General features: G+C 61.4%; 46 protein-coding genes (1 of these 46 running past the window's edge). 28 read left to right on the top strand and 18 right to left on the bottom strand.

The genetic code is table 11. The features are described 5' to 3' along the window. The 4 genes from dnaN to ACQ4WZ_RS26470 all read left to right on the top strand — a co-directional run. A protein-coding gene (dnaN, locus tag ACQ4WZ_RS26485) for a DNA polymerase III subunit beta (protein ID WP_034754341.1) crosses the window boundary here: on the top strand, nt 1–844 show its 3' portion. Its footprint begins 263 nt before the window's first position; only the last 844 of its 1,107 coding nucleotides appear in the window; its start codon lies off the left edge, out of view; it ends in the stop codon at nt 842–844. 153 nt (nt 845–997) lie between these two features. Next, nucleotides 998–3,496, top strand: a complete 2,499-nt coding sequence (gyrB, locus tag ACQ4WZ_RS26480; protein ID WP_436574860.1) for a DNA topoisomerase (ATP-hydrolyzing) subunit B — start codon at nt 998–1,000, stop codon at nt 3,494–3,496. 145 nt (nt 3,497–3,641) lie between these two features. Beyond that, nucleotides 3,642–4,562, top strand: coding sequence for a bifunctional helix-turn-helix transcriptional regulator/GNAT family N-acetyltransferase (locus ACQ4WZ_RS26475; RefSeq protein WP_133989104.1), 921 nt, complete (start codon nt 3,642–3,644; stop codon nt 4,560–4,562). Between the two features lie 206 nt (nt 4,563–4,768). Further along, complete coding sequence (locus ACQ4WZ_RS26470; protein WP_101483140.1) at nt 4,769–5,830, top strand: GGDEF domain-containing protein; 1,062 nt, start codon at nt 4,769–4,771, stop codon at nt 5,828–5,830. Here the strand turns inward: ACQ4WZ_RS26470 and ACQ4WZ_RS26465 are convergent. After that, complete coding sequence (locus ACQ4WZ_RS26465) at nt 5,809–6,180, bottom strand: hypothetical protein (protein WP_101483141.1); 372 nt, start codon at nt 6,178–6,180, stop codon at nt 5,809–5,811. The genes ACQ4WZ_RS26470 and ACQ4WZ_RS26465 overlap by 22 nt on opposite strands. A gap of 123 nt (nt 6,181–6,303) precedes the next feature. Here ACQ4WZ_RS26465 and ACQ4WZ_RS26460 point away from each other — a divergent pair, with 123 nt between their 5' ends. Beyond that, nucleotides 6,304–7,320, top strand: coding sequence for a hypothetical protein (locus ACQ4WZ_RS26460; protein WP_436574859.1), 1,017 nt, complete (start codon nt 6,304–6,306; stop codon nt 7,318–7,320). Between the two features lie 169 nt (nt 7,321–7,489). After that, nucleotides 7,490–8,641 carry an AI-2E family transporter gene (locus ACQ4WZ_RS26455; protein ID WP_436574858.1) on the top strand — a complete coding sequence of 384 codons (1,152 nt, stop codon included), beginning with the start codon at nt 7,490–7,492 and terminating at the stop codon, nt 8,639–8,641. A 1-nt stretch (nt 8,642) separates the two neighbouring features. On the opposite strand, the gene ACQ4WZ_RS26450 is transcribed toward ACQ4WZ_RS26455, so the two are convergent. From ACQ4WZ_RS26450 to ACQ4WZ_RS26440, 3 genes are all read right to left on the bottom strand, one after another. After that, nucleotides 8,643–10,376: a methyl-accepting chemotaxis protein gene (locus ACQ4WZ_RS26450; protein ID WP_436574857.1), complete on the bottom strand. Its 1,734-nt coding sequence runs from the start codon at nt 10,374–10,376 to the stop codon at nt 8,643–8,645. A gap of 338 nt (nt 10,377–10,714) precedes the next feature. Then, a complete protein-coding gene (locus tag ACQ4WZ_RS26445; RefSeq protein ID WP_436574856.1) occupies nt 10,715–12,349 on the bottom strand; it encodes a toxin-antitoxin system YwqK family antitoxin in 1,635 nt (544 codons plus the stop codon). A gap of 40 nt (nt 12,350–12,389) precedes the next feature. After that, complete coding sequence (locus tag ACQ4WZ_RS26440) at nt 12,390–13,307, bottom strand: DMT family transporter (RefSeq protein ID WP_436574855.1); 918 nt, start codon at nt 13,305–13,307, stop codon at nt 12,390–12,392. Between the two features lie 103 nt (nt 13,308–13,410). On the opposite strand from ACQ4WZ_RS26440, the gene ACQ4WZ_RS26435 reads away from it, so the two are divergent. From ACQ4WZ_RS26435 to ACQ4WZ_RS26425, 3 genes are all read left to right on the top strand, one after another. Next, entirely contained in the window at nt 13,411–14,199 is a 789-nt protein-coding gene (locus ACQ4WZ_RS26435) for an AraC family transcriptional regulator (protein WP_436574854.1), read from the top strand. Between the two features lie 116 nt (nt 14,200–14,315). Next, a complete protein-coding gene (locus ACQ4WZ_RS26430) occupies nt 14,316–14,915 on the top strand; it encodes a MarC family protein (protein ID WP_101483148.1) in 600 nt (199 codons plus the stop codon). Nucleotides 14,916–14,946: 31 nt separating this feature from the next. After that, nucleotides 14,947–15,492 (top strand): DinB family protein, encoded by a 546-nt coding sequence (locus ACQ4WZ_RS26425; protein ID WP_436574853.1) that lies wholly within the window; start codon nt 14,947–14,949, stop codon nt 15,490–15,492. Here the strand turns inward: ACQ4WZ_RS26425 and ACQ4WZ_RS26420 are convergent. Continuing rightward, complete coding sequence (locus tag ACQ4WZ_RS26420) at nt 15,457–16,647, bottom strand: MFS transporter (RefSeq protein WP_436574852.1); 1,191 nt, start codon at nt 16,645–16,647, stop codon at nt 15,457–15,459. The genes ACQ4WZ_RS26425 and ACQ4WZ_RS26420 overlap by 36 nt on opposite strands. Beyond that, nucleotides 16,644–17,825 (bottom strand): serine hydrolase domain-containing protein, encoded by a 1,182-nt coding sequence (locus ACQ4WZ_RS26415; protein ID WP_436574851.1) that lies wholly within the window; start codon nt 17,823–17,825, stop codon nt 16,644–16,646. The genes ACQ4WZ_RS26420 and ACQ4WZ_RS26415 overlap by 4 nt, the downstream gene beginning before the upstream one ends. Nucleotides 17,826–17,944: 119 nt before the next feature. Here ACQ4WZ_RS26415 and ACQ4WZ_RS26410 point away from each other — a divergent pair, with 119 nt between their 5' ends. The 3 genes from ACQ4WZ_RS26410 (at nt 17,945) to ACQ4WZ_RS26400 (ending at nt 24,287) form a co-directional block, all read left to right on the top strand. Next, nucleotides 17,945–18,835, top strand: coding sequence for a LysR family transcriptional regulator (locus tag ACQ4WZ_RS26410; RefSeq protein WP_101483152.1), 891 nt, complete (start codon nt 17,945–17,947; stop codon nt 18,833–18,835). Nucleotides 18,836–19,067: 232 nt separating this feature from the next. Then, on the top strand, nt 19,068–20,774 hold the full coding sequence (locus tag ACQ4WZ_RS26405) for a methyl-accepting chemotaxis protein (RefSeq protein ID WP_436574850.1): 1,707 nt from the start codon (nt 19,068–19,070) through the stop codon (nt 20,772–20,774). A gap of 174 nt (nt 20,775–20,948) precedes the next feature. Then, nucleotides 20,949–24,287, top strand: a complete 3,339-nt coding sequence (locus tag ACQ4WZ_RS26400) for a DEAD/DEAH box helicase (RefSeq protein ID WP_436574849.1) — start codon at nt 20,949–20,951, stop codon at nt 24,285–24,287. Here the strand turns inward: ACQ4WZ_RS26400 and ACQ4WZ_RS26395 are convergent. After that, entirely contained in the window at nt 24,284–25,684 is a 1,401-nt protein-coding gene (locus ACQ4WZ_RS26395; protein ID WP_436574848.1) for a heavy metal sensor histidine kinase, read from the bottom strand. The genes ACQ4WZ_RS26400 and ACQ4WZ_RS26395 overlap by 4 nt on opposite strands. Next, on the bottom strand, nt 25,681–26,391 hold the full coding sequence (locus tag ACQ4WZ_RS26390) for a heavy metal response regulator transcription factor (RefSeq protein ID WP_436574847.1): 711 nt from the start codon (nt 26,389–26,391) through the stop codon (nt 25,681–25,683). The genes ACQ4WZ_RS26395 and ACQ4WZ_RS26390 overlap by 4 nt, the downstream gene beginning before the upstream one ends. A gap of 138 nt (nt 26,392–26,529) precedes the next feature. Between ACQ4WZ_RS26390 and ACQ4WZ_RS26385 the strand changes: the two genes are divergently transcribed. Together ACQ4WZ_RS26385 and uraH are read left to right on the top strand one after the other, a co-directional pair. Then, a complete protein-coding gene (locus ACQ4WZ_RS26385) occupies nt 26,530–27,024 on the top strand; it encodes a GlcG/HbpS family heme-binding protein (protein ID WP_101483161.1) in 495 nt (164 codons plus the stop codon). A gap of 11 nt (nt 27,025–27,035) precedes the next feature. Beyond that, entirely contained in the window at nt 27,036–27,446 is a 411-nt protein-coding gene (gene uraH / locus ACQ4WZ_RS26380; protein ID WP_101483162.1) for a hydroxyisourate hydrolase, read from the top strand. 14 nt (nt 27,447–27,460) lie between these two features. On the opposite strand, the gene ACQ4WZ_RS26375 is transcribed toward uraH, so the two are convergent. Then, entirely contained in the window at nt 27,461–28,159 is a 699-nt protein-coding gene (locus tag ACQ4WZ_RS26375) for a glutathione binding-like protein (protein ID WP_436574846.1), read from the bottom strand. Nucleotides 28,160–28,350: 191 nt separating this feature from the next. Here ACQ4WZ_RS26375 and ACQ4WZ_RS26370 point away from each other — a divergent pair, with 191 nt between their 5' ends. After that, the gene (locus ACQ4WZ_RS26370) at nt 28,351–28,776 is read left to right on the top strand and encodes a hypothetical protein (RefSeq protein WP_436574845.1); all 426 of its coding nucleotides are present in this window, start codon (nt 28,351–28,353) and stop codon (nt 28,774–28,776) included. A gap of 1 nt (nt 28,777) precedes the next feature. On the opposite strand, the gene ACQ4WZ_RS26365 is transcribed toward ACQ4WZ_RS26370, so the two are convergent. Beyond that, the gene (locus tag ACQ4WZ_RS26365) at nt 28,778–30,424 is read right to left on the bottom strand and encodes a methyl-accepting chemotaxis protein (protein WP_133989090.1); all 1,647 of its coding nucleotides are present in this window, start codon (nt 30,422–30,424) and stop codon (nt 28,778–28,780) included. 290 nt (nt 30,425–30,714) lie between these two features. Between ACQ4WZ_RS26365 and ACQ4WZ_RS26360 the strand changes: the two genes are divergently transcribed. Beyond that, nucleotides 30,715–31,143, top strand: a complete 429-nt coding sequence (locus ACQ4WZ_RS26360; RefSeq protein WP_133989089.1) for an EamA family transporter — start codon at nt 30,715–30,717, stop codon at nt 31,141–31,143. Nucleotides 31,144–31,216: 73 nt separating this feature from the next. Further along, complete coding sequence (locus ACQ4WZ_RS26355; protein WP_071075066.1) at nt 31,217–31,582, top strand: hypothetical protein; 366 nt, start codon at nt 31,217–31,219, stop codon at nt 31,580–31,582. A gap of 41 nt (nt 31,583–31,623) precedes the next feature. Here ACQ4WZ_RS26355 and ACQ4WZ_RS26350 read toward each other — a convergent pair whose 3' ends face one another. After that, nucleotides 31,624–32,049 carry a hypothetical protein gene (locus tag ACQ4WZ_RS26350; protein ID WP_436574844.1) on the bottom strand — a complete coding sequence of 142 codons (426 nt, stop codon included), beginning with the start codon at nt 32,047–32,049 and terminating at the stop codon, nt 31,624–31,626. Nucleotides 32,050–32,224: 175 nt separating this feature from the next. Between ACQ4WZ_RS26350 and ACQ4WZ_RS26345 the strand changes: the two genes are divergently transcribed. Then, nucleotides 32,225–33,061 carry an AraC family transcriptional regulator gene (locus tag ACQ4WZ_RS26345; protein ID WP_133989087.1) on the top strand — a complete coding sequence of 279 codons (837 nt, stop codon included), beginning with the start codon at nt 32,225–32,227 and terminating at the stop codon, nt 33,059–33,061. Nucleotides 33,062–33,108: 47 nt separating this feature from the next. Here the strand turns inward: ACQ4WZ_RS26345 and folE are convergent, their stop codons facing one another. Together folE and nudC are read right to left on the bottom strand one after the other, a co-directional pair. Continuing rightward, complete coding sequence (folE, locus tag ACQ4WZ_RS26340) at nt 33,109–33,675, bottom strand: GTP cyclohydrolase I FolE (RefSeq protein ID WP_035822985.1); 567 nt, start codon at nt 33,673–33,675, stop codon at nt 33,109–33,111. 74 nt (nt 33,676–33,749) lie between these two features. Then, on the bottom strand, nt 33,750–34,589 hold the full coding sequence (gene nudC, locus ACQ4WZ_RS26335) for an NAD(+) diphosphatase (RefSeq protein WP_133989086.1): 840 nt from the start codon (nt 34,587–34,589) through the stop codon (nt 33,750–33,752). 292 nt (nt 34,590–34,881) lie between these two features. Here nudC and ACQ4WZ_RS26330 point away from each other — a divergent pair, with 292 nt between their 5' ends. The 5 genes from ACQ4WZ_RS26330 (at nt 34,882) to ACQ4WZ_RS26310 (ending at nt 43,502) form a co-directional block, all read left to right on the top strand. Beyond that, nucleotides 34,882–37,224, top strand: a complete 2,343-nt coding sequence (locus ACQ4WZ_RS26330; protein WP_436574843.1) for a catecholate siderophore receptor Fiu — start codon at nt 34,882–34,884, stop codon at nt 37,222–37,224. A gap of 374 nt (nt 37,225–37,598) precedes the next feature. Beyond that, nucleotides 37,599–38,912: a dicarboxylate/amino acid:cation symporter gene (locus ACQ4WZ_RS26325; protein WP_101483171.1), complete on the top strand. Its 1,314-nt coding sequence runs from the start codon at nt 37,599–37,601 to the stop codon at nt 38,910–38,912. A 108-nt stretch (nt 38,913–39,020) separates the two neighbouring features. Beyond that, complete coding sequence (locus ACQ4WZ_RS26320; RefSeq protein ID WP_101483172.1) at nt 39,021–40,013, top strand: porin; 993 nt, start codon at nt 39,021–39,023, stop codon at nt 40,011–40,013. A 245-nt stretch (nt 40,014–40,258) separates the two neighbouring features. Continuing rightward, nucleotides 40,259–42,166, top strand: a complete 1,908-nt coding sequence (locus tag ACQ4WZ_RS26315) for a sensor histidine kinase (RefSeq protein WP_101483173.1) — start codon at nt 40,259–40,261, stop codon at nt 42,164–42,166. Continuing rightward, nucleotides 42,159–43,502 carry a sigma-54-dependent transcriptional regulator gene (locus ACQ4WZ_RS26310; RefSeq protein WP_133989084.1) on the top strand — a complete coding sequence of 448 codons (1,344 nt, stop codon included), beginning with the start codon at nt 42,159–42,161 and terminating at the stop codon, nt 43,500–43,502. The genes ACQ4WZ_RS26315 and ACQ4WZ_RS26310 overlap by 8 nt, the downstream gene beginning before the upstream one ends. Here the strand turns inward: ACQ4WZ_RS26310 and ACQ4WZ_RS26305 are convergent. Then, nucleotides 43,495–44,241 carry a metallophosphoesterase family protein gene (locus ACQ4WZ_RS26305; protein ID WP_436574842.1) on the bottom strand — a complete coding sequence of 249 codons (747 nt, stop codon included), beginning with the start codon at nt 44,239–44,241 and terminating at the stop codon, nt 43,495–43,497. The two genes, ACQ4WZ_RS26310 and ACQ4WZ_RS26305, sit on opposite strands and share 8 nt — an antisense overlap. A gap of 255 nt (nt 44,242–44,496) precedes the next feature. Here ACQ4WZ_RS26305 and ACQ4WZ_RS26300 point away from each other — a divergent pair, with 255 nt between their 5' ends. Then, entirely contained in the window at nt 44,497–45,345 is an 849-nt protein-coding gene (locus ACQ4WZ_RS26300; RefSeq protein ID WP_133989082.1) for a porin family protein, read from the top strand. Nucleotides 45,346–45,351: 6 nt separating this feature from the next. On the opposite strand, the gene ACQ4WZ_RS26295 is transcribed toward ACQ4WZ_RS26300, so the two are convergent. Then, a complete protein-coding gene (locus ACQ4WZ_RS26295) occupies nt 45,352–45,858 on the bottom strand; it encodes a hypothetical protein (protein WP_436574841.1) in 507 nt (168 codons plus the stop codon). A 255-nt stretch (nt 45,859–46,113) separates the two neighbouring features. Between ACQ4WZ_RS26295 and ACQ4WZ_RS26290 the strand changes: the two genes are divergently transcribed. From ACQ4WZ_RS26290 to ACQ4WZ_RS26280, 3 genes are all read left to right on the top strand, one after another. Then, a complete protein-coding gene (locus ACQ4WZ_RS26290; protein WP_101483178.1) occupies nt 46,114–47,025 on the top strand; it encodes an ABC transporter ATP-binding protein in 912 nt (303 codons plus the stop codon). A gap of 9 nt (nt 47,026–47,034) precedes the next feature. Beyond that, nucleotides 47,035–50,616 carry a M1 family aminopeptidase gene (locus ACQ4WZ_RS26285; protein ID WP_436574840.1) on the top strand — a complete coding sequence of 1,194 codons (3,582 nt, stop codon included), beginning with the start codon at nt 47,035–47,037 and terminating at the stop codon, nt 50,614–50,616. A gap of 192 nt (nt 50,617–50,808) precedes the next feature. Beyond that, nucleotides 50,809–51,225, top strand: coding sequence for a hypothetical protein (locus tag ACQ4WZ_RS26280; RefSeq protein ID WP_436574839.1), 417 nt, complete (start codon nt 50,809–50,811; stop codon nt 51,223–51,225). On the opposite strand, the gene ACQ4WZ_RS26275 is transcribed toward ACQ4WZ_RS26280, so the two are convergent. Continuing rightward, nucleotides 51,222–51,704 carry a DUF1203 domain-containing protein gene (locus ACQ4WZ_RS26275; RefSeq protein WP_436574838.1) on the bottom strand — a complete coding sequence of 161 codons (483 nt, stop codon included), beginning with the start codon at nt 51,702–51,704 and terminating at the stop codon, nt 51,222–51,224. The genes ACQ4WZ_RS26280 and ACQ4WZ_RS26275 overlap by 4 nt on opposite strands. A gap of 197 nt (nt 51,705–51,901) precedes the next feature. Next, nucleotides 51,902–52,414: a single-stranded DNA-binding protein gene (ssb, locus tag ACQ4WZ_RS26270; protein WP_058050329.1), complete on the bottom strand. Its 513-nt coding sequence runs from the start codon at nt 52,412–52,414 to the stop codon at nt 51,902–51,904. A gap of 381 nt (nt 52,415–52,795) precedes the next feature. On the opposite strand from ssb, the gene uvrA reads away from it, so the two are divergent. Then, nucleotides 52,796–55,645, top strand: coding sequence for an excinuclease ABC subunit UvrA (gene uvrA, locus ACQ4WZ_RS26265; protein ID WP_436574837.1), 2,850 nt, complete (start codon nt 52,796–52,798; stop codon nt 55,643–55,645). Nucleotides 55,646–55,787: 142 nt separating this feature from the next. Here the strand turns inward: uvrA and ACQ4WZ_RS26260 are convergent, their stop codons facing one another. Then, nucleotides 55,788–57,659 carry a phosphoenolpyruvate carboxykinase (GTP) gene (locus tag ACQ4WZ_RS26260; protein ID WP_436574836.1) on the bottom strand — a complete coding sequence of 624 codons (1,872 nt, stop codon included), beginning with the start codon at nt 57,657–57,659 and terminating at the stop codon, nt 55,788–55,790. Nucleotides 57,660–57,671 lie beyond the last annotated feature (12 nt).

The following is a 57,671-nucleotide window of genomic DNA, read 5'->3' as shown; positions in this document are numbered from 1 at the left end:
CGTCACGATGACCCTGCTGAACAAGCGCCTGACCGTGCAAACGGGCAAGTCGCGCTTCGCCCTGCAAACCCTGGCGGCGGAAGAGTTTCCAACCGTGCAACAGGCGGAAAGCTATAACGCCTCCGTCACCCTGCCGCAGAAAACGCTGAAGCACCTGTTCAATATGGTGCATTTCTCGATGGCGCAGCAAGACATCCGCTATTACCTGAACGGCTTGCTGCTGGTTCTGGATGGCAATAATGTCATCGCCGTCGCCACCGATGGCCACCGCCTGGCGTTTTGCCAGGTCGCCACCGAGCAGACGTTTGCGCGCCAGGAAGTGATTATTCCGCGCAAGACCATCATCGAACTGCAGCGCCTGCTGGAAGAGAACGATGAGCCGGTGCAGCTGGACATCGCCGCCAACCAGGTGAAACTGACCTTTGCCGACATCGAGCTGATCTCGAAGCTGGTGGAAGGCAAGTTCCCCGACTACACGCGCGTGATTCCAAAAGGCTACAAAAACGACTTCACCATCGGCCGCGATGAACTGCTGCGTTCGCTGCAGCGTGCCGCCATCATGACCAGCGACAAGTTCAAGGGCGTGCGCTGCATCATCACCCCGGGCAGCATGAAGATCAGCTCGACCAATGCGGACCAGGAAGAAGCCGTCGAAGAGCTGGAAATCGACTACGGCGGCGACTCCGTCGACATCGGCTTCAACGTGACGTACCTGCTGGACGTGTTGAACAACCTGAAATGCGAATACGTCAACATCGCGCTGGGCGACTCGAACTCGTCCGCCCTGATCTCCATCCCGGACAATGCCGACTTCAAGTATGTCGTCATGCCGATGCGGATCTAAAGACCACAGCCGTGACGTAGGTCGGATTAGCGCAGCGTAATCCGACATGCTGAATCGCCGTCTGTCGGGTTACGCCGTTCCGGCTAACCCGACCTACGGTCATCAGCCAGCAGCCCCGAATCAATCAGCAATCGTTATTTGAGAAAGCAGTCCATGTCCGAGAATCCACAAGACACCCCGATCCAGGCCAAAACGGAAGAATACGGCGCCTCCTCCATCCAGATCCTGGAAGGCCTGGAAGCCGTGCGCAAACGCCCGGGCATGTACATTGGCGACACCTCGGACGGCACCGGCTTGCACCACCTGGTATTCGAAGTGCTGGACAACTCCATCGATGAATCGCTGGCCGGCCACTGCACGGATATCCACGTCACCATCCACAGCGACAATTCGATCTCGATCACCGACAATGGCCGCGGCGTGCCGACCGGCCTGAAAATGGACGACAAGCACGATCCGAAGCGTTCGGCGGCGGAAATCGTCATGACCGAGCTGCACGCGGGCGGCAAGTTCGACCAGAACTCGTACAAAGTCTCGGGCGGCTTGCACGGCGTGGGCGTATCTTGCGTCAATGGCCTGTCGAAACTGCTGAAACTGACCATCCGCCGCGATGGCAAAGTGCATCACATGGAATTCGTGCGCGGCGTGCCACAAGACCGCCAGATCGTCATGGTGGGCGACATCGCCACCTCGCCGATCAAGGTCATCGGCGAAACGGACAAGCGCGGCACCGACGTACATTTCTGGGCCGATGAAGAGATTTTCACGCACGTGGAATTCCACTATGAAATCCTGGCCAAGCGCATCCGCGAACTGTCCTTCCTGAACAATGGCGTCAAGATCAAATTGTCCGACCAGCGCACGGGCAAGGAAGAAATCTTCGCCTTCGAAGGCGGCACGCGCGGTTTCGTCGAGTACATCAACAAGGCCAAATCGGTCTTGCACCCGACCATTTTCCAGGCCACGGGCGAGCGTTTGTCGGACCAGGGCACGAACATTTCGGTCGACGTATCGATGCAGTGGAACGATGCCTACAACGAACAAGTGCTGTGCTTCACGAATAACATCCCGCAACGCGACGGCGGTACCCACCTGACGGGCTTGCGCGCGGCGATGACGCGCGTGATCAACAAATACATCGATGAACACGAGTTCGCCAAGAAGGCGAAAGTGGAAATCAGCGGCGACGACATGCGCGAAGGCCTGACCTGCGTCTTGTCGGTAAAAGTGCCGGAACCGAAATTCTCGTCGCAGACGAAAGACAAGCTGGTATCAAGCGAAGTACGCGGCCCCGTCGAAGAGATCGTCGCCAAGACCCTGGCCGATTACCTGCAAGAAAAACCGAACGACGCCAAGATCATTTGCGGCAAGATTGTCGAAGCAGCGCGCGCCCGCGAAGCGGCCCGCAAGGCCCGCGACTTGACGCGCCGCAAAGGCATCATGGACGGCCTGGGCCTGTCGGCCAAGCTGGCCGACTGCCAGGAAAAAGACCCCGCCCTGTGCGAACTGTACATCGTCGAGGGTGACTCGGCAGGTGGCTCGGCAAAACAAGGACGCGACCGCAAGTTCCAGGCCATCTTGCCACTGCGCGGTAAAGTGCTGAACGTGGAAAAAGCCCGTTTCGAGAAAATGCTGTCGTCCGAGCAAATCACCACCCTGATCGCCACGCTCGGCACCTCGATCGGACCGGACGAATTCAACGTCGAAAAACTGCGCTACCACCGCATCATCATCATGACCGATGCGGACGTCGACGGCGCCCACATCCGTACCCTGCTGCTGACCCTGTTCTACCGCCAGATGCCGCAACTGGTCGAACGCGGCCACATCTACATCGCGCAACCGCCGCTGTACAAAGTGAAATCGGGCCGCGACGAGCGCTATCTGAAAGATGACGCCGAAGAAGCGAGCTACATGATGACGGTGGCGCTGAACACGGCCGTGCTGGTGCCGCGCACTGGCGCGGAAGGCATTTCCGGCGAGACCCTGACGGAACTGGTGCGCAAGTTCAACCTGTCGAACACCATCATGACGCGCCTGACGCGCGTCATCGACCGTGCCGCCCTGACGGCCATCATGACGGGCGTGCAGCTGGACCTGTCGACCCTGGACCTGGCGGAAACCTCCGCCCTGGCCCTGCAGACGGCCATCAACGACAGCGCGGTGAAAGTGCACGTGCGTTCCGACGACTTGTCGGAAAAACACATGCTGCGCATCGAGCGCATGCACCACGGCAACGTCAAAGTCAGCGCCATCGACGCCGACTTCGTGCAAGGCCCGGACTACGCCGTACTGAGCAGCGGCGCCGCCACCTTCGAAGGCTTGATCGGCGAAGGCGCTTTTGTCCGCCGCGGCGAAGGCGAGCGCATGAAGGAAATCGCCGTGGTCGACTTCCACCAAGCCATGCAATGGCTGCGCGACGAAGCCGAACGCACCGTCTCGAAACAGCGCTACAAAGGTCTGGGCGAAATGAATCCTGACCAACTGTGGGAAACCACGATGGACCCAACCGTGCGCCGCTTGTTGAAGGTACAGATCGAAGACGCGATTGCTGCGGATCAGATCTTCACGACCTTGATGGGCGACGACGTGGAGCCACGCCGCGCGTTCATCGAAAACAACGCGCTGCGCGCGGGCAATATCGACGTGTAAGCCAGCTTGCCTGGTTTCCGTGACTGCCAAGGCGGCCCCTTTCAGGGCCGCTTTTTTTATGCGCGCCAGCATCCTGCCGCCACATTGACATACTTGCTAAAAGCAAGTAATAATCTGCCATAAGCAAGAAAATGGGAGGTGTCACATGCAGGCGGATCAACTCAGCGAGCGCACGGAGATGGTGCGTCGTTTCAACCGTTTCTATACACGCCAGATTGGCGTACTGCATGAACACTTGCTGGACAGCGCGTTTTCGCTGACGGAGGTGCGCATCCTGTATGAACTGGCGCATCGTGAGCAACTGACCAGCGCGGACTTGTGCCGCGAGCTGGGCTTGAACGCCGGCTATCTGAGCCGGGTCATTGCCGGATTCGAAAAGCAGGGGCTGATCGCCAAGACGCGCTCGCCCACGGATGCGCGTGCGGTGCAATTACAGCTGACCGAACAGGGACAACACACGCTCGCCCCCCTGGTCGACGCCTCGCGGCGCGAAGTGGCCGCCATGCTGGAACGCTTGCCAGCGACGGCACAGCAGGAGCTGGTCGCTGCCATGGTACAAATCCAGGGCTTGCTGGGGGAGCCATCGCCCGCTTATATCCTGCGCAATCCCCAGCCGGGCGACATGGGCTGGATCATCCACCGGCAAGCCGTGCTCTATGCGCAGGAATATGGCTGGAACAACGAGTACGAGGCACTCGCCGCCGACATCGTCGCCAAATTCGTGCGGGAATTCGACCCGGCCCATGAACGCTGCTGGATCGCCGAGAAGGACGGCAAGGTGATCGGTTCCGTCTTCATCGTGCGCCAGGACGACACGACTGCCAAGCTGCGCCTGCTGTACGTCGATCCCTGCGCGCGCGGTCTGGGCATCGGCAGCCGCCTGGTCGATGAATGCCTGCGCTTCAGCCGCCAAGCGGGCTACACGCACATGGTGTTGTGGACCAACAGCATCCTCACCGGTGCGCGGCGCATCTACGACAAGGCTGGCTTCCAATTGCTCGAAGAAGAGGCGCATCACAGCTTTGGCAAGGATTTGCTCGGCCAGGTGCTGGCGCGCGAGCTGTAAGCAGGCGCTTGTCGGCCCTTTGCATGAAAGCAACTGTGGCGGCGCCAGAACAGTGGCTGCCAATTTCATCGCCCGTATCACCAATCCCCCCAAGAAAACAGTACACTAGTTCCTGAGCGTAACTACTTTTGTACGCGCTCCAAGCCGCCTGCCGTTGCCGGGAGGCGTCCCTGCCGCAAGGCGTGTTGTCTGCCTGGACAAATGCAATGTTCACTTCGCGCAGCCTGTCTCCTGCCTTCTATTACCTGTTCTTTTCAGGAGAACCGGAGCAGCAGCAGCGCTTTTTCAAGGAACTGCATTTCATTTCGATAGCCATTCTGACGTTTGGCCTGGCTTGCTGGCTGGTCACGTTCAGCCTGACCTTGCCGCGCGCTTCGCTCGATCATGCGCAGGCGGCGCTGGGCGTGACGGGCATGGTGATCGGGCTGGTGTTGACCAAGTATGCGAAGTCGCTGCAAGCAATCATCGTCAGCGGCACCATCAGCGTGCTATTCATCGCTTTCAGCTTTCGCGTGCTGATGCTGGGTACGGAAGATCCCGCTTTCTGGGTATTGCCGCTGGGCGTGATGATCACCCTGACGACGGCGCCCATCTTCAGCGGCATCGCGTATTACCTGGGCGTGTCGCTGTGCGTGTGGGCCATCCTGGGGCTGGGACAGTTTCCCGTGCATGCGGGCCAGGCCGACCAGCATTGGCCGGTGCTGGCCGTCACCATCAGCGTGATCATCGGCCTGGCGCTGAATATTTATTTTCTCGTCTTGCGCATTCACAACTACCGTTCCCAGCGCGAGCTGGCGACGATGGCCTACAAGGATGGATTGACCGGGCTCAACAACCGGCGCATGTTTACGCAAAGCGCCCGCGTCCTGCAGCGCACGGCGCACACGCCCGCGTATTTCCTGATGATCGACATCGACGACTTCAAGCAAATTAACGACGTGTACGGCCATGACGTGGGCGACGAGGTGCTGAAAAAGATCGCCGATGTGATCGCCGGGCTGTCTGGCGAGCACCTGTGCGGCCGCCTGGGCGGCGAGGAATTCGCCATTATTTACCTGGGCGAAAAAAGCGCGGCCTGCGCCTTTGCCGCGCAACTGGTCGACAGCGTCGAGGTGGCTTTCGTGCCGGAACGCAAGGTGTCCGTCAGCATCGGCATGGCGGAACTGATCAAGGAAGCGGACTTGTCGCACAGCTACCGGCGTGCCGATGAATCTTTATACCAGGCCAAGAAAAGCGGCAAGAACCGCTACGTGCTCAACGCCGCCTGATTGTGCGGGGCTGACGGCCTTGCATCGAGCAGCGCCAGCAAAGCTTGTGGCGAAATCTTCCAGGGGTCGCGCTGCTCGGGGTCTACCTCATCCCAGCTGTCCTGGGCGCCGATCTTGAGGATGGTCAAGGGAATGTCCTTGCTTTCAAAGAAGGCCAGCATGCGCCGCATCAAACGGCTCACCTTGGCGTGGTCGTCCATATACAAGGAGCAGGTATAGAAACAGCCCTTCTCTCCCATGCTCAATTTCCTGGCCGCGCCGACACGGGAGTGAAGCACGTACTTGTGCAGGAACTCGGTCACTACCTCATCGTCGACGGGAATACTGCAGGAAATGGTGAGCTTGGCCATGATAAGGGGGACAGTGATTCAATAGCCAAGCTTAGCAGAAAGCGTTTCATTCCTGAAATGCTAAGATCGCGGCGCGCGCATGCCGGCAAGTGGTCCGGCATGGCGTCTCGACAAGGATTGCCATTGAATACCCCAGGAAAAATCACTTTCCGCATGCTGTCGCTGTGCGCCGCTCTGTGCTTGCCGCTTTCCAGCATGGCACAAGCCATTGCTGACGAGGATGCCGCCTTCGTGACCGCCACCGTGCCCGTCTCCGTGCCGTCTCCGCCGTTAAGCCTGAACGAGCATCCACAAATCCGCGCCGACGTCTTCAGGCTGCTCGGCTATGCGCGTGGCGACTATACGCAAGGCGATACCCTGATCGCGCTCCAGGTACTCGACAGCATGCGTTCACTGGACGACATCACGCGCACCATGCTGCCCGACGGGCGCTCGGTGCTGGCCTCCATCGATGCCAGCACGCACGGTGCATGGCGCGCCGCCATGCTGTTCGACCCGCAACGCAAGCTGTTGGCGCTGGGCCTCGTCAACGGTCATTGCCAGGCCGCCATTGGCGACGCCGCCCCCGCCTGCCTGCCGTCCACGCATGCCGTGCTGACGGTGTTTTTGCCACCGGGCGCGGAGGACGAGATGGCCGCGCCGCTGCTGGTGTGGGCGCGGCAGCTGCCGCCCATGCTGGCAAAGACCACGCCGGAGCAGCGGCAAAGCATTGCTGCGGTGGAATACATCACTACCCGCCCCGACCAGCCCGGCTGGGAACAGCGCGATGTGCCTCCCGGCTTTCCCGCCAGCTTGCTGCATTTGCTGCTGCCGAATGCGGAATTGAACAGCAGTTCCAGCGGCGGCAAACTCATCGCACCGGCAGGCCTGGCCGGTTTGCCCATGCGCACGCCCACGGAAGCGGCGGAGGCGGGCGACGAGCCCATGCCCGATGCCAGCATCACCCTGCGCAGCTATGCCGATTTCCACTGGGTGCTCAACACCTACGCCAAACTGGCCAAGGGCGCGCAAGTGAAGGGGCATGACGACAAGGTGGTGTTGACCGGCAGCGATACGAGCGGCCGCTACACGGTGACCTTGCGCGAACAGGGCAAGAAGGACAGTGTGTTCATCACCGTGGCCAGCTGGCGGGAACAATAGGCCTGAGAGGACTCCGAACAGGGGAAAACATTGCCATCACGCACAGGAGCATGGCATTTTGGCATTTTGCGGTATGATTTCCGGCCGTGCGGCCCGGCCCGGTCCCTGCCTTGCCCACCAGCCCTTCAAGCCAGCCACGCTTGCGTAGCATCCTGCCCTAAGGAGTCATATGTTCGGTTTTAACTTGCGCGTTGCCAAGATGGTGTGGACGGCGTTCCTGATCGCCTTCCTGCTCTTCCTCACCTACAAGGTCTCGTCGACCCTGATCGTGGTGGTCTTTGCCATTTTCTTCAGCTATCTCGTGTATCCGCTGATCGGACTGCTGGAGCGGCATGGGCCGAAGCGCCTGCCACGCACGGCCAATATCGGCATCGTCTTCCTGGTGGTGATCTTGCTGGTGGCGGTGCTGGGGTCGATCTTTGGGGCGCGGATCGAGGAAGAGGCGATCAAGCTCAGCGACCAGTTGCCAACACTACTCAAAGGCAACAATTTTGCCGAGCGCATCCCCTTGCCGGAATTCATGGAACCCTTGCGCGCGCGCCTGCTGTCGTTCATGCAGACGCAGCTGAGCAGCGGTACGGGACAAGCCATGCCGCTGGCGAAAGAGCTGGGCTTGACCGTCATGCATGCAGCCAGCAACCTGATCTATCTGGTGCTGGTGCCCGTGCTGAGCTTTTTGCTGATCAAGGAAGGGCCGGACATGCGCGACGGTTTGCTGTCCTTGCTGAACCGCCCGAACAAGAAACTCTGGGCCGCCATCATCGATGACCTCGACATCTTGCTGTCGCGCTATGTGCGCGCCCTGCTGCTGTTGTCGATCGCCACTTTTGTGTCCTACAGCATTGCCTTTTCCCTGATGGGCGTGCCGTACAGCCTGCTGCTGGCGGGCGCCGCGGCCTTGCTGGAATTCATCCCGTTTGCCGGGCCGCTGGCGGCGGCCGTCATCGCCGTGGTCGTGGCCGGTTTCAGCGGCTTCGAGCACGTGTTCTGGCTGATCGGCTTTATTGCCGCCTACCGTTTGTTCCAGGATTACGTGGTCAATCCGTACTTGATGAGCGAAGGCGTGGAAGTGAGTCCGCTGATGGTCATCGTCGGCTTGCTGGCCGGCGACCAGCTCGGTGGCGTGGTGGGCATCTTCCTGTCCGTGCCCGTGATGGCGGCCATCAAGATCGTCTTCGTGCGCGCCAGGGCGGCCTTGCAGGCGCGCCACGATGCACTGGAGAAAGCGGAACAGGCAGCAGAGGAAGCGCGCGCCCAGGCCTTGGCCGAGGCGGCGCTGCTGCAGGAACAGGGCAGCAAGGCCACCCTGCCAGCGCAGTAATTTAAAACTCTTCCCACTCGCCGCTGCTGTCCGCGGCAGGTTTGGCCGGACGCGGTTTTGCAGCAGCGACAGGTCCTGCTGCGGCGCGGGCGGGCGCCAGGCGCAAGGCCGGGCGTTTCAAGGCCGTGCTGGCGGCGGCCACGACAGGCTTGCGCAAGGCAGACTTGGCGGCGGCAGGGCCGCTGTGGGCGGCGTCGAGTTTAAAGATGCTGACCATCTCGGCCAGCGCGGCTGCCTGCTCCTGCATCGATTCCGAAGCGGCTGCCGCTTCTTCCACCAGTGCCGCATTTTGTTGTGTCACGGTATCCATTTCCGCCACGGCTTGATTGATCTGGCCGATGCCCAGTTCCTGCTCGTGGCCGGCGGCGCTGATTTCGCCCATGATGTCCGTCACGCGGCGGATGCTGGACACGATCTCGTCCATCGTTGTGCCCGTCTGGCTGACCAGTGCGCTGCCGGCGCCCACGTTCTGCACCGACGCTTCGATGAGCACCTTGATATCCTTGGCGGCGCTGGCCGAACGGTGCGCCAGGTTGCGCACTTCCGTGGCGACGACGGCAAAACCACGGCCCTGTTCGCCTGCGCGCGCCGCTTCCACGGCCGCGTTCAGGGCCAGGATGTTGGTCTGGAAAGCGATGCCATCGATGACGCCGATGATGTCGGCGATCTTTTTCGACGATTCGCTGATGGTGCCCATGGTATCGACAACTTGCGCCACCAGCGCGCCGCCCTTGACGGCCACGTCCGATGCGGACACGGCCAGCTGGTTCGCCTGGCGCGCATTGTCGGAATTCTGCTTGACGGTCGAGGTCAGCTCTTCCAGCGAGGACGCCGTTTCTTCCAGGCTGGAAGCTTGCTGCTCCGTGCGGCTCGACAAATCCAGGTTGCCCGAAGCGATTTCATTGCTGGCCGTGGCGATGGCGCCGCTGCCGTCGCGCACGCCGCGCACGGTGGTCGACAAGCGTTCCTGCATCTGCTGCAAGCCCGTCAGCAAAGCACCCATTTCATCCTGGCGCGTGATGACGATGTCGTTGGCCAGGTTGCCGTCCGAAATGGCGCCAAAATGGCGCAGGGCCTGGTCCAGCGGGCCAAAGATGGCGCGCAGCAGCAAGATGCTGGAAATAATCGTCATCAAGGCGCCTACTACCATGCCGATGATGGCCATGGTCACTTGCGTGTGGTAGCTGGCCTGGCTGTCCGCATACATCGCGGCGGCCGAGGTGGACTGATATTGCGTCAATGTTTCGGCTGCCTGGTCCAGGGTGCGGTAAAGGGGCGACAAGCCGGTCATCATCAGCTTGTCCGCCTGCTCGATATTGTTTTCGCGCAAAGCCTTGCCCATGGCCAGCACGCCATTATTGATATAGTCGCTGCGCTTCTTGTCCATGTCGTCGGACAGGCGCTTTTCTTCCGCGCTTTGCGGCAAGCCCAGGTACACCTTCCAGGACTTGTTGGATGCTTCCATGAATTGTTCGGAGCGTGCCAGGGTCTCCTTGGCATCCGGCGCATCCGGGTGCACCATTACGCGGTCCATCGTGAAACGGGCGCGGCCCAGGGCGATTTGCGATTCGCCGATGGCCTGCGTCGATGCCAGCTGATTGCTGTAGACCTCATTGAGACTGTTATTCGCCGATTTCAGGCTGATGATACTCATGACGCCCAGCACGGCGATCAGCAAGCCCAGCACACTCATGGTGGCGATCAGGCGCATTTTTATTGTTATGTTCGACAGCATGCAGTTTCCTTGGTAGGGGCGTAACCATGCCTGCGCTGGCCAGATGGGATAGCAGCAAGCGCCAGATGGGCGGGTCACGTGAATTGTTCAGGACAGATCGATACGGCGTGTGCGGCAGCAGGGGGGAAGGCGGCCCGCGCATATCGTCAGGAGTGAAATACAGGGCAACAGGGTTGAGGTTTCCTGTACTTTTAATTTCCTGATCGCAAGATACAGGGAAAGATTACTGGTAGCAATATGCAGCTGGGATTTTCACGCTTTGTAACAAGCGGATGATGTTTTTTGCGCAGAACTGGCATTCCGCTGCCGTGCGCCCTCGCGTCGGAATGCCAGGTATGTTAATAGACGGTTTCTTCGATGAGCTGGCCATCATCGCGGAAAGACTGAAACCGGCCCGTTTTCTTGCCCATGTGATAACTGCCAATCTGCTTCGGTTTCCCATTCTGGAAATGTTCGATGTTGACGCCATGCAGCACGCCCTTGTGCCAGTTGCGGTGAAATTGCGGCACTTCGCCATCGGGATAAAACAGGGTTTCCTCACCATCGCGCTTGCCGTCGGCAAAGCTGCCCTCGTAACGCCGCTTGCCATCCGGATAAAAGCTTTGCATCGGCCCCTCAAGCACGCCCAGGCGGTAATGTTCGACCAGTTGCAGCTGGCCATCGGCCGCATATTGTTCGAGCTTGCCTTCCGGTTCGCCATTGAGCATGGTCAACACTTGCCAGCCGCCGTCCGGCGTCGCCTTTTTCCACGGCCCCTGCTTGATGTCATCGACGTAGTTGCCGCCACCGCCAGGTTCCACCCACTGCCCCTGTTTCTTGCCATTCACATAATTTCCCTGCCATTGCACCACGCCATCGACGCGGCGCTCGCTAAGACCGTTCAAGCGGTCTTTCACAAAATGGTCGTAGCCAGTGAAGCTATGCATGTCCGCTTCGCGCCATTCAGCCACGCCCGGACTCACTTCCCAACGGCCCGTGCGCTGGCCCCGCTGCATCATGCCTTTCGTGGTTTCGTCGCCGCTTTCATACGTCCACGGCCCCTCGGCCTTGTCGTCGACAAAGGCGCCAAACGAACGAATGGTGTTCGGCTCTTCGAAGTGCCATAGGCCGGTGCGCTTGCCCAGCGCATACAGGCCGTGGGCAAACACGCTGCCCACGCAGCAGTTCACGTCGTATTCGATGAACAGCCCATCCTGGGTGGCGGCAAAGCGCTGTGGCTGTGTTTCCCACGTGATCCACTTGACGTGGTAACTGGGCGCGCGCCCCCCTTCCCACCCTTTGCCCAGCAGATACGTGACGGTCAGATAATGGCCATCCTTTTCCTGGAAGGTTTTCTTATAGGCAAACGCCGGGGCGTCCGCAGGTTTGGCTGGCAGTAACTCGCCGTCGATATTGAAATAGCCAATCAGGGTGCCATGCGCATGCTCGATGGCATCGAACTCGGTCACGCCCGAGGGCGCGTAAGCGATGCTGTAATCAATCAGCCGCAGGGAGGCCAGCGCCGCGCGCACCCGCGCCTCATCCATGACCCTGGCGCCGCGCACGATGGCGTCCAGTGCGGGCTGCAAGGTGGCCACCTTGAACATCCTGCCGCCGCTGCGTTCGTAGCGGTAGGCATGCAAGCCATAGGGATTATCACTGCGGTTGTCACTGCGAGCGCCACTGCGGCTGAGCACGAACGTGGTTTCGCCTTCACTGTCGAGGTCCAACTGGAACACGGCCTCGATGCTGGCCTGGCCATACTTGTCCAGGTTCATGCGCTTGTCGCTGCCGTCATTGCACTGGCAGTAGTAGCCGTTGACTTCGCCGTTTTCCCGCAGGAAAGCCAGCACCACGCCGCCATCGCGGCGCTCGACGGCACTGGCATAGGCCATGGGCTGGCCTGCGTAAAAACGCGCCGCTGCCTGTGCCGGCGCCAGGGCGCCCAGCGCCAGCAGCGCCACCATCGTGATCATCCAAAATGTTTGCCGCATGTCAACCCCACTGCCCAAAACCGCCATTATGCATGGCCATTCAGGCAATGCCGGACACCCCAGGACGGTAGCGGCCAAACAGGGGACGCTGCACCGTCTGCGCCAGCAGCACGCCCAGTAGCGAGATACCGCCGCCGACCAGGTGATACAGATGCATGCTTTCATGCAGCCAGACGATGGCCAGCAAGGCCGTCAGCAAAGGCAGCAGGTTGACGTAGATGCTGCAGCGGTTCGGTCCCAGCAGTTTGACACCTTCGATCCACAGGTAGGACAGGATGATGGACGAGCCGATGCCCCCATAAGCGATCAGGGGCAAGGTGGTGGCGTCCAGCCTCGCGCTGCCGGGCGGCAGCAGCAGGAACAGTGGCAGCATGCAAGCCAGGGCCGCCAGCGCCTGGCAATAAATGGCTTGCCAGGCGGGAATGGACAAGCGCCAGCGGCGCAGCAGCACGCCGTACAGGGCAAAGCTCAGGCAGGCCAGCAGCATCAGCGCGTCGCCCGCATGCACGCCCTGCTGCAGCAGGCCCAACATATCGCCCCGCCCTACCAGATACAGCAAGCCGCCAAACGACAGTACGCCGCCGGCCGCCATGCCCACCGTCAATCGCTCGCCCAGCAGCAGCACGCTGAGCAGGGCCGTCATCAGGGGTGCCAGCGCCGTGACGATGGCCATATTCGTCGCCGTCGTCGATTCGGCGGCGCGGTAGGACAGGCTCTGGAACAGCGCCATCGACATCACGCCGCACAGCGCCAGCTGCCACCACTGGCGGCGGATGGCGGCGCGGTTGCGCCACAGGGGGCGGGCGATAAACGGCGTCATCACCAGCAAGACCAGGACCAGGCGGTAAAAGGTAATGGCCGTGGGGGCGATGCTGGACGCGGCCAGCTTGGACACGACGACATTGCCGGCCCACAGCAGCATGGCCAGGAAGGGATACAGATAGGCGCGCACAGGCATGCGTAGCTCCAGGAATAGTTGCGGGGGAACCATCATGCCGCAGGCGCGCTACGCTTTCTCGCGCTAATATGTCTACACCTATCGCAAAACTGACCTTATTTGTATGGATTGCACCTCCCCCGCCTTTCAGGAATTGCTGCCCGTCTCGGCGCGCGCCATGGCGCTGGCCGTCGACTATGCGCATGGCCACGTGATTTCGGTGCACCGCCACACGCATGCGCAATTGCTGTATGCCATCGAGGGCGTGATGACCATCGAGGCGCAGGGCGGGCGCTGGGTGGTGCCGCCCACGCGCGGCGTGTGGCTGCAGCCCGGCATCGCGCACCAGGTGCGCATGAGCGGCGCCGTCAAGATGCGCACCGTCTTCATCGATTGCGCCAGCTCACCGCTGCTGCCGCGCCACAGTTGTGTGCTCGACATCAGCCCCCTGCTGCGGCAATTGATCGTGGCGGCCGTCGACATCGCGCCCGATTTCACGGAAGGCAGCCGCGACTGGCATCTGCTGCAATTGCTGTTGCACGAGCTCGATAGCCTGCCTGTGCTGCCCCTGTATCTGCCGCTGCCCTTTGATGCGCGCCTGCGCGGCATTTGCGCGCGACTGATGGAACAGCCAGGCGAACAGCAGACGGTGGCGCACTGGGCACAGGAACTGGCGATCACCGAGCGCAGCCTGCACCGATTGTTCCAGAAACAGACGGGCATGCGCTTTGGCCAGTGGCGCCAGCAGGCACGCCTGCTTCGGGCGCTGGAACAACTGGCGCGCGGCAGCAAGGTCATCGACGTGGCCATGGACAATGGCTACACGAGCCAGAGCGCGTTTACCGCCATGTTCAAGAAGCATTTCGGCACCACGCCAACCGCGTTTTACCAGGCAAAAGTCATCGCGGTTTAAAAAAAATGCTGCTATGCATCAATAATCATGGGCGATAGCCACCGCTCTTGTTATCATCGCAAGCCTTATCGCACCGCGCCCATCCTGGCAGCGGTGTTGACCTTAATCACACCACCATGACACAGAATTTCTTCCAGACTTTTATCCTGCTCCTGCTCGTCACCGACCCGTTCGGCAACGTTTCCCTGTTCGTCAATGCCCTGAAACGGGTACCGGTCGAGCGGCGCTGGAAAGTCGTGGTGCGCGAGTGCATGATCGCCTTCGGCATCTTGCTGCTGTTCATGTTCTTCGGCCGCCATTTCCTGAACGCCTTGCAATTGTCGGAAGTGGCGCTGCGCATCGGCGGCGGCGTGATCCTGTTCCTGATCGCCATGCGCATGGTGTTTCCGCAGCCCAATGCGGGCAATAGCGACCACGAGATGGGTGGCGAACCGTTCATCGTGCCGCTGGCCATCCCCGCGCTGGCCGGACCGTCGGCGCTGGCCACGGTGCTGCTGTTTTCCTCGCATGAAATGAACGACGTCATCGCCCACGTGGCGGGGCTGACGGCCGTGGCCGTCGTCTGGCTGGCCGTCTTCCTGTGCGCCGAACGCTTGCAGCGGGCGCTCGGTCCAAGGGTCATGACAGCGTTCGAGCGCCTGATGGGCTTGATCTTGACGGCGATGGCCATTGAAATGTTACTCGCCGGCATACGCGCGTTTTTGAAATCCGTTTAACATTGTCATTCATCCACTGAAGGAGTCCAGCATGAGCCGTTGCGCCCATCTTTGCCTGATGGCCGATTACAACCAGTGGATGAATACCAAGGTCTATGCAGCGGCCGCCAGCCTTCCTCCCGGCGAGCTGGAGCGCGAGCGGGGCGCCTTTTTCGGCTCCCTGCTGGCCACCCTGAACCACGTGATGGTGGGCGATACCCTGTGGCTGCAGCGCTACGCCCAGCACCCGGCCGGCTTTCCCCTGCTCGCCCCCATCCGCGCCATCACGCCGCCCGCCTCGCTCACGCACCCGCTGTTCGCGGCCGACGATTTTTCCGCCATGCAAGCACACCGGCTGTGGCTGGACCAGCTCATCGTCGACTGGGTCGCCTCCATCACGGAAGCCGACCTGGACCATTTGCTCGACTACCGCAACAGCAAGGGACCGAACCGGCGCGAGTTTTTCAGCCTGCTCATGCATTTCTTCAACCACCAGACCCATCACCGGGGCCAGGCCAGCACCCTGCTGTCGCAGGCGGGCGTAGACATCGGCGACACGGATTTACTGTTTCGCATCCCCAACCATATCGAGGACTGACGACGGGCGGTACAGCCACGCCTTGAACAAAATCAAGGCCAGCGCCAAGGCACCCAGCAGCGTACCGCAAGCCAGCGCGCCCTGAATGCCATAGCAGGCGATGGCCATGCCGCCGGCCAGCGCGCCCACTGTCACGCCCAAGTTGATGGCGGCGATGTACACGCCGATGGCAAACGCAGGCGCCTCGCGCGCTTCGCTGCTGAGCCACACTTGCGTGACGATCAGCCCGCTCGTGTGCGCCGCCCCCCAGAACAGCAGCAGTACCGCCAGGGCCACCCAGCCGGTACCAGCGCCCGCATACTGGTACAGCAGCCAGTACGCCAGCCCCAGCAGTACGGGCTGCAGCAAGACCGTGCGCAGCACGTGCGTGCCCAGCTGGCGCCCCGCGAACAGATTGCCCGCCACGCCGCCCACGCCAAACACCACCAGCGCCAGCCCCGTCTGGCGCGCCGACAGGCCCGCTTCCTGCTGCAGATACGCGGCCGCATACGCATACACGGCAAACATGGCGGCAAAGACAAATACGGCGGCGGCAATCGTCAGCCACAGCGCGGGCTTGCGCAGCACGGCCAATTGGCGGCCATACGCCATCGGCGCTTGCTGCGGCGTGTCCGGCAAGAACAGACATAGCCCCAGCGCCGCCAGGACATTCACCAGCGCGCAGACGAGGAACGATGCCTCGTAGCCATACTGGGCGGCGATCCACGTCGTCAACGGGATACCCAGCACCATGCCCATGCTGGTGCCAGTGAACGCATGTGCGCCGGCCCGCGCCGATTGCTGCGGCGGATACAGGGCGGCGGCGGCCACCATGGCCAGCGAGAAATACACAGGGTGGAACAGGGCCGGCACGATGCGCAACGCCAGTAGCACCTCGAAGCGGGGCGCATACGCCGAGGCCACGCTGGCCAGCGCGAACACCAGTAGGGAAACCACCAGCACGCGCTTGCGGCGCCAGCGCGTGGCCAGCAGCACGAGGAAAGGCCCGCCCACGGCGATCACCAGGGCGAACAGACTCACCAGCGATCCCGCCTGCGCCGCCGTCACGCCGTAGCGCTGCATGATCATCGGCAAGATGCCCACCACGCCAAATTCGATGCAATACACGCCGAACAGGCCCAGCGCGAGGAAGACGATCGGGTGCGGACGCGTCATCGCATTTCCTTGGCGCCATACACTGCCTGGCACAGTTCCGTCACGAACGGCCCCGCCATGCCTTCCAATGCCGTATTCGTGAACGCCACCACGGACAGTTCTTGCGCAGGGTCAACAAACCATGAGTGGCCATACGTGCCGCCCATGCGCCAGCTGCCCACGGACTCCGGCGTGGCGGCGGCAAGCGGATCCGTCAGTACCGTAAATCCCAGGCCGAAGCCACGACCGGGCCAGAACGGCAAGTCGAAGCCGCCCGTCTGGCTTTCGCCCATCTGGCGCGCCAGCGCCGGTGGCAACAGCGGTGCGCCACCCAGCCGCAAGGTTTCCAGCAGGCGCATGAAGTCAGGGGCAGAACCGACCATGCTGGCGCCACCGGACGGGTAGGCTTGCGCATCGCGGGCGCGGGCAGGCGACAAGGTAAAACCTGCCATGCCATCGAGAAACGGCAGATGGTCCTCCCCTTCGTCCAGCAAACGGCGCGGCCGGGATTCTCCCGCTGCGCGGTCCGCATAGGCCACGGCCAGGCGCGCCGGATCGGTAGCCAAAAATCCCGTATCGCGCATGGCCAGCGGCGCCGTCACCAGGTGTTCCACGGCTTGCGCCAGCGGCAAACCAGTCACCGCTTCGATCACGGCGCCCAGCACGTCGGTGGCGATCGAATACGCCCAGCGCTCGCCCGGCGCATACGCCAGCGGCACGGTGGCCAGGCGGCGCAGATTGTCTGCCAGGCTCATGCGGGAAGCATCCATGCCGTCCGACACGCCCGCCTGCGCATACGCGCCGCCGGGCGGCTGGAAAAAGCCATAGTCGAGCCCGGCCGTGTGCGTGAGCAGATGCCGCACGGTCATCACCGCCACGGCGCCGTCCGGCTGGCGCGGCGCAAAATACGGTAGCCAGCGCGCCACCGGGTCGTCCAGCCCCAGGCGATCCTGTCCCACCAGCGCCAGCGCGGCTGTGGAGACGATGGGTTTGCTAACGGACGCCAGGCGAAAGACGGCATCCTCGCGCATGGGCGCGCCCGCTTCGCGGTCCAGGTAGCCGGCCGCGCGGCGATACACATCCTGGCCACGCTGGCGCACCAGCACCACGGCGCCCACCAGGCGCTGCTGGCGCAAAACAAAGTCCAGCAGAGGATCGATGCGTGCGGACAATGCCGCGGGAGAAAAGGGAGAAGTCATGGCTAGCCTTTCAAATGGTCAAGCTGCCAAGGTAAGGCAGGCGCGATCAAAGAAAAATGGGCTATAGTTTCTGTCTGTGCGGACGCTGACATCCGCAATCAATGGTGACAAGGAACGACATGGATAACCTGGCGGGATTCACGGCCTTCGTGCAGGCAGCGGAAACGCGCAGTTTCGTGGCGGCAGGCAGGGTGCTTGGCATTTCCGCCTCGGCCGTGGGCAAGAGCATCGCGCGGCTGGAAGAGCGGCTGGGCGTGCGCCTGTTTCACCGCAGCACGCGCAGCATCGCGCTGACCAGCGAAGGCACGGTGTTTCTCGAACGCTGCCGGCGCATCCTGGGCGAGATCGAAGCGGCGGAGCTGGAGTTATCCAATAGCAAGAGCGCGCCGCAAGGCCGGCTGCGCGTCAGCCTGCCTTTGGTCGGCAGCTTGCTCAACCCTGTGCTGGCCGCGTTCGCATGCGCCTATCCGCAGGTGGAACTCGACCTCGATTTCAGCGACCGCCGGGTCGATGTGATCGAAGAAGGCTACGACGCCGTGGTGCGCGCGGGAGAGAGCGCCGACAGCCGTTTGATGAGCCGCCAGCTGGGCCAGTTCCAGCTCCAGCTGGTGGCCGCGCCCGCCTATCTGGCGCAGCACGGCACGCCGGAGCTGCCGGCCGACCTGCTGCTCCATACTTGCCTGCTGTACAAATTTCCCAGTAGTGGCAAGGTCGAGGCCTGGCCCTTGCCCGAGTGGCCAGCCCTGCACGCGGCGGGCTTGCCGGCTGTGCTGAACTGCAACAATGTGGACACCTTGCTGCACTTTGCCGAAAGCGGCCTGGGCATCGCCGCCCTGCCCGACTTTGCCGTGCGCGCGGCACTGAGTACGGGCCGCTTGCAGCCGGTGCTGGACGCGCACCGCCAGCACGACGGTACCTTCCGCATCCTGTGGCCCAGCAGCCGCCACCTGACGCCGAAGCTGCGCGCCTTCATCGATTTCATGGCCACGCACGTGTTTCCCGAACGCTAATGTTTCCTGACGACGGCGCGCTCGTTGTTTCCACACGACAACTTATTTAATTTGCTGCCGATTATTTAACTTTTCGGGGACTTGATACAAGTTTTTGTATTGCAGTGCGGAATTTTGAGGAACAATTACAGGCAGGCCGCCCTTACGTACTAACCCGTAGTGGCAAGGCATGACCGTGTCTGGTGCCTGGCCTGTCGACGTTCTCCCTCACTTCCGCACTACGAAAGCAATCATGTCACTCACACAATTCAAAATCGGCACCCGTCTCGGAATCGGGTTTGCTGTCGTCCTCGGCCTGCTGGTAGCCGTCTTGCTTGTCGGCCTGTATTCCATGGGGCAACTGAGCGCACGCACCCACGACATCGTGACCGACAAGAACGTCAAGATGGCCGCAGCCAACACCATGAGCGACAACGTGCGCAACATTACCCTGGCGATCACCAGCGTGGTGGTGGCACCAACGGAAGCGCTGGTACAGGCGGAACTGGCAAAGATCGGTGAAGCGCGCAAGAAATACGGCGCCGCCAAGGAAACCTTGCAAAACAAAATCTCGACAGACAAGGAAAAGGCGCTGATGGCCGAACTGGACGCTGCCCTGAAATCGGGCGCGCCGCTGAACAACAAGGTCATCGAGCTGCGCAATGCGGGCCAGACGGAAGAAGCGATCGCCTTTTTGACGCAGCAGGCGGCACCAAGTCTGAAGCGCGTGCTGGGCGCACTCGACAGCCTGGTCGCGTATGAAGGCGAGCAAGCGGCGCAAGCGGCAACGGAAGCCGAAACGCTGAGCACCAGCGCGCGCGCCTCCATGATTATCCTGGGCAGCGTGGCCGTGCTGCTGGGCGCCTTTGTTGCCTGGATCATCACGCGCTCGATCACCCACCCCATCAATGCAGCAGTCAGCGTGGCCGAAACCGTGGCGTCCGGCGACTTGTCTTCGCACATCGTCGTCAATTCCAGCGATGAAACGGGCCGCCTGCTGGGCGCCCTGAAAGCCATGAACGACAGTCTGTTGGGCGTAGTGGCGCAAGTGCGCCATGGCACGGATGCGATTTCCACGGCGTCGAGCGAAATTGCCGCCGGCAACCTCGACCTGTCGTCCCGCACGGAAGAGCAAGCCAGTTCGCTGGAAGAGACGGCGTCGGCCATGGAAGAACTGACTTCCACCGTGAAACAGAATGCGGACAACGCACGCCAGGCGAACCAACTGGCGAAAAGCGCGTCGGAAGTGGCCGTGCGCGGCGGCAGCATCGTCTCGCAAGTGGTCGACACCATGGGCACCATCAACGAATCGTCGAAGAAAATCGTCGACATTATCGGCGTCATCGATGGCATCGCCTTCCAGACCAACATTCTTGCCTTGAACGCGGCCGTGGAAGCGGCGCGCGCAGGCGAACAGGGCCGTGGCTTCGCCGTGGTGGCAACAGAGGTGCGCAACCTGGCGCACCGCTCGGCCTCGGCCGCCAAGGAAATCAAGGAACTCATCGCCGCCTCCGTCGCCAACGTGGACACGGGTTCGCGCCTCGTCAACGAGGCGGGCCAGACCATGGGCGACATCGTCGACAGCATCGTGCGCGTGACCGACATCATGGGCGAAATCACGTCCGCCACGCACGAGCAAACCATCGGCATCGAGCAGATCAACATGGCCATTGCGCAGATGGATGAAGTGACGCAGCAAAACGCAGCCCTGGTAGAAGAAGCGGCAGCCGCCTCGCAAAGCATGCAGGAGCAGGCAGGCGAACTGGCGCACGTGGTGGGCTTCTTCAAGACGGGCAACCAAGTCACCAGCACAGCCAAGCTGACGCCTGTGCGCGCGATGCCGGCAGCGCCAGCCATCGCACGCCCCGTGGCCCGCAAGGCACCCGTGCGCCAGGCCGTGGCCGCCGCACCGGCGCGCCGCAGCAATGCCGCTGCAGAGAGCGAATGGGAAGAGTTTTAAGTAATAGCAACACCCTCCAGACGAGCAAGCCAGGCAGGAAGTTGCTGCCTGGCTTTTTTTTGTCCGCAAACAGCACTTTTTTTGCGGCAAAGCCCGCGCAATAGGCGAAAGTGCAAAACACGCGCCGCGCATACGCTTTACAATCCTCGCTCGCTTTACAAAATATTGGTCATCATGAATCAGGCAGAACAGCAGCGCCTCCTGGCTATCCTGGAGTATTGGCACAAGATCGAATTCTTTATCCCGTTTGACCTGAATCAAATCACGGACGTTGAAGACCAGTCCACCGTGCGTATCCTGCAGCGCGAACAGCTGGCGCAATTGCCGCTGCAGTTCGCCACGCAATGGCAAATACCGTCCGACCGCGAGATCGACGGCTTTTCGCTGTTCCTCGGCGTCTTCGACAAGGCCGAAATCAACAAGGCTTGCCCACCGGCCAACGGCCCGGAAAACATTGCCGAAACAGAAAAAACAGAACTGCTGGGACGCTCGTGCTTTGCCCGCCTGAACCTCAATGCGCTGGGCGAGCCGCAGTTCGACCCCGTGTCCGTGTCGACCTTGCCATGGGCGCTGGGCCGCGTGCGCACGCCGGACTGGTCGGGCCTGAGCCTGGACGCCTTCAGCGACAGCCAGCTGGCGCTGCAAGACAGCTTGCGTAACTTCGCCGCCGCCCGTGCCCCGCAGCAAGTGACGGACGAGGCGGGCAATGTCTCATTTCCCCTCTCCGGCATGGAAATCGCGGCCCTGGCCGACCTGCTGCGGGACTGGGCCGGTTTCCACCCGTCCGCGGGCCAGCCGCTGGCCGTGCTGGAATTGCGCACGCGCAAGAAGCGCGCAGCAGTCTCGGAAACTGACCTGGCTGAGACCAGCCAGAACCGCAGCCTGGACTTTGGCAACGCGGTGGAACCATCGATAGATATCCTCAACAGTTTTTACCTCGATGACCTGGAACAGATCATCCGCGCCTTGCGCGGCGGCAAGTTGCCCGCGACTGTCGCCGCCTACCTGACGCCGCTGGCGCAAGATGAGCGCATCGACCTGTACAGCCCGGCCGGACGCCAGGCGCTGGCCGCCATGCTCAATCCGGGCAATATGAACCGCGGACACTGGCTGGAAGACGCCAGCTACGCCATGAGCCTGATGCAGCAATTCGCCATCCACGGCGCGCGCACGGGCTTGAGCGAGCGGGGCATCTTTTCCGTCAACGGCCCGCCGGGCACGGGCAAGACGACCTTGTTGCGCGAATTGTTCGCCGACAACATCGTGCGCCGCGCGGCCGTGCTGTCCTGCCTGGACCGCGCCGGCGACGCCTTCATCGGCAAGGTGGCCGTGGCCTTCGAAGGCGTGCGCGACCCCATCACCATCGCCCGTTTGCGCCCGGAACTGACGGGCTTTGAAATGGTCGTCGCCTCGTCGAACAATGCGGCGGTGGAAAACATTTCCGGCGATTTGCCAAAACCGAAACAGCTGGGCAAGGAATGGGCGCGCACGCGCTATTTTGAAAGCGTGGCGCGCCGGGTCGTGGCCGACGGCAATGGCGCCAACCGCGCTCTGGACGAAACCGAGGCGCCATGGGGCTTGATGTCTTGTGCGCTGGGCAATAGCGCGAACCGCCGCCGCTTCGTCAGCAATTTCTATGACGACGACTGGGACAAGAGCACAGCGCGCAAGACGCCGAACGCGCAGAATATCCGCCAATGGCTGGCCAGCTACCAGGGCGTCAGCTTCGCCCAGGCGGCGCGCGAGTTTCGCGAGACGGAACACGTGGTGGAAAAGGCCCTGGCCGAGCACGCTCAATACGCGGCCTTGTGGCAAGCCGTGGGCACGTGCACGGAAGCGGACTTCATCCAGGCCAGCCAGCAAGCGCTGATTGCTGCAGAGCAAGAGATGGATGCGGCGAATGGCGCCCTGTCCGGTGCGCTGGCACAGCAGGACACCTTGCTTGCCAGCAAGAAGGAATTGCTGGAAGAAGAACGCCTGGTGGCGCTGACGCAACCGGGTTTCTTTGCCCGTTTGTTCCGCACGGCACCGGCGCGTGCCTACAAGGAGGCCGTCGTCGCCAACGCCGAGGCGCAGCGCCAGGCCGCGCGCGACGTGTCCGCCATCAAGCTGCTGCTGAAAGGCGAATTGGAACCGCGCTGCGAGCGCGCCCGCAACAGCCTGCACATCGCCCTGCGCACGGCGCAGTCGCGTCAGCGCGAATGGGATGACAGCACGGAATTGCTGCGCCGCGCGCGCATGCGCTTTCCCACCATCATCGCCCCGGCGACCCTGGACGAGCTGGACGGCGACGCCCTGCAAATTGGCGGCCTGTGGCATGAACCGGCCCTGGCGCGCCTGCGCTCGCGCCTGTTCGCCAAGGCCCTGGCCCTGCATGAAGCATGGCTGGCCGAAGTGGCGAAAAAGGGGGGACCCGGCTTTGGCGGCAACTTGCTGGCCGTGTCAAAATTGCTGAAAAACAAGCGTGCCTACGACCAGTCGCACATCGCCATGGTGTGGCACAGCCTGTTCATGGTGGTGCCTGTCGTCTCGACCACGTTCGCCTCATTCGCGCGCCAGTTCCAGGGCATGGGCCCCGAATCGCTGGGCTGGCTCTTCATCGATGAAGCGGGCCAGGCCGTGCCGCAAGCGGCGCTGGGCAGCCTGTGGCGTGCCAAGCGTGCCGTCGTCGTGGGCGACCCGCTGCAGATCGAACCCGTGTTCACGGTGCCGGGCCGCCTCGTGCAAACCCTGTCCGCCCTGTCGCCGCACACGCAGGATGGCAGTTACGCGCCGACCTCCGTTTCCGTGCAGACACTGGCCGACAAGGCCAACCATTATGGCGCGCATATCGGCGCCAACAGCGCCCAGCCGCTGTGGATAGGCAGCCCCCTGCGCGTGCACCGGCGCTGCGTGGAACCGATGTTTTCGCTGGCGAACAGCATCGCCTATGAAGACAAGATGGTCTACGGTTTGAGCGAACGCACGCCGCCGGCCGGCGCGCTCGGCCTCACGCGGGGTCCGAGCCGCTGGATCGATGCCGTCGGCCCCGTCAGCTACAAGCAGGTGGTGCCCGTGCAACTCGATTTCGTGCTGGAAGTGCTGCTGAAACTGTATCGCCGCGACGGCAAGCTGCCCGATATGTATGTGATTACGCCATTCAAGGCCGTGCGCACCGAACTGCGCTCGCGCATCGTCGACATGGACTGGGACCGCCGCCTCGGCTATGGCAAGGCGCCGACCGCGCGCGAATTGCGCCAATGGAGCAGCCAGATGGTGGGCACCGTGCACACCTTCCAGGGCAAGGAACAAAGCGTGGTGATGCTGGTCCTCGGGGCCGACGACAGCACGGCGGGCGCCGCGCAGTGGGCGGCCAGTACGCCGAACCTGCTCAACGTGGCCCTGACGCGCGCGCAACATTACGTGTACATCGTCGGCAACCCGCTGCTGTGGGGGCAGTTGCCGCACTTTGCGCCAGCCTGCGCGCAACTGCCGCATACGGGCATGCATGAGTTCCTTGTAGAAATGACCTAAGCAGGGAAGGCCAAGGTAAACGTCGTGGCGGCCGCGTCGGATGCGACCGTTGCGCTACCGCCATGCAACTGCATGATGGCCGTGACGATGGCCAGCCCCAGGCCCGTGGAGGCGGCCGAATCGCTGCGGGCCGGGTCGGCGCGGTAGAAGCGCTCGAACAGGTGGGGCAAGTGACGCGCGGGGATGGCGGGACCGAGGTTGCTCACGCTGAGCGCCACGCCCCCGTTCGTCGCGTGCGAACGCAATAGAATAGTGCTGCCTGGTGCCGCGTGGCGGATCGCATTCGACAGCAGGTTACCGAGCGCGCGGCGCAGCAGCTGCGGCTCGGCCGTCACCGTGCCGCTGCCATGGCAAGCCAGCGCCAGGTCGCGCTCTTCGGCCAGGCCTTCAAAGAAATCGGCCAGCCTTAAAAACTCGTCCTGTACGGGCAAGGTCTGCTTGACGATCACCATCTCTTCCTGCTGCGCGCGTGCCAGAAACAGCATGCTGTCGATCATGCGCGACAGCCGTTCCAGCTCTTCCACATTCGACGACACCAACTGTTCATAGTCTTGCGCACTGCGGGGGCGGGCCAGCATCACCTGGCTTTGCCCCAGCAGATTGGTAACGGGCGTGCGGAATTCATGCGCCAGGTCGGCGGAAAATTGCGACAGCCGCGCATACCCTTCCTGCAGCCGCGCCAGCATGGCGTTCAGGGCCTGGATCAGGGGCAGCAATTCCGTGGGCGCATCGCGTGCCTCCAGCTGCTGCTCCAGCTTGCCGGGCCGCACGAGGGCAGCATGGGCGGCGATATTGCGCAATGGCCGCAGTCCCCGCAGCAGCATCACGCTGGCCAGTATTGCCGCCACCAGCGCGCTGACAGCCACGGATACGACGATCTGCCAGCGGTAGGCGGCAAACATCGCCGTGCGGTCGCCGTAGACGCGGGCCACGGAAATGTCGGCCATTTGCGCGGGATCGCCGATGCGCGCGCTGGCCGCCACGACCCTGGCCGGATAGCCGTCGCGGCTGGTCCAGCTGGCGATGTCGTTGGCCGTGACGGGCGCATCGACGGCCAGGGGAACCGCATGCACGACGTTCTCGCCATGTGGATTGACATCGATCAAACGCGTGCCATCGGCGCGCACGATGCGGACCAGGGAATTCTCTTGCCCGCTCATGGTGTCACGGAAATACTGGGGCCGCTCGCGGATGATATCCAGGGTGCCCGCATTGCCCAGCAACTGCTGGATTTGCCGCAGTTTTCCCAATAATAAAATGTCGTCGCGGCGCTCGATTTCCGCCACGAACGAGCGGTACAGATGCATGCCCAGCCCGGCCGACACGAGCGCCACGATCAGCACGAAGACGAGCGTCACGCGCAGGGTCAGCGAACGGCGCAGTTCCGCCAGCTTCATGTGGCGGCACCATCGTCGGAAGCCGTGGGCGCACGCAATTCGCAGACATAGCCCATGCCCCGCAAGGTGTGGATCAGCTTGGGTTCGAACGGATCGTCGAGCTTGCTGCGCAGGCGGCGGATGGCCGCGTCAATGACGTTGGTGTCGCTCTCGAAATTGATGTCCCACACTTGCGATGCGATGATGGAGCGTGACAACACCTCGCCCTGGCGGCGCGCCAACAAATGCAGCAAGCCGAATTCCTTGGCCGTCAGGGTGATGCGCTGGCCTTGCCGGCTGACCTTGCGTTTCATCACATCGATTTCCATGTCGCCGATGCGGATGACGTCATCTTCACGCGGTGGCCCGCGCCGCAGCAGAGTGCGTATGCGCGCCACCAGTTCGGCAAAGGCGAATGGTTTGACCAGGTAATCGTCGGCGCCCAGTTCCAGCCCTTTGACGCGGTCCTGCACTTCATCGCGCGCCGTGAGAAAAATCACGGGCACGTCCGCGCCGCCTTCCTGCAGCCGCAAAGCGCGCAAGACTTGCCAGCCATCCATGATGGGCAGCATGACGTCGAGCACGATCAAATCGGGGGCTTCTGTGCCGGCCATGTGCAGGCCGTCGCGGCCGTTGCGCGCCAGGCTCACCGTAAAACCGGACTCGGCCAGGCCGCGCAGCAAATAGTCGCCCGTCTTCGGTTCGTCTTCTATGACCAGGATGCGCATGGCGGCTTTCTAATGAGAATATAAAACCATTTTACGCCCCACGCCACGCGCTGCGGATGATAAAAATGTCATGCGGCGATCATCTTCTCGTAGGGCAACACTGGCCATACTGGCGCCACTTTATTCCATGAATGCCAGATGAAAACCCTGTTACTCGGCAGTACCCTGCTGTGCCTGCTGGCCGGCCCCGCACATGCGCAATTGCGCCGCATCGATGACCTGTCGCTGGCGGCGGCAAGCAAGCTTGCCGATGCGGCCATGGCCGCGTGCCAGGCGCAAGGCCGGCACATCGTCGTCACCTTATTGGACCGTGGCGGCAACATCGTCGCCGTGCAACGCGCCGATGGCGTCGGGCCGCACAACACGGAGGCGAGCCGGCGCAAGGCGTACACGGCCTTGTCCACCAAGAGCGACACCTACACGCTGTCCCTGGCAGCCCGCAACAATCCGGACATGCGCAATTTGACCAGCATGCCGGAATTGCTGCTGCTGGGCGGCGGCCTGCCGTTGATGGCCCAGGGCCAGGTGGTGGGCGCCATCGGCGTCGCGGGCGGCGGTGGCGCCCTGCCAGACCGCGCCTGCGCCCGGGCTGCGCTGGCCCTTGTTCCCGAACTCGATCTCCCCCCAACCTGAAAGTAACGACGATGACCTATCTGAAAAAAATCACTGCCGCCCTGGCCTTCGCCAGCCTGTCCAGCATGGCCCTGGCCGCCGCCAATCCCTTGAGCGTGCACATCCTCGACCTGCAGAGCGGCCAGCCGACGGCGGGCGTGACGGTCACGCTGGAGCAAAAGAAAGGGGAAGGCTGGCAACAGCTGGCCAGTGCCGTGACGAATGCGCAAGGGCGCATCGCGGCCATGTATCCGGCCGAGGCACCCATGCAGGCGGGCGACTACCGCATCGTGTTTAAAACAGGCGAGCACTATGCGCGCCTGAAACAGGAAACATTCTTCCCCGAAATCCCCGTGCAATTTCACGTGGAAAAGACTGACCAGCACTATCACATACCGCTGCTGCTCAGTCCTTTCGGCTTTTCCACGTATCGGGGTAACTGAGGGGGAAATTAAGCTCAGCCGAGCGTTTTCGCCGTCTGGCCGAACAGCACGCTTTTCGCGTCGCCGCTGACGGTGGGCTGCACGTTGATCTCGGCCGCGCGCGCATACGCGCGCACGGTGGCGGGACGGGCGGCAATGGCCGCGAACCAGCGCGCCAGGTGCGGGAAATCTTCCAGCTTCTGGCGCTGGCGCGCGTGCGGCACGATCCACGGATAAATCGCCATGTCGGCGATCGAATACGTGTCGCCGGCAACGAATTCGCGGTCGGCCAGGCGCTTGTTCAGCACGCCGTACAAGCGGTTCGTTTCATTCACGTAGCGCGTGATGGCGTAGTCGATGGGTTCGGGCGCATATTGCACGAAATGGTGGTTTTGCCCGGCCATGGGACCCAGTCCGCCCATTTGCCAGAACAGCCATTGCATCACCTCGGCGCGGCCGCGCACGTCTGCCGGCAGGAATTGCCCGCTTTTCTCGGCCAGGTATTGCAGAATGGCCCCCGACTCGAACAGGGACAGGGGCGCGCCGCCATCTTCCGGCGCCTGGTCGACGATGGCGGGGATGCGATTGTTCGGTGCGATGGCGAGAAATTCGGGCTTGAATTGCTCGCCCTTGCCGATATGTACGGGAATAATGTTGTAGGGGATGCCCGCTTCTTCCAGAAACATCGTCACCTTGTGCCCATTGGGCGTGGTCCAGTAATACAAGTCGATCATCGTCGTCTTTCAGCTCGTTGGCATAGGGTGGGCGTAACTATTGTCGCGCTGCAACTGGTGTGCATGGATATAATGCCACGTCAGCGAAAAACACGGCGGCGCGTGCCCCGTTTGCCTTATCAGCAAGCGCCCACACTCGCTGCAGCATTTATTTTTCCGCCATTCCTGAGTCCTATCAAAGAAAGCCGACCATGCGCAAACTCCTGATCGTCATGCTGTCCGTCCTGCTGTCAGGCTGTGTCCAGGACTTCGCCATCTATCTGTTCGATGGCCAGGACCATTCCCTGACCGTGCGCCGCCAGCAACGTTATTTTTGGCAAGATACCGTGGAAGTGCAGCTGATGGCCACCAATTTGCCGCAATGCCAACGTCTGCATATCCTGTCGACCGATGCACCCGCCGACATCAAGGTGGAGCTGTTTGCGGCCGGCGATGGCCTGTGGAATATCCGCATGGGCAAGCAGTTGTGGCAGGCGGAAACGACTACCTGCAATGCGCTGACGGAAATGGAAAACGACCCAAAAGCCGACCTGGGCCAGCCGGTCGGGCAATTCGTGGTCGTCGATGACAAGCTGGAATTCGAGCCGGCACCGCCAGCGGCGGCGCCAGCCCAGTAAATCAGCGCGCCGCCAGGCTGCGCTGCGGCTTTTTCGCCACGGCGCGTGGCGCGCCAGCCGAGCTTGCCGCGATGCGCGGCGCCGTCCCAGGCTCCTGCGCCGACAGCTTGAAGCGCGCCACCAGTTGCGCCAGCACGGCCGCCTGGTCCTGCATGCTGGACGCCGCTGCCGCCGCCTCTTCCACCAGAGCCGCATTTTGCTGGGTCACGCTATCCATTTCCGTGATCGCCTGGTTGACGTGGCCAATGCCCGTGCTTTGCTCATGCGAGGCGGCCGTGATGTCGGCCATGATGTCGGTCACGCGCGAGACGCTGGCGACCACCTGATCCATGGTCGTGCCCGCCTGGGCGACGAGCGTGCTGCCGGCCGCGATACTGTCGACGGAAGCGCCGATGAGTTCCTTGATTTCCTTCGCTGCGCCAGCGGATCTTTGGGCCAGATTGCGCACTTCCGACGCCACCACGGCAAAGCCGCGGCCCTGCTCGCCCGCGCGCGCCGCTTCCACCGCCGCGTTCAGCGCCAGGATATTCGTCTGGAAGGCGATGCCATCGATGACGCCGATGATGTCGACGATTTTGCGCGACGAGGCGTTGATGGTGTCCATGGTGCCGATCACTTGCGCCACCACGGCGCCACCCTGGCGCGCCACTGCCGAGGCGGACTGCGCCAGCTCATTCGCCTGCACGGCGTTGCCCGCGTTTTGTGTCACGGTCGAGGTCAACTCCTCCATCGAGGCCGCCGTTTCTTCCAGCGAACTGGCCTGCATTTCCGTGCGCGCCGACAAGTCCATATTGCCGCTGGCAATCTCACTCGATGCCGTGGCAATCGTTTCGGCGCTGTGGCGAATTTCGCTGATCGCGTCGACCAGGTTGGCCTGCATGGTTTTCATCGCATACAGCACGCTGTGGCGGTCGTTGGCATGCGTGCGCACGTTGCCGCTCAAGTCGTTGTTGGCAATCTTTTCCGCCACTTCGGCTGCATACTCGGGATCGCCGCCCAGCGCATGGCGCAGGCTGCGGTTGATCGCCACGACGACGGCGGCCAGCAGCGCACACACCAGCAACAGCACGCCCAGCGAGGTGAGCAGCGACTGGCGGAAGGCCGCGTCGATATCGTCCATGTAAACGCCCACCACCAGGGTCCAGGCCCACGGCTTGTAGGCCACCACGCGGCTCATCTTCGGCTCAGGATTTTTCTGGCCCGGACGGGGGAAATAATAGTGGACGAAACCCTTGCCCGCATCGCTCTTGCCGACGGCAACGATGTCGCGGTAGAGATAGGTGCCGTTGGCATCCTTGAAGTCCGCCATGTTCTTGCCGTTGGTTTGCGGCGCGGCGGGATTCATCACGACAACGGCATCGAGGTTGATAATGGACAAATAGCCGGTCTCGCCAAAACGCATGCTCTTGATGACGGCGGTCGCCTGCTTTTGCGCCTCTTCCTGCGTCAAGGCGCCGCTGGCGGCCAGGTCGCCGAACATCTTGACGGCGCCCAGGCCCAGGTCGGCGGCATTGCTCAGGTCAGCGCTGCGCTCTTCGATGCGGATCTTGCGAATTTCCAGGGCGTTGTAGACAAAAATAACGGTGATGCACAACAGGCTGCAAATCAGGGGGATCCATAACTTCTGCTGGAACGTCAATTTCTTCATGCTATGTCTCCAACTCTCTATTGTCCGGGGAAGGGGGCGTGGCCTGCTTCCAGCTCTGCAGGCCAGGAATGCGGCGGCGACGGTGCTCTGGCGGCACCGTTCAGACGTCTCCAGCATACGCTTGAACTACCGATATTTACAATGCTGGGAAGCAATGTTTTTTGCCCGGTGTTGTTAATGGGCTGCGACAATGGATGAGAATTGATGTTGCGTTGCAATAAAAATGTGGGCAGCGGCCGTCATTCTTTTACGCTACAGTCACTGCAATTGCTCACCGTGCAGGGAGTCCCATGTCAAGCACCTTTACCTGGCAAGGCTTTGCCATCCTGTCTGCCGTGTTTGCGGCCATGACAGCCATCCTGGGCAAGCTGGGCGTGGCCCATCTGAACAGCAACATGGCCACCCTGATACGCACGGGCGTCATCCTGCTGGTGACGGCGGCCATCATCTCGCTGCGCGCGGAATGGCAACGCCCCAGCGGCGGCAACTGGGTGGGCTGGACTTGCCTGATCGCTTCGGGCGTGGCCACGGGACTGTCGTGGCTATGCTATTTCCGCGCGCTGCAACTGGGTCCCGTCTCGCTGGTGGCACCCGTCGACAAGCTCAGCGTGGCGCTGGTGATGCTGGCCGGCTGGCTGGTCCTGGGCGAGCCGTTCACCCTGAAAGCGGCGGCCGGTGGCAGCTTGATCGTGCTCGGCTCGCTGATTTTGCTGCTGTAAAACATTCCACGGCACGCGGCGGCGCGCCTGTGTCAGAATGCACGCCGCATAGATCGATACACGAAAGAACAGCATGACCAAGAATGAAGCCATGAAACGCATCAACGACCGCCTGGGCAAACCTACCCTGACGGACAAGAACACGCATTTTGCCAGCGTCGCCAGCTATGGCACGGACGAAGGGTGGTGGTTGAAGATTCCCTTCCTGACCTTCAAGCAGGAATTGCACTTCATCCTCAACAATGAAAAGACGAAAAGCTTCCAGCACCTGAAAATCGGCGCCAACCAGATCCTCAGCCCCGGCATGAGGTTCCGCAGCACGGGCGGGGCGGCCGACGCCTTTATGTCGGCCTCGGCGCCGAAACGCCTGGTCGACTTGCTCGACGGCGGCAGCAAGTACAACTTCACCAAGCACTTCGTCAACGACTACCGCTACTGAAACATCTGAGCAAACCTGCTGCGCGGCGCGCTACGGTTTTGTCAGGTGCTCCTGCCATTGTTACCTTCCCTTGGCGGCAGCCAGGCCCTGATCAAATGCTGGGCGATGTCGAGCGCGTCGTCGCGGCTGGTGCCGAAATGCAGGGGATAGCCCCAGAACTGGCCGAACATGACGGCAAAGGTCTTGCCCGCCAAACGCTTGGCGGCGCTCGGTTCGACCAGTACCATGCCCTGGATATACGCGCGCAGGGCGGCCTTGTGCCGCTTCATCCACAGCACGGCGCGCTTGCGCTCTTCCTGCGGATGCGCATGCCCCTCCTCGTCCAGGCCGTCTTCGCTGAGAATGACAAACGCCTGCTGGCGCGCCAGCAGAGCCTCGAACTGGGTGAACAAGGCATCGTCGTGGCTGCTTGCCGTACTGTCGCGGTGCAGCCAGACGAGAGGGAAATCGGTAATATCGAGTTGCATGAGGGACTCCTTCAAAGGGGGGGGGGGATGCCGTTCCTCCTGGCCTTCATCAGAACACGGGCGGCGGCGGTTGCCGTTGAAGCGGGGCTGCGGATGCCCATACAATACCGTTGGCGGCATTGCGCGTCATTGCATAAAATAGCCACAATATTATTCAATCCAGCCAAAGTTCCCCATGCCTCATCTCCTCTTGCCCGACCTGCTGTCAACGCGGCTGGGCGCAGCCAGCGTCACCATCGATTTCGACGTCGATGGCGTGCTGCGTCCACTGCTGGCCGTGGGGCTGGCCAGCGTGCGCGAAGATGCGGAACAGGCGCCGCACCAGCACCGCAAGGGGCAGCTGCTGTATGCCACGCGAGGCGTGATTCATTGCGAAGTGGAAAGCGGCGTGTGGATCGTGCCGCCCCAGTGCGCCGTGTGGATACCGGGCGGCCTGATGCATGCGGCGCAGGGCGTGGGCGAGGCGGAATGCTATTGCCTGTTTGTCGAGCCGGCCACGGCACCAGCCCTGCCCGTCGTCTGCTGCACCGTGGCCGTCTCGCCCTTGCTGCGCGAACTGATCGCCAAGGCAGCCTGCTTTCCCACCTTGTACGCACTGCACGGGGCGCAGGAACGCCTGGTGGCCACCCTGCTCGATGAGCTGGCAGCCGCGCCCGTGGAAGACTTGCATTTGCCGATACCGCGCGACGCGCGCCTGCGCCGCCTGGCCGCCATGCTGCTGGCGCAACCGTCCGATAAAAGCACCCTGGCCGAATGGGCCAGCCGCATCGGCATGAGCGAGCGCAGCATGACACGGCAGTCACTGGAGGAAATGGGCATGAGCGTGGGCCGCTGGCGCCGGCAATTGCATGTCATCCTTGCCTTGCAAGGGCTGGCGCAAGGCCACAGCGTGAAAGCGGTGGCGTTGGAACTGGGCTATGAAAATACCAGCGGTTTTGTCACCATGTTCCGCAAGGCGGTGGGCAAGCCGCCGGCGCGCTATCTGGCGGAACGGGAATCCGGACGCGCATAAAAAAAGGCGGCATATGCCGCCTTTGTCCTGCATTATCACTCAAATCATCACACTTCTCGCGCCAGGGCGAGGAATTCCGTGCGCAGCGCCAGGTTAGGCTGCATCTCGCCCAGCATGGCCGAGGTGATGGTTTCTTCGCCCGGCGTGCGGATACCGCGGCTTTCCATGCACAGGTGACGGCAGCGTACGACCACGCCCACCGACTTCGGTTCCAGCACTTCCATCAGGGCATTGGCGATCTGCATCGTCATGCGTTCCTGCACTTGCAGGCGCTTGGAGAAGCAATCGACGAGGCGCGTCAGTTTCGACAGGCCGACGATCTTGCCGTTAGGCACATAACCGATGGTGGCCTTGCCAAAGAACGGCGCCAGATGGTGTTCGCAATGGCTGTAGACGGGAATGCCGCGCACGACGATCAGCTCGTTATACTGTTCCGCGCCATCTTCAAAGGCTTTCAACAAGTCCACCGGATCCTGGCCATAGCCGGACGTCCAGTGCTTCCATGCCTTGGCCACGCGCGCCGGCGTTTCCAGCAAGCCAGGACGCTGCGGATCTTCACCAAAGCTGCTGATCAGCCGGCGCCAGTCGTTTTCGGAGAATTCTTCTTGAGACATGCTAAACCACCCTAAAATTTTCAATTGCCGCCAGTATATAGAAAATGCGGCAAGCTGCCCGGGCAGCCCTTGCTTTACGACACTGCCGGCGGGCGGTGCGCTCTCACCAGCAGCGCGGAAATCGACACGCTGGAACTCGCTTCCGGCCAGGCATCGCCGGGGCCGAACCAGCGCGCTTCGGCGATCTCGTTTTCGTCCAGGCGGATCTCGCCATCGAGGTAATCGGCCGTAAACGCGATCATCAGCGAATGGGGAAACGGCCAGGACTGGCTCATGAAGTACTGCAAGTTGTGCACGCGCAAGCCGACCTCTTCCATCACTTCGCGGTGCACGGCTTCCTCGATCGATTCGCCCGCTTCCAGGAAACCGGCCAGCGGGCTGAAACGCTGCGACGGCGAATGCTTGTGCATGGCCAGCAGCACGGAATCGCCCTTGCGGATCAGCACCATCATGGCCGGCGAAATGCGCGGATACGCCAGCATGCCGCAGGCGGCGCACGTAAAGCAGCGTTCGCCACGCGTGCGCAGCATGGGCGCGGCGCACACGCCGCAATGACGGTGCGTGCGCGCCCACTCGGCCAGCTGCACAGCACGGCTGGCAAGGCCCAGGAAGGCATCGTCGACGGCATTGAATAGCGAGCGCATGCCGTGCCAGGCCAGGGGGCCAGCAGCAGGCAAGGCGTCGTCATCCGTCCAGACAGTCTGGCAATAACGGCCCTGCCACAGGCCCACGGGCTGCGCGCGGCTCAAGTCAATATCGAGCGCGGCCGCCTCGGCGGCAGTGGGCAGGGTCAGCTCGGGCGTACGCAACAGCAAGCGCCCGCGGTGAAAGACAAATGTCAGCGTCTCGGTGGCGGCCGGGGCCGGTTCAGGCGCATCAATCAGGGGCACAAAGGCATCAGGAGTCTGCAGCATGCTGGAAGTCAGTTTGTAAAGGTTGCTCATCATACTCCCGCTGCCATACGCTTGCGCGCATAGCAGCGGCCGGAGCGCAAAGCAAGCATTCATGCGCCAGGACAGTGTTTTTTTCGCGGTACACCTGATCCGTTGCGTAAACGATACTGATAACGATTCTCATTTACGAAATAGCGCCAAGTTATTACAATAACGCCTCCCGTCTCCATCGCCAGCCACTTGTCCGCGTGCCCAAGCACAGCGGCGCAGAGCCAGCCAGGAACCACTACCCTGACCTTATCGAGAGAGCAAGATGGCAATCAAGAGCCGCAAACACGCCCCTACCCGTTTCAACCAGCACATCGGCGCCGCGCTGGCCGTGATGCTGCTGCCCGTCGCCGCCCAGGCGGCCGACCCGGCCGGCCAAAGTGCCCCGGCATCGCAGCAAACCCTGAACGAAATCAAGGTCGTGGGCTCCAAGGAAAATGATTTCAAGGCCGAAAAAGCCTCGTCGCCGAAATACACGGAAGAGCTGGTCAATACACCGCAAACCATCGTCGTGATCAAGAAGGAATTGATCGAACAGCAAGGCGCGCTGACACTGACGGATGCGCTGCGCAACACGCCGGGCGTAGGCACTTTTTTCCTCGGTGAAAACGGCAACACCAACACGGGCGACGCCGTCTACATGCGTGGTTTCGACTCGTCGGGCAGCATCTATGTCGATGGCGTGCGCGACGTGGGTTCCATCTCGCGCGACGTCTTCAACATCGAACAGATCGACGTGCTGAAGGGCCCGGCGGGCACGGACAGCGGCCGCGGTTCGCCCACCGGTTCGATTAACCTGGTCAGCAAGACGGCCACCATGGAAAACAAATTCAATTCGCTGCTGACCGCGGGTAGCGGCAAGCAAAAACGCGCCACGGCCGACTGGAACCGCATCCTCGACAGCGACTCCGGCACGGCATTGCGCCTGAACCTGATGACGCAGGACAGCGGCGATCCGGCGCGCGATGAAGTCAAGAACAAGCGCTGGGCCTTCGCGCCCACCGTCACCTTCGGCATCGGCAAGCCGACGCGCATCACTGCCAGCTATCTGCACGTGGACCAGAACAACGTGCCCGACGGCGGCGTGCCCACCATCGGCTTGCCAGGCTATTCGACGCCGGATGTCGCCACGAAGGATAAACCGGTCATCCGTAGCTACCTGAACAGCGCTGCCAAGGTCGATCCGAAGAATTTCTACGGCTCCACTGGGGACTACAACAAGGTCAAGGCCGACATGGGCACCCTGCGCATCGACCATGATTTCTCGCCCAACGTGCAGCTCCAGAACACCACGCGCTACGGCAAGACCAAGCAGGACTACCTGCTGACGGCCTTCATGGGCAACACCGCCAACCTGAATACGGAAACGAACGGGGTGAGGAGAGATCCTGCGACCTGGACCCTGGCGCGCTCGCTGCGCACCGTCAAGGACCAGGAAAACACGATTTTGACCAACCAGACCGTGGTCAGCGCACAATTCGACACGGGCGTGCTGAAGCATTCCGTGGTGGCGGGAGCCGAGTTCACCAGCGAAAAGCAGACCAACTACAGCTATGTGCCCGCCAGCCTGGGCAGCTTGCCGGCAGCAAACCTGTACCACCCGAACCCGCGCGACACCGTCACCGGCCACAACCCCGTGCGCAGCGGCGCTTTCACCGAAGGCGAAGTCAACACGCAAAGCCTGTATGTCTTCGACACCGTCAAGTTCGGCGACAAGTGGCTATTCAATGGCGGCGTGCGTTTCGACCATTTCAACACCACCTATGACGCCGTCACCCTGCAAACGGCCGTGACTGCTCCCGCAGTACAGCCATTGCCAGTGGGCACGCCGATTCCTACCCATCTGACCCTGAGCGACACCTTGGCCAACGGCAAGATCTCGGCCATGTACAAGCCGACGCCGGACAGCAGCGTCTACGCCTTGCTGGCCACATCGAAAGCGCCGCCTGGCGTCAACTTCGCCCTGAGCAGCGGCGCCAGCAGCGCGCAAAACCCGAACTATGACCCGCAGGAAACCGTCACCAAGGAAATCGGCACCAAGTGGGACTTCCTGAAGCAAAAACTGTCGTTCTCGGCCGCCGTCTACCAGACCACCGTCAAGAATGAAGTGGAACAAGATCCGGTAATCCCCACCATTTATTACCAGACTGGCAAGAAGCGCGTGGAAGGCCTGGAACTGGGCGTGGTGGGTGAGATCATGCCGAACTGGCTGGTCAGCGCCGGCTACACGCGCATGAATACCAAGGTCGAGTCGGGCAAGGTCGTCACGGCCAGCGGCGTCAATAACCTCAGCTACACGCCAAAACAGGCGTTCACCAGCTGGACCTCGTACACCCTGCCGTTCGGCCTGAAGATCGGCGGCGGCGCGCGTTACGTGGGTGAAATGCTGCGCGGCACCGATGGCGCCGTCGGCACGCCTGCCCGCGTGGATGCCTACTGGGTCTTCGACGCCATGGCGACCTATACCGTCAACAAAAACCTCGACTTGCAGTTGAACGCCTACAACCTGGCCGACAAGACCTATGTGGCGGCCATCAACAAGTCAGGTTTCCGCTACACCCCGGGCCAGCCCCGCTCGTTCAGCCTGACGGCGAATATCAAGTTCTAAGCACGCATTGCGCCATATCAAGCCCCTCTACGGAGGGGCTTTTTTATTGTCCTGATAATCTTGTCTTTTTGCCGCACCGCCACCCTGCCGCGACTAGCGTATGAAAAGTCATACAGCGATAGCCCGCGGCGTCCAATATTTCGCGCAAGAACGCCGAATTGCTACATCCTGACAACAAAAAAGCTACCTTAAATCAACAACTTAAGAAGTTAGAACCCAAATTCTCATTTCAGGCATATCCTTTGCTATGTACAGGTTTTGCTGCAAATAATCGCTAGCACGCAAGGGCTTGTTTTTGAGAAATATTGACTCCAAGCTTGAGTTGCTCGCTATCAATAATCCGCTCACAGCGGCGTTTCACCGGAGGAGTCAACATGAAAAAGAAACGGCCATTAACCCTGTACATCCTGATTGCCATGATCCTCGGCATTGCCGTCGGTTATGGATGCAACACCGCCTTCCCTGATGCCAAGCTCAGCGCTCAGATCGCTGGCAATATTTCCATCGTCACCGACGTCTTCTTGCGCCTGATCAAGATGATCATTGCGCTGCTGGTATTTTCCACCCTGACAGTCGGTATTGCCCACATGGGCGACGGCAAGACAGCGGGCCGCATCGGCTTGAAAGCCATGTGCTGGTTCGTGGTCGCCTCGCTGGTTTCGCTGGCGCTGGGCATGGTGCTGTCGAACCTGATGCAGCTGGGCACCAACCTGGGCTTGCCATTGCCGGACGTACACGCATCGACCAATTTGAAAACGGCCGCCTTCACCTTGAAAGATTTCTTCACGCATCTGGTGCCGAAGTCGCCGATCGAGGCCATGGCCAACAATGAGATCCTGCAAGTGCTGGTATTCTCGATCTTCTTCGGCGGCGCACTGGCCGGCCTGGGCGAATCGGGCAAGACCCTGACGGCCGTCGTCGACCAGCTGGCACAAGTCATGCTGCGCATCACCGGCACCATCATGAACCTGGCCCCGCTGGCCGTGTTCGCCGCCATGGCATCCGTCATCACTACCCACGGCCTGGGCGTGCTGGTCACGTTTGCCAAGTTCATGGGCGGCTTCTACCTGGGCCTGATATGCCTGTGGGCCCTGCTGATCGGCGCCGGCTTTGTCGTCATCGGCCCACGCATCTTCAAGCTCGTCGGCCTGATCCGCGAACCGTTCCTGCTGGCATTCTCGACGGCCAGTTCGGAAGCGGCCTATCCAAAACTGCTGACGGCGCTCGACCAGTTCGGCGTGGACCGCAAGATTTCCAGTTTTGTATTGCCAATGGGCTACTCCTTCAATCTCGATGGCTCGATGATGTACTGCACCTTCGCCGTCCTGTTCATTGCGCAAGCCTACGGTATCGACCTGTCGATCGGGACGCAGATCACCATGCTGCTGCTGCTGATGCTGACCTCGAAAGGCATGGCCGGCGTGCCGCGCGCTTCGCTGGTGGTGATTGCCGCTACCCTGAACCAATTCAATATTCCGGAAGCGGGCTTGCTGCTGCTGATGGGTGTCGACCAATTCCTCGACATGGGCCGTTCGGCCACCAACGCGGTCGGCAATGCCGTCGCCACGGCCGTCGTCGCCAAGTGGGAAGGTGGCCTGGCCACCGAGGAAGAAGCAGCTGCGGCCAACGCCGCCAACCAGAACACGGAAAGCCATTGGGGCGAAGCTGACCACGCTAGCAAAGCCTGATAGCGCCATGGCCCGCCACAAGCGGGCCATTTATTTGTTGTCCATGTTGAGTAACAAGCAGTCAGGTAGTGCGATCAGTAGTCATTCCAACTTATTAGAGAGATTTTCATGAAAAAAGTCCTGTTTACCCTGCTGGCCCTTGGCGCAGCTTCCGGCGGCGCATTGGCTCAATCCAGCGTGACCATCTATGGCGTGGCTGACGCCGGCCTGGTGTTCGACAAGGATGCAGCCGGTGACCGCCTGAACCGCGTCGCTTCCGGCGTCGCCTCGGGCTCGCGCATCGGTTTCAAAGGCAAGGAAGACCTGGGCGGTGGCCTGGCCGCTACCTTCGTGCTGGAAAGCGGTTTCAATATCGACACCGGCACCTCGGGCCAGGGCGGCCTGCTGTTCGGCCGCCAGGCGTATGTCGGCCTGACCGGCAGCGCCGGCGCCGTCACCCTGGGCCGCCAGTACTCGCCGTACTACCTGGCCCTGCGCGACGTGGCCGATCCGTTTGTCATCGGCCTGGCCGGCACGGCATCGAACCTGATGGTGACGAATATCCGCGTCGATAACATGGTGCAATACACCACGCCGACCTGGAGCAAGCTGTCGGCCGACCTGGCGTATGGCTTTGGCGAAGTGGCCGGCGACAATGCGAAAAACCGCAGCATGGGCGGCGCCGTGCATTACATCGACGGCCCGCTGAACGTGACCCTGACGCACCACCGCAAGGAAAATGCGCTGGCGACCGCCCAAACGCGCAACACCCTGCTGGCCACGCGCTACGACTTTGGCGTGCTGCAAGGTAACTTCGGCTACGCCGACAACCGCGCCATCGACAACAGCAAGAGCAACGACATCCTGGTCGGCTTCAGCGCCCCGTTCGGCGCCACCAAGCTGGTCGCGTCGTACATCCGCCACAACGACAAGAGCAATGCAAACCGTGACGCCCAGCAGTGGGCCATCGGCGCGTTCTACGCCCTGTCCAAGCGCAGCGACCTGTACACCGGTTACGGTCACATCAGCAACAAGAACGGCGCTACCTTCGTCGTTGGCAATGCCACCGACAATGGCACCGGCAACAGCGGTTTCAACTTAGGCATGCGCCACACTTTCTAAGGACGTCGGCCAAAATTTACTGCGCGGCGCGCTTTGCGGCCGGCGATGCTCACCGTACGGAAGTACGGTTGCGCTTCTCGGCCACAAATCACTGCCGCTCACTACGATTTTGTCGGACGTCGTGATGTTCGTGAAATATGCGTCAAGCACGCTGCTGGCCGCCGGATTACTTTCCGGCGGCTTTTTTTATATTGAGATCATCAAGATGCGATACTGTGGGTTCTTGCAAGTTGGTAGCTGATTTTATGCATAGCAGTAACAAACCCTCCCTTTCCTGGCGCCAGCGCCTGTCGCAACGGTCGGGCCGCGAAACGCTGGCCTGGGGCGTGGTGCTGGCCGCCTGCCTGGCCACCGTGTGGCTCGTGTATTTCTGGACGGAACGCATCGCCATTGGCAAACTGCAAGCCAGCGGCGCACAGCGCCTGGAGGTGTATGTCAGCAGCCTGGAAAATGCGCTGGAAAAATACGACTTCCTGCCCAAGACCCTGGAGCTGAACCGCGACGTGATCCGTTTGCTGCAGCACCCGGAAGACCCGGTGCTGGTCGATACGGTCAACCATTACCTCGAGCAAATGAACGCCCAGGCGAAATCCTCGACCATTTTCATCAGCAACCTCGACGGCAACACGCGGGCCGCCAGCAACTGGCAGCAGCCAGACAGCTTTATTGGCGACAATATCTCATTCCGCCCCTACGCCCAGGATGCGCTACGCGGCACGCCGGGCCGCTTCTATGGCGTGGGCACGACGCGCCTGGAGCCCGGCTACTTCTTTGCCCATGGCATCTACCAGAATGGCCACATGCTGGGCCTGGCTACCGTAAAGGTGAACCTGGAAACCCTGGAAAAACGCTGGGTGCAGGGCGCGGACAAGGTCATGCTGGCCGATGAGCACGGCGTGATCTTCCTGAGCTCCATGGCGGACTGGAAATACAAGACGCTGGCACCGCTGTCGCCCGCCATCGTCGAGGAACTCAACCGCACGCGCCAGTATTACTCGAAGCAGCTCGAAGCGATCCCCTTCGTTTCCGACCGGCAGTTGGGCAATGGCGCGCGCGTGATCAGCGTGCGCGAGCAGGAACATGCCGATACGCCACCAAAGACCAGCTCCAGCGTCATGACGCAGATCAAGCTGAAGTCGCCGCAAGGCTGGACCTTCATCTATTTGTCCGACCTGGCACAGGCGAAAGCCAGCGCGCGCGCGGCGGCCGCCTTCTCGTGCGTGCTGCTGGGCTTTTTCATGCTGCTGTTCTTTTACCTGCGCCAGCGCCGCGCGGCCGTGGCGCAAAAATTGCGCGCCCGCGAAGACTTGCAGCATGCCTACGACAACCTGGAAGCCATGGTCGAGGAACGCACCTCGGAACTCAATGCCATGACACAAAGCCTGAGCCAGGAAATCGAGGTACGCAGCAAGGCCGAGCAGAAACTCCACATCACGCAGAATGAACTTTTCCAGGCCGGCAAGATGGCCGTGCTGGGGCAGATGTCGGCCAGCATCACGCATGAATTGAACCAGCCACTGACGGCGCTGCGCACCATGTCCGATAATGCCGTCATCCTGCTCGAGCGGGGGCGGCTCGACGACGCGCGGCGCAACCTGGCGAAGATCTCGCAAATTGCGGCCAGGATGGGGACCATTACGGGTCAATTGAAGATTTTTGCGCGAAAATCAACGACCAGCCTGACCTCCGTATCGATACCCACGGCGATCAGCAACGCCCTGTTCCTGGTCGAGCGCCGGCTGCAGGTTGAAAATGTGCGTTTCACCCTGCAACTGCCGCCCGAAGACATCTTCGCCATGTGCGAAAGCAACCGCCTGGAACAGGTGCTGGTGAACCTGTATGCGAACGCACTCGATGCCATGAATGGCAGCGACGTGCGCAGCCTGCGCGTGTCCGTCGAATGCACGTCGGAGCACGTCCTGATCCACGTGGCCGACACGGGGCCGGGCCTGTCGACGGAAGTGTATGAACACCTGTTCGAACCGTTCTTCACAACAAAACCGCAAGGACTGGGACTGGGCCTGGGACTGGCCATTTCCGAACAGATCACGCGCCAGTTCGGCGGCGTGCTGCGCGCCGAAAACGCCCCCGGCGGCGGCGCCATCTTCACCATCGAACTACAGATTGCAACGCAGGAGGAAAAACATGTTTGACGGCTTGAAGGTCCTGCTGGTCGAAGACGACCCCACCGTACGCGAAGGCAGCGAGCAGGCATTGCAGTTGGCCGGCCTGGACGTGCTGGCGTTTCACTCGGCCGAGCTGGCCTATAAACTGCTGACGCCGGATTTTCCCGGCATCGTGGTCAGCGACGTGCGCCTGCCCGGCATGAGCGGCCTGGAATTGCTGCAAGCGGTCAAGACACTCGATGCCAACCTGCCCGTGATCCTCGTCACGGGCCATGGCGACATCACCATGGCCGTGCACGCCATGCGCACGGGCGCCTACGATTTCATCGAAAAACCGTATTCATCTGACCAGCTGGTCGATGTCATCCTGCGCGCGCTGGAAACGCGGCGCCTGACCCTGGAAGTGCACAGCCTGCGCCGCCAGCTCGAGGACGGCGGCGGCATCGAAGCGCGCTTATTGGGAAATTCCGTGGCGATGCGCGACATACGGCGTTTGATACTCGACGTTGCCGACGAACCAGCCGACGTACTGATCTATGGCGATACCGGCACGGGCAAGGAAATGGTGGCCCGCTGCCTGCACGACTTCAGCCACCGCCGCAAGCACAACTTCGTCGCCGTCAACTGCGGCGCGATTCCCGAAAGCATTTTCGAGAGCGAAGTCTTCGGCCACGAACCGGGCGCATTCACGGGCGCGGCCAAGCGGCAGGTGGGCAAAATAGAGCACGCGGACCAGGGCACTTTTTTCCTCGACGAAATCGAAAGCCTGCCCCTGTCCTTGCAAGTGAAATTGCTGCGCGTGTTACAGGAACGCTATATCGAACGGCTCGGTTCCAACGTGCCCACGCCCGTCGATGTGCGCGTCATCGCAGCGGCCAAACTGGACCTGGAAGACTTGTCGCAGCAGCAGAAATTCCGCAGCGACCTGTACTACCGCCTGAATCTGATCGTGCTGCATCTGCCACCTTTGCGCGAACGGCGCGAAGACATTCCCATCCTGTTCGAGCACTTCGTGCTGGCCGCCGCCGCCCGCTACAACCGCACCGCGCCCGTGGTCTCCAGCGCGCAGATGCGCAGCCTGATGGCCCATTCCTGGCCGGGTAATGTGCGCGAGCTGCGCAATATCGCCGACCGCTTCGTGCTGGGTATCGCCGGTGGCGCCTCGAGCCTGCTGGCGGGCAGCCAGGCCAGTCCCTTGTCGCTGGCGGAGCAAGTGAACGGCTTCGAACGTGCATTGATTGAGCAGGAACTACGCGCATATTCCGGCAACGTCAGCGAAGTGAGCACGGTGCTCGGCTTGCCGAAACAGACCTTGTACCACAAGATGCAGAAGTACAATCTGGTGGCCGAAGAGTTCAGGTAGGCACGCCGACACGGCCCGTGCGCAGAGGCACGACCCAGTCGGGCCGGCCGTTCGCCAGCGCCAGCCGGGCCGCTGTTTCCCAGTCATACGCCACCGCATGCAACTGCGCTGCCCAGGCGCCATCGGCGTCCTGTTCAACGATGGCATAGCGCGCATGCGGCGTGCCGTTTTCCATCACGTGCGGATAACCATGGTCGTCGTCGTAGGCTTGCAAGCCGACGCTGCCCGGGTTGACGATCAGCCGTCCATCGGCCAGGCGTACCTGGCGCGGCATATGCGTGTGCCCGCACAGGATCAATGCCGCGTCCGCCGTCCCGGCGCGTTCGGCCACCTCTTCCGGCGTAGCCGCGCGGCTGCCTTGCGGCGTCACGCTGTCGAGAAAATACACGAGGTCGCTTTGTGGCGTGCCATGCACGAGCAGCACATCGGGGCGCAAGCGCAAGGTGGCGGGCAGCGCGTCTATCCACGCGAGTTGTTCGGGCAACAGCTGCGCGCGTGCAAAGGCATCAGAGACACCCATGCGGACCGGGTCACCGAACAACTGGCGTTCGTGGTTGCCGCGGATGGTGGGCAAGCCGAGACCCATCAGGCGCGCCGCCGTGGTGCGCGGCTGCAGATGGCCCGAGACGATATCGCCCAGGTTGACGGTGACGTCGACCCCGTGGCGGGCGATGTCGGCCAGCACGGCCTCCAGTGCGTCCAGGTTGCCGTGGATATCGGAAATGGCGGCGATTCTCATGCAATGTCTCCTCTTCTTGCACACCATTCTGCACGCGTCCAGCGTTGCAGACAATGTCAGCACACAGAAATCAGCCCGGCAAGCGGGGCGGGTTCAGCTACCAGTTATTACGCATAGTAGGACAAATCCGACGGTAATTTGCGCCGTGCGGCTACGTGATTCAAATGTAACAATTGCTACCATTTCCTCATTGCATTAACCCGTAGGCCGCCCCAGCGTCGCGGCCCACCTATCATCTTTCCGAGGAGTAGTCCCATGTTTGTTACGCCCGTCCCCGCCCGCCTGTCCCCACCCCGTTTGCGCCATCTCGCCTTGCGCGGGAGCATGATGCTGGGCGTGCTGGGCATTGCCACGGCGGCCGCCACGGCGCGGGCCGAGCCATCGCCCACCCTGGACCGCGTCAGCATTTCGGTAGGGGCGTTTTCCGCCGATCCGCGCATCAATATCGGCGCCGATACACAGTTTGGCCGCATCGACGCACCCGAATCAAAGCCCAGCCATACCACCATCCCGCGCATCAAGGCGGACTTGCTGATCGGCGACCGCCATGGCTTGGCATTCGACTACTACCGCTACGACAAATCCTACACGCCAAGCCTGACCGGCGAGACCATCATCAATGGCCAGCCCGTCACGGGCACGGCCACGGCGAATGCGGATTTGAAACTGGACCTGGCCAAGCTGGCCTATAAATGGTGGCTGGGCAGCGGCAACGACACCTTCGGCATCGGCCTGGGCGCCGCCTACTACCATGCCAACCTGAACGGCACGGCCACCGGCGTGGTAAATGGCGAAACGGCCACGGCGCGTGATTCCATCGGCGAGCACGCGTTCGCGCCCCTGCTGGAAGTGGGCTGGCGCCACGCCTTCACACCGGACTTGCGCATGTATGCGGAAGCGTCGGGCATCAAGAAAAACGGTGGGCGCATCAACGGCCACATTTACGGCGGTAATGTCGGTGTGGAATGGTTTCCGTTCAAGAATATCGGTTTCGTGGCCGATTACGGCATCTCGAAAATCAAGCTGCACCGCGACAGCGAACGCGATGCCGACCTGAACATCCGCCTGACGGGACCGTCGGCATATGTGAAAGTACGCTTCTAAACCGGTTCAGGCCGCCGGTTTCAGCAAAGTTAGCTGAAACTGCGGCAGGCTGGCATCGTCCCATGCCTCGACCCTGGCAAACGGCAGGCGCGCAAACGCCTGCCGCCAGAATGCATTCGCATGCGCATCGGCGCGAAACGTGGCCACCAGCCACGTCTGCGCGCTGCCCAGCAGCACCCGGCGCACCACTTCCAGCGCCACGCCCCGGCGCCGGTATTTCTTCAGAATAAAAAAGTCGCTGAACTCCTGCACGGCCCGCCCGCCCGCCATGCCGGGTTCCGTGATGAAAAAGCCCGCCAGTTCGCCATCGACCTCGATCCAGCTGGCCGTATGGCCGGCTGCGTGCACATACGACGCCAGCCCCGCGTCGCACACGTCGTAGCGACCGTCGGCCAGCAGCGCCTCGCCGCTCCAGGCCGAATTATCGTAGCAGTACGGCTGGAACAGCTGCGCCAGCGCTCCCTCTTCGCCGGGCGCAACGGCGCGCAGTGTCATGTTCTGTACTGCCGGCATAATTTCGTCTTTCCGCCACTTGGCGTCGCTGAGTTGGCGAGTGTAGCACCGCGTCACTCATCCCTCCCACCTGCATTTCAGGCCTGAATTTTCGCCCTTTATCGCAAAAACATTAATTTTCTCCCAATTGGTTATATATTATTGTTTTTAAGTAACATCCGCCATCGCGGCTGAAAAACAAGGGTGATCCCCTTCCTCAGACCGGCAGACAGGTATCTGCCGGCTTTCATACCCAAGCTCTGGAGAGTGCTGCACATGCTATCGATCAAACAGCTGAACAAAACGTATGCCAATGGCGTCAAGGCCATCAACGATGTCAGCCTGGAGATTCCCAACGGAATGTTCGGCTTGCTGGGACCGAATGGCGCAGGCAAGTCCTCGCTGATGCGTACCATTGCCACTTTACAAGATCCCGATAGCGGCAGCATCCATTTCGATGGCGTCGATGTGCTCAAGGACAAGGCAGGCCTGCGCCGCCAGCTGGGCTATCTGCCGCAGGATTTCGGCGTGTATCCGAAGGTCAGCGCGGAAACCTTGCTCAACCACTTTGCCGTCTTGAAAGGTTTGACAGAAAAGGGCGCGCGCAAGGAAGCCGTAGAAGCCTTGTTACAGCAAACCAATCTGTGGGAAGCACGCAAGCGCAACCTGGGCACGTATTCGGGCGGCATGCGCCAGCGCTTCGGCATCGCCCAGGCGCTGCTGGGCGCGCCGCGCCTGGTGATCGTCGATGAGCCCACTGCCGGCCTGGATCCGGACGAGCGCAACCGCTTCCTGAACCTGCTGGCGAAGATCGGCGAGCAAGTGGTGGTGATTCTGTCGACGCACATCGTCGACGACGTGACGGACCTGTGCCCGCGCATGGCCATGATCGTCAAGGGGCAGGTGCTGGTGCAGGGCGAGCCGCAGGCGGCCATCGACACCTTGCACGGCAAGGTCTGGCGCCGCAGCGTCACGACGGAAGAACTGGCGCAGTACCAGCAAACCTTGAACGTGCTGTCGACGCGCCTGGTGGGCGGCAAGCCGCAAATCAATGTGTTTGCCGACAGCCAGCCCGACAGCGGCTTCGTGCAGATCGCCGCAGACCTGGAAGACGTGTACTTCCTGCACGTGCGCAATGCTGCCCGCCACAGCGCCGCCGCGCCGGCCGCAATCGCAGTCGCAGCGTAAGGGGCCGCCATGTGGAAGGAATTTTTCAAGTTTGACCTCGGCTATCAGCTGAAACAGCCGCTGCTGTGGGTGTTTGCCGTCATCATGGCCCTGATGGCCTTTGGCGCTACCACCAGCGACTCGGTGCAGATCGGCGGCGCCATCGGCAACGTCAACCGCAACGCCCCCACCGTGGTGGCGCAGATGCTGGGCATCTTCAGCCTGCTGGCGATGCTGCTCGTCACCGTCTTCATCGCCGGCGCCGTGCTGCGCGACAGCGAAGTCGGCATGGCTGACATGCTGTTCGCCACGCCCATGCGCAAGTGGGACTACCTGTTCGGCCGTTTCGCCGCCGGCTTTGCCGCCTGCCTGGTGATCTTCATCGCCATTGCCCTGGCCACCATGCTCGGCCCCGTCATGCCCTGGGTCGATGCGCAGCGCGTGGGCGCCTTCTCGCTGCACACTTACGCCTGGAGCTTTGCCGTCATCGTCATCCCGAACCTGCTCTTCATCGGCGCCCTGCTGATGTTGCTGGCGGCCACCACGCGCTCGATGATGCTCGTGTACGTGGGCGTGCTGGGCTTTTTCGTGCTGTGGGCCATGGCCGGCGTATTTACGCGCGACATCAACAATGAATGGTATGCCGTCCTGCTCGACCCTTTCGGTTTGCGCGCCTTCGGCCGCATGACGCGCTACTTCACTGCCGCCGAGTCGAATGCCACCCTGCCGCCCCTGTCCGGCTACCTGCTGGCCAACCGCGCCCTGTGGCTGGGCATCACCGCCGTGCTGTTTGCCGCCACCGTGTTCCTCTTCAAGCCGCAGCGCACGGGCACTGGCAAGCGCCTGTTCGGCAAGCACAAGGCACAGGCGGCCGCGCCGGCCGTCGCTGCGCCGCTGCACCTGCCGCGCAGCATCCCCACGTTTACCCCGGCGACAGCCTGGCGCCAGTGGTGGCAAATCCTGCGCTTCGACGCGGCGGGCGTCTTCAAGAGCCTGCCCTTTCTCGTCATGCTGCTGTTCGGCATCATCAACCTGATCGCCGGCTCCAGCGTGGCCAAGAACATGTATGGCACGGCCGTGTATCCGATGACGCATCTGATGTTGCAAAGTATCAGCAACAGCTTCAGCTTCCTGTTGATCATCATCGTCACTTTCTATGCGGGCGAACTGATCTTCAAGGAGCGCCAGGTGAAAATCGCCGACGTCAGCGATGCCATGCCAGTGCCCGGCTGGGTGCCCCTGCTGGCCAAATGCACGGCCTTGGTCGGCGTCATCGCCGGCTACCTGCTGGCGGGTGTTGTCACCGCCATCGGTTTCCAGCTTTACAAGGGTGGCGCGCCCGTGGAGCTGGGGCTGTACCTGAAAGGCACCTTGCTGGGCGCCCTCTTCTTCGTGCTGATGGGCTTGTGCGCCCTCACCCTGCAAGTGTTGTCGAATAACAAGTTCATCGGCTATTTGCTGGTAATCCTGCTGATGGTGGCGCAAGCCGTGCTGGGCATGCTGCACCTGGAGCACAATCTGTACGCCTTTGGCGGCATGCCGGCCATCAAGTATTCGGACATGAATGGCTATGGCCACTTCCTGACGGGCTGGGCCTGGTTTGCGCTGTACTGGAGCTTGTTCACTGTGGCGCTGGTGATGCTGGCGCAGGCATTCTGGGTGCGCGGCCTGTCCGCCGACTGGCGTGCGCGCATGCGTCTGGCGGGGCAGCGCCTGAACGGCCGTGCCGGCGCCGCGCTGGCCGCAGTCCTGCTGTGCTGGGCGGGCACGGGTGGCTGGATCTTCTACAACACGAACGTGCTGAACCAGTACGAACCGTCGAACATCGGCATGGACAAGCAGGCCCGCTACGAGAAATTGTACAAACAATACAAGGACTTGCCGCAGCCGAAGATCACGGATGTCCAGGCCGGCGTGGATATTTATCCTGAGCAACGTAAAGTGTTGATCAAGGGCCACTACGTGCTGCAGAACAAGGCCGCACAAGCGCTCGACACCCTGCGCATCCAGCTCAACCCGGACCTGGAAACGCACTGGTTGAACTTGCCTGAGCATAAGGTGATGCTGGACGACAAGGAGCTTGGCTTCAGCATCCTCAAGCTGGCCCAGCCCCTGGCGCCGGGCGCCACCCTGCCGCTGGACTTCACGGTGGCGGTCACGCACCAGGGTTTCACCAACGACGGCGCGCCGGACCAGGTCAACCTGAACGGCACCTTCTTCAATAACCAGAGCTTCTTCCCCCACTTCGGCTATGCGCAGCACATGGAATTGACGGATCGCAACGAGCGGCGCAAGCGCGGCCTGGGCGAACCGCAGCGCATGGCCAAGCTGGAAGACAAGTCGGCCTACGGCAACACCGTCTTTGGCAATGAAGCGGACTGGATCAATTTCGACACCACCGTCTCCACCAGCGGCGAGCAGATAGCGCTGGCGCCTGGCTACCTGCAGGCAAGCTGGGAAAAGGATGGCCGCCGCTATTACCGCTACAAGATGGACCAGCCGATGATGCCGTTCTTTGCCTACCTGTCGGCGCGCTGGGAAGTCAAAAAAGGCGAGTGGCACGGCTTGCCGATCGAAATTTACTTCGATAAAAAGCATGGCTACAACACGGATCGCATGATTACCTCCGTGCAAAAGTCGCTCGACTATTACAGCACCGAGTTCACGCCCTACCAGGCCAAGCAGGTACGCATCCTGGAATTCCCCGGCTACCAGAGCTTCGCGCAGTCTTTTGCCAATACCATTCCATATTCGGAGGGCATCGGCTTCATCGCCGACCTGCGCGACAAGGATGATATTGACTACGTGTTTTACGTCACGGCCCATGAAATGGCGCACCAATGGTGGGGCCACCAGGTCATCGGCGCCAACGTGCAGGGTGCCACCATGCTGATGGAATCGCTGTCGCAGTACTCGGCGCTGATGGTGATGGAAAAGGAATACGGCCGCGAAAAAATGCGCCGCTTCCTGCGCTATGAACTGGACCGCTACCTGAGCGGGCGCGGCGGCGAAGCCATCGAGGAACAGCCGCTGGCGCGCGTGGAAGGACAGCAATACATCCACTACAACAAAGGCAGCCTGGTGTTCTACCGCCTGCGCGACGAAATTGGCGAGAAAGCCCTGAACCGCGCCCTGAAACGCTATCTGCAGGACAAGGGCTACCAGCAGGCTCCCTTCACCACCCCCCTGGAACTGCTGGCCTACATCCGCGCCGAAGCGCCGCAGGACAAGCAGGCACTGATCACGGACCTGTTCGAGAAAATCGTCTTCTACGACAACCGTGTGACGCAAGCGTCGGCCGTGCAGCGCAAGGATGGCCAGTGGGATGTCACCATGAAGCTGCATCTGGCCAAGCTGGAGTCCGACGGCAAGGGCAAGGAAAGTCCGCGCGCCTATGACGAGCCGGTGGAAATCGCCATCTTCGCGCGACCTGTGGGCGGCAAGGAAAAGGATGAAAAAGTCCTGTTCACGGACAAGCGCGTGTTGTCAGGCAGCGACCCGGTCATCACCATCACGGTGAAGGACAAACCGTTCGAAGTGGGCGTCGATCCGTACAACAAGATGATCGATCGCGTCTCACGCGATAACCGCAAGGAAGTCAGTGTGAACTAAGGCTTCAATGCAACCTTGATCCAACGCAAACCGGTCGCGCATTCGATGAGTGCGCGACCGTTTTTTTATGTGCAATCAAGCCGGGGGATACCGGCCGTGCACGCTGCCGTACAAGCGCATGACAGCAGCTGGCGTAAGATAGACGGCACGGCCATCGCCTGGTTTTGATCCACCTTCATAGGAAAATTTCATATGCTGCATCTTCACCTGCCCATCCGCACCAGCCTGCTGCTGGCGGCCCTCGTCTTTACAACGCCCGCCTGGAGCGCCGATCCTGTCCACAAGGAAAACGTCGAATTGACGGCGGGAAAAAACGCGCACAGCGTGAAAGGCAAGATCAAGGGCTACGCCACGGCCGAGTACACCTTGACTGGCAAGGCTGGCCAGACTCTCAGCGTTAAGCTCAAGACCAATCAATCATCGAATTACTTCAACATCCGCCAGGCAGGCCAGGATGAAGCCCTGTTCATTGGCTCGACCAGCGGCAACAGTTTCCAGGCGCAACTGCCGGCCGATGGCGAGTACACGGTGCAGGTGTATTTGATGCGCAACGCGGCGCGCAGGAATGCGGTGGCCAGCTACAGCCTGGAGATGGGCTTGCGCGATTAAGCCAGGGAGCGGCCAACGCGGTCGATGCGGCCAGCATAACAACCCCGCTTGGCATTGTGGACGTGGATATAACTGACGTCTGCATTGCCGAATAATTGGACAATGACGGCTTCCACGCCGGTGCCGTTCACTACCTCGGCATCGAGCATCATGCCGTCGGCGGAATAGGCGCGCAGCGACAACAAACGCCGCCGCATTGATTCCGGCACTTGATTGATGGCATCGTACGCTTGCCTGCTGCCCTCGCGCACAAAAATGGCGTGGGAAGCCCGGTAGGGCGTCATGGCGGGCTGGCACACATGATTCAATAGCAGCACGGTCTCGCCAAGCTCGGCGTCCACCAGCGCTATGCGGTCAGGAAATCCGGGGTGTTGGTCGACCACGTAGCGCCGCATGCCGAGCACCGTTAACTCGGCATCGGACAGGGGAAAAAGGGACAGAAAAGGCTCGGGCGACAGCCCCGTAATGCGAAAATCCATGCTGTTCTCCGGCGTCGTCAAAACCACCATCAGACCCGTATCCGGACAACGCCGCTATCCGCTTCTTGCTATGGAATGTGAGCATGCGTCCCGGAATGCTTTACAGCGCGGCTGAACGTAAAAAAAGAGCCTGCATCAATGAAGACGCAGGCTCTTTTATCGACAGTATCTGACAGGAATACGTCAGCGCGGCGTACTTAGAACGGAATATCGTCATCCATATCCGAGAAGTTCGGTGCTGGCTTCGGTGCCGGGCGTGGTGCCGGGGCCGGAGCTGGACGCGGGGCTGGCGCCTGGCGCGGGGCCGGGGCGTCGTAGCCGCCACCACCGCCGCCGTAGCTGTCATCGCCACCACCGGCGTCGCCGCCCATGCCGGAGCGACCGCCCAGCATTTGCATCTGTTCCGCGATGATGTCGGTTGCGTACTTCTCGACGCCGTCCTTGTCCGTATATTTACGGGTTTGCAGGCGGCCTTCGACGTAGACGGACGAGCCTTTTTTCAGGTATTGGCCGACGATTTCCGCCAGGCGGCCGAAGAACGAGATACGGTGCCACTCTGTCAATTCTTTTTGTTCGCCCGTATTGCGGTCCTTCGATTTGTACGAAGTGGCCACGGCGATGTTGGCGATCGCGTCGCCGCTAGGCATGTAGCGGATTTCCGGGTCACGGCCCAGATTGCCGACGATGATGACTTTGTTGACTGATGCCATGAATAACTCCTGATGAACTGCAGCGGGAGCCGGTGTCCCGCGCGGTAGTTTAGTGTACTAAACGAGGATTATAAGCGACCACGCGGCGCAAAGCACCCGCTTTCTGGCGGACGCCATCTCTCGTGCGGCAGCACGTTTTTTTCACGGCAAGGGAAAACAAGAAACTTGAATACTGGTATTATATACAGTGTTTAAACGTCTGCACGCATCTGTATCAAACTTTGTCGGGGCACGTTCGCCTGGCGGCGCAATCCGCCCATGGACGCCTCAGGCATGCAGAGCAAAACCCGGCTATAGTAACAGGTTGACCCGTTGTGGCTCCTCATCTGCACCCAGGCACAATGCGCCGGCCGCACCACTCACTGAAAGCAAGGCAATCACATGGAACAGATCCGCATTCGCGGTGCTCGCACGCATAACCTCAAGAATATCAATCTCGATTTGCCGCGCAATAAGCTGATCGTGATTACCGGCTTATCCGGCTCCGGCAAGTCTTCGCTGGCCTTCGACACCTTGTACGCGGAAGGCCAGCGCCGCTATGTCGAGTCGCTGTCGGCCTATGCACGCCAGTTCCTGCAACTGATGGAAAAACCGGATGTCGACCTGATCGAAGGCCTATCCCCCGCCATCTCCATCGAACAGAAGGCAACTTCGCACAACCCACGCTCGACGGTGGGCACCGTGACGGAAATCCACGATTACTTGCGCCTGCTGTACGCGCGTGTCGGCACGCCCTACTGTCCCGATCACCCGGAAAACGCGCTGGCCGCCCAATCCGTGTCGCAAATGGTCGATGCCGTGCTGGCCATGCCGGAAGACACCAAGCTGATGATACTTGCGCCCGTCGTCGCCAACCGCAAGGGCGAGCACGTGGACCTGTTCGAGCAGATGCAGGCGCAGGGCTTCGTGCGCTTCCGCGTGCAGAGCGGCACGCATGCGGCCAAGATCTATGAAGTCGATGACCTCCCGAAATTAAAGAAGACGGAAAAACACACGATCGACGTCGTCATCGATCGCGTCAAGGTGAACCAGGAAATCAAGCAGCGCCTGGCGGAAAGTTTCGAGACGGCCCTGCGCCTGGCCGATGGCCGCGCCATCGCCTACGAGATGGATACCGCCCAGGAACACGTGTACTCCAACAAATTCGCCTGCAATGTGTGTGGCTATTCCCTGCAGGAACTGGAGCCGCGTCTGTTTTCGTTCAACAACCCCATGGGCGCCTGCCCGGAATGCGACGGCCTGGGACACATCGAATTCTTTGACCCGAAACGCATCGTCGCGTTCCCGAATCTGTCGCTGGCCTCTGGCGCCGTCAAAGGCTGGGACCGCCGCAACCAGTTTTACTTCCAGATGCTGTCGAACCTGGCCGCGTTTTACGAGTTCGACCTGGACATGCCGTTCGAGCAACTGGCATTGAATGCCCAGCAAGCCGTGCTGTACGGTTCCGGCAAGCAAGTGATTCCGTTTACCTATGTCAACGAACGGGGCCGCACTGTCATCAAGGAACACACGTTCGAAGGCGTGGTCAACAATCTGCAGCGCCGCTACCGCGAGACGGACTCGATGGCCGTCAAGGAAGAACTGGCCAAGTTCATCAATGAAAAATGCTGCCCCTCATGCGATGGTGCGCGCCTGCGCGTGGAAGCGCGCTTCGTCAAGGTCGGCACAGGCAAGCAGCAGCGCGCCATCTATGAAGTGGCGGGCAAACCGCTGCGCGAAACGCTGGAATTTTTCGAGAAGCTGAAACTGACGGGCGCCAAGAAAGAGATCGCCGACCGCGTGGTCAAGGAAATCATTTCGCGCCTGAAATTCCTCAACAATGTGGGCCTCGATTACCTGTCGCTGGACCGCAGCGCCGACACGCTCTCCGGCGGCGAAGCACAACGCATCCGCCTAGCCTCGCAAATCGGCTCCGGTTTGACGGGCGTCATGTATGTGCTCGATGAACCGTCGATCGGCTTGCACCAGCGCGATAATGACCGCCTGATCGAAACGCTGAAACACTTGCGCGACATCGGCAACAGCGTACTGGTGGTCGAGCACGATGAAGACGCCATCCGCACGGCCGACTACATCGTCGACATGGGCATCGGCGCGGGTGTGCACGGCGGCGAAATCATCGCCGAAGGCACGCTGCAAGACATTCTCAAAAACAAGAAATCGCTGACGGCGCAATACCTGAACGGCAAGCTGAAAATCGCCGTGCCAGCCAAGCGTCACGCCAGCAATCCGGAGAAGCAGTTGCTCATTACTGGCGCGACGGGCAACAACCTGAAAAAGGTATCGCTGAGCTTGCCGGTGGGCTTGATGACCTGCGTCACGGGCGTGTCCGGCTCGGGCAAATCGTCGCTCGTCAACGATACCCTGTATCCGGCCCTGTCGCGCCATTTATACGGTTCGCAGACGGAACCGGCGCCGCACGAATCGATCAGCGGCCTGGAGCACTTCGACAAGGTCATCTCCGTCGACCAGGCGCCTATCGGCCGCACGCCGCGCTCCAATCCCGCCACCTACACGGGCTTGTTTACGCCGATCCGCGACTTGTTCTCCACCGTGCCGACGGCCAAGGAACGGGGCTACAGCGCGGGCCGCTTCTCGTTCAACGTCAAGGGCGGACGCTGCGAAGCGTGCCAGGGCGATGGCGTGATCAAGGTCGAAATGCATTTCCTGCCCGACGTCTACGTGCCGTGCGACGTGTGCCATGGCAAGCGCTACAACCGCGAAACACTGGAAGTGCAATACAAGGGCAAGAACATCACGGAAGTGCTGGGCATGACGGTGGAAGAAGCACATGTATTCTTCAAGCCCGTGCCCTTGATCGCGCGCAAGCTGCAAACCCTGCTCGACGTGGGCCTGGGCTACATCAAGCTGGGCCAGAGCGCCACCACCTTGTCCGGTGGCGAGGCGCAGCGCGTGAAATTGTCGCTGGAACTGTCCAAGCGCGACACGGGCCGCACCCTGTACATCCTCGATGAACCGACGACAGGCTTGCACTTCCACGATATCGATTTGCTGCTGAAAGTCATCCATCGCCTGCGCGACCAGGGCAATACCCTCGTCATCATCGAGCACAACCTCGACGTCATCAAGACGGCCGACTGGATCGTCGACCTGGGCCCGGAAGGCGGCGCCGGCGGCGGGCAGATCATCGCCACGGGCACGCCGGAAGACGTGGCCCTGAACCCGGCCAGCGTGACGGGCAAGTACCTGGGGCCGCTGCTGAAGCAGTAACGACGGCAGCGCAATAAAAAACGGCGCGGATTGCTCATGCAATCCGCGCCGTTTCTCTTTTTGATAGCACCCCAGTCATTGCCGGCGTGTCATTTATCGCACGCCAGTCTTTGCCGGCGTGTTTCTCCCCCACTACTAAACTTTATGCACTCAGCCGCTTTTCCAGCGCAGCCTTGTTATCTGCCAATTCTTGCGGCAGATGATACGCGAGTTTTTCAAACAACTCCGTATGCAATTTCAATTCTTCCAGCCACGCCGCCTTGTCGATCGAAGTGATGGTATCGAACTGTTCTTGCGTGAACGGCAAGCCATCCCAGTTCAGGTCGCCATACTGCGGCGTCGTGCCGAACAGGTTTTCCACACCGCCGGCCTTGCCTTCGATGCGTTCCAGCATCCATTTCAGCACGCGCATATTGTCGCCAAAACCAGGCCAGACGAACTTGCCTGCCTCGTCCGTACGGAACCAGTTGACGCAGTAGATCTTCGGCAGGGCGGCAGCGTTAACTTTACCTACTTTGACGCCCATGTCCAGCCAGTGCTGGAAATAATCGCTCATGTTATAGCCGATAAACGGCAACATGGCAAATGGATCGCGGCGCACGACACCCATTTGGCCCACGGCAGCGGCCGTCGTTTCGGAACCCATGGTGGCAGCCATGTAGACGCCTTCGACCCAGTTGCGCGCTTCCGTTACCAGCGGTACGGTGGTGGAGCGGCGGCCACCGAAGATGAAGGCCGAGATCGGCACGCCGGCCGGATCGTCCCAGGCCGCATCAATCACCGGATTTTGCGTAGCAGCAACAGTGAAGCGCGCGTTCGGGTGCGCCGCCTTGGTGCCGGACCCCGGCGTCCAGTCCTTGCCCTGCCAGTCGATCAGGTGGCTTGGTGCTTCTTTCGTCAAGCCTTCCCACCAGACATCGCCATCGTCCGTCAGCGCCACGTTGGTGAAGATCGTGTTATCGCGCATGGAGGCCATGCAGTTGTAGTTGGTTTTCTCGTTCGTGCCAGGCGCCACGCCGAAGTAGCCCGCTTCCGGGTTGATGGCGTACAAACGGCCATCGGCGCCTGGCTTGATCCAGGCAATATCGTCGCCGATGGTGGTCACTTTCCAGCCGTTAAAGCTTGCTGGCGGGATCAGCATGGCAAAGTTGGTCTTGCCGCAGGCCGATGGGAACGCCGCCGCAACGTAATGCTTCTTGCCTTCGGGCGATTCCACACCGAGGATCAGCATGTGTTCAGCCAGCCAGCCCGGGTTGCTGTCGGACGCTTGCGCTTCCTGGTAACCCATGTTCGAGGCGATGCGCAGGGCGAAACATTTCTTGCCCAGCAAGGCGTTGCCGCCGTAGCCCGAACCGAAAGACCAGATTTCGCGCGTTTCCGGGAAGTGCACGATGTACTTGGTGCTGTTGCAAGGCCATTTCACGTCGGCCTGACCGGCTGCCAGCGGTGCGCCCACGCTGTGTACGCACGGCACGAACTGGCCATCGGTACCCAGCACGTCGTAGACGGCACGGCCCATGCGGGTCATGATCTTCATGTTGACGGCGACATAGGGCGAGTCGGACAGTTCCACGCCGATGTGCGCGATCGGCGAACCCAGCGGGCCCATCGAGAATGGCACGACGTACATGGTACGGCCACGCATGCAGCCATCGAACAGGCCGTTCAGGGTGTGGCGCATCTCGCCAGGCTCGGTCCAGTTATTCGTCGGGCCAGCCGCTTCTTTCGTTGCCGAGCAGATATACGTGCGGTCTTCGACGCGGGCCACGTCGCTCGGGTCGGAGCAGGCCAGGTAGGAATTCGGGCGCTTTTCCGCATTGAGTTTTTTCATGGTGCCGCTGGCAACCATTTCGGCGCACAAGCGCTCGTACTCTTCTTGCGAGCCATCGCACCAGTAGATGCGCTCCGGCTTGGTCAGCGCGGCAATGTCGGCCACCCAGTTGATCAGTTTCTGTTGTTTAATATAAGCTGGGACGTTGAGTGCGGCGACGCCACCCATGACGGGCTGATTCATATTACCTCCAAT

Source organism: Janthinobacterium darwini, assembly GCF_051380905.1.
In the GTDB taxonomy this organism is placed as follows: Bacteria; Pseudomonadota; Gammaproteobacteria; order Burkholderiales; family Burkholderiaceae_D; genus Janthinobacterium.
This window is presented reverse-complemented; position numbering and strand designations above follow the sequence as displayed.

Excerpts from the sequence above, each read along its gene's own strand:
- ACQ4WZ_RS26325 (WP_101483171.1), top strand. The coding sequence starts at position 37,599 with ATGAAAAAGAAACGGCCATTAACCCTGTACATCCTGATTGCCATGATC.
- ACQ4WZ_RS26315 (WP_101483173.1), top strand. The coding sequence starts at position 40,259 with ATGCATAGCAGTAACAAACCCTCCCTTTCCTGGCGCCAGCGCCTGTCG.
- ACQ4WZ_RS26320 (WP_101483172.1), top strand. The coding sequence starts at position 39,021 with ATGAAAAAAGTCCTGTTTACCCTGCTGGCCCTTGGCGCAGCTTCCGGC.
- gyrB (WP_436574860.1), top strand. The coding sequence starts at position 998 with ATGTCCGAGAATCCACAAGACACCCCGATCCAGGCCAAAACGGAAGAA.
- ACQ4WZ_RS26475 (WP_133989104.1), top strand. The coding sequence starts at position 3,642 with ATGCAGGCGGATCAACTCAGCGAGCGCACGGAGATGGTGCGTCGTTTC.
- ACQ4WZ_RS26275 (WP_436574838.1), bottom strand. The coding sequence starts at position 51,704 with ATGGATTTTCGCATTACGGGGCTGTCGCCCGAGCCTTTTCTGTCCCTT.
- ACQ4WZ_RS26365 (WP_133989090.1), bottom strand. The coding sequence starts at position 30,424 with ATGAAGAAATTGACGTTCCAGCAGAAGTTATGGATCCCCCTGATTTGC.
- folE (WP_035822985.1), bottom strand. The coding sequence starts at position 33,675 with ATGTCTCAAGAAGAATTCTCCGAAAACGACTGGCGCCGGCTGATCAGC.
- ACQ4WZ_RS26350 (WP_436574844.1), bottom strand. The coding sequence starts at position 32,049 with ATGCAACTCGATATTACCGATTTCCCTCTCGTCTGGCTGCACCGCGAC.
- ACQ4WZ_RS26420 (WP_436574852.1), bottom strand. The coding sequence starts at position 16,647 with ATGACGCGTCCGCACCCGATCGTCTTCCTCGCGCTGGGCCTGTTCGGC.
- ACQ4WZ_RS26280 (WP_436574839.1), top strand. The coding sequence starts at position 50,809 with ATGCTGCATCTTCACCTGCCCATCCGCACCAGCCTGCTGCTGGCGGCC.
- ACQ4WZ_RS26285 (WP_436574840.1), top strand. The coding sequence starts at position 47,035 with ATGTGGAAGGAATTTTTCAAGTTTGACCTCGGCTATCAGCTGAAACAG.
- ACQ4WZ_RS26440 (WP_436574855.1), bottom strand. The coding sequence starts at position 13,307 with ATGCCTGTGCGCGCCTATCTGTATCCCTTCCTGGCCATGCTGCTGTGG.
- ACQ4WZ_RS26330 (WP_436574843.1), top strand. The coding sequence starts at position 34,882 with ATGGCAATCAAGAGCCGCAAACACGCCCCTACCCGTTTCAACCAGCAC.
- ACQ4WZ_RS26425 (WP_436574853.1), top strand. The coding sequence starts at position 14,947 with ATGAGCCGTTGCGCCCATCTTTGCCTGATGGCCGATTACAACCAGTGG.
- ACQ4WZ_RS26305 (WP_436574842.1), bottom strand. The coding sequence starts at position 44,241 with ATGAGAATCGCCGCCATTTCCGATATCCACGGCAACCTGGACGCACTG.
- ACQ4WZ_RS26300 (WP_133989082.1), top strand. The coding sequence starts at position 44,497 with ATGTTTGTTACGCCCGTCCCCGCCCGCCTGTCCCCACCCCGTTTGCGC.
- ACQ4WZ_RS26405 (WP_436574850.1), top strand. The coding sequence starts at position 19,068 with ATGTCACTCACACAATTCAAAATCGGCACCCGTCTCGGAATCGGGTTT.
- ACQ4WZ_RS26355 (WP_071075066.1), top strand. The coding sequence starts at position 31,217 with ATGACCAAGAATGAAGCCATGAAACGCATCAACGACCGCCTGGGCAAA.
- ACQ4WZ_RS26410 (WP_101483152.1), top strand. The coding sequence starts at position 17,945 with ATGGATAACCTGGCGGGATTCACGGCCTTCGTGCAGGCAGCGGAAACG.
- ACQ4WZ_RS26400 (WP_436574849.1), top strand. The coding sequence starts at position 20,949 with ATGAATCAGGCAGAACAGCAGCGCCTCCTGGCTATCCTGGAGTATTGG.
- ACQ4WZ_RS26430 (WP_101483148.1), top strand. The coding sequence starts at position 14,316 with ATGACACAGAATTTCTTCCAGACTTTTATCCTGCTCCTGCTCGTCACC.
- ACQ4WZ_RS26450 (WP_436574857.1), bottom strand. The coding sequence starts at position 10,376 with ATGCTGTCGAACATAACAATAAAAATGCGCCTGATCGCCACCATGAGT.
- ACQ4WZ_RS26260 (WP_436574836.1), bottom strand. The coding sequence starts at position 57,659 with ATGAATCAGCCCGTCATGGGTGGCGTCGCCGCACTCAACGTCCCAGCT.
- ACQ4WZ_RS26390 (WP_436574847.1), bottom strand. The coding sequence starts at position 26,391 with ATGCGCATCCTGGTCATAGAAGACGAACCGAAGACGGGCGACTATTTG.
- ACQ4WZ_RS26360 (WP_133989089.1), top strand. The coding sequence starts at position 30,715 with ATGTCAAGCACCTTTACCTGGCAAGGCTTTGCCATCCTGTCTGCCGTG.
- ACQ4WZ_RS26465 (WP_101483141.1), bottom strand. The coding sequence starts at position 6,180 with ATGGCCAAGCTCACCATTTCCTGCAGTATTCCCGTCGACGATGAGGTA.
- uvrA (WP_436574837.1), top strand. The coding sequence starts at position 52,796 with ATGGAACAGATCCGCATTCGCGGTGCTCGCACGCATAACCTCAAGAAT.
- ACQ4WZ_RS26455 (WP_436574858.1), top strand. The coding sequence starts at position 7,490 with ATGTTCGGTTTTAACTTGCGCGTTGCCAAGATGGTGTGGACGGCGTTC.
- ACQ4WZ_RS26395 (WP_436574848.1), bottom strand. The coding sequence starts at position 25,684 with ATGAAGCTGGCGGAACTGCGCCGTTCGCTGACCCTGCGCGTGACGCTC.
- ACQ4WZ_RS26375 (WP_436574846.1), bottom strand. The coding sequence starts at position 28,159 with ATGATCGACTTGTATTACTGGACCACGCCCAATGGGCACAAGGTGACG.
- ACQ4WZ_RS26370 (WP_436574845.1), top strand. The coding sequence starts at position 28,351 with ATGCGCAAACTCCTGATCGTCATGCTGTCCGTCCTGCTGTCAGGCTGT.
- ACQ4WZ_RS26310 (WP_133989084.1), top strand. The coding sequence starts at position 42,159 with ATGTTTGACGGCTTGAAGGTCCTGCTGGTCGAAGACGACCCCACCGTA.
- ACQ4WZ_RS26385 (WP_101483161.1), top strand. The coding sequence starts at position 26,530 with ATGAAAACCCTGTTACTCGGCAGTACCCTGCTGTGCCTGCTGGCCGGC.
- ssb (WP_058050329.1), bottom strand. The coding sequence starts at position 52,414 with ATGGCATCAGTCAACAAAGTCATCATCGTCGGCAATCTGGGCCGTGAC.
- ACQ4WZ_RS26445 (WP_436574856.1), bottom strand. The coding sequence starts at position 12,349 with ATGCGGCAAACATTTTGGATGATCACGATGGTGGCGCTGCTGGCGCTG.
- ACQ4WZ_RS26295 (WP_436574841.1), bottom strand. The coding sequence starts at position 45,858 with ATGCCGGCAGTACAGAACATGACACTGCGCGCCGTTGCGCCCGGCGAA.
- ACQ4WZ_RS26470 (WP_101483140.1), top strand. The coding sequence starts at position 4,769 with ATGTTCACTTCGCGCAGCCTGTCTCCTGCCTTCTATTACCTGTTCTTT.
- nudC (WP_133989086.1), bottom strand. The coding sequence starts at position 34,589 with ATGCTGCAGACTCCTGATGCCTTTGTGCCCCTGATTGATGCGCCTGAA.
- uraH (WP_101483162.1), top strand. The coding sequence starts at position 27,036 with ATGACCTATCTGAAAAAAATCACTGCCGCCCTGGCCTTCGCCAGCCTG.
- ACQ4WZ_RS26435 (WP_436574854.1), top strand. The coding sequence starts at position 13,411 with ATGGATTGCACCTCCCCCGCCTTTCAGGAATTGCTGCCCGTCTCGGCG.
- ACQ4WZ_RS26415 (WP_436574851.1), bottom strand. The coding sequence starts at position 17,825 with ATGACTTCTCCCTTTTCTCCCGCGGCATTGTCCGCACGCATCGATCCT.
- ACQ4WZ_RS26345 (WP_133989087.1), top strand. The coding sequence starts at position 32,225 with ATGCCTCATCTCCTCTTGCCCGACCTGCTGTCAACGCGGCTGGGCGCA.
- ACQ4WZ_RS26290 (WP_101483178.1), top strand. The coding sequence starts at position 46,114 with ATGCTATCGATCAAACAGCTGAACAAAACGTATGCCAATGGCGTCAAG.